The sequence below is a fragment of the Paracoccus benzoatiresistens genome (assembly GCF_026913015.1).
Taxonomy (GTDB): Bacteria; Pseudomonadota; Alphaproteobacteria; order Rhodobacterales; family Rhodobacteraceae; genus Paracoccus; species Paracoccus benzoatiresistens.
The window spans coordinates 1-55,437 of record NZ_JAPTYD010000022.1; the positions used below are offsets into that span (position 1 = coordinate 1).

At 66.8% G+C, this 55,437-nt stretch carries 54 protein-coding genes (1 of these 54 only partly in view); 24 read left to right on the top strand and 30 right to left on the bottom strand.

Annotated features, from left to right (window positions below; all coding sequences use genetic code 11):
- The 5 genes from OU682_RS14045 to infB all read left to right on the top strand — a co-directional run.
- Positions 1–949, top strand: a 949-nt coding sequence (locus tag OU682_RS14045) for a glycosyltransferase 61 family protein (RefSeq protein ID WP_268942784.1), incomplete at its 5' end; no start/stop codon positions are given.
- Positions 950–1,077: 128 nt separating this feature from the next.
- Positions 1,078–1,698: a ribosome maturation factor RimP gene (rimP, locus tag OU682_RS14050; RefSeq protein ID WP_268942785.1), complete on the top strand. Its 621-nt coding sequence runs from the start codon at positions 1,078–1,080 to the stop codon at positions 1,696–1,698.
- Positions 1,699–1,701: 3 nt separating this feature from the next.
- Entirely contained in the window at positions 1,702–3,318 is a 1,617-nt protein-coding gene (nusA, locus tag OU682_RS14055) for a transcription termination factor NusA (RefSeq protein WP_268942786.1), read from the top strand.
- An 18-nt stretch (positions 3,319–3,336) separates the two neighbouring features.
- Entirely contained in the window at positions 3,337–3,957 is a 621-nt protein-coding gene (locus tag OU682_RS14060; protein ID WP_268942787.1) for an RNA-binding protein, read from the top strand.
- A gap of 8 nt (positions 3,958–3,965) precedes the next feature.
- Entirely contained in the window at positions 3,966–6,572 is a 2,607-nt protein-coding gene (gene infB / locus OU682_RS14065; protein WP_268942788.1) for a translation initiation factor IF-2, read from the top strand.
- Between the two features lie 432 nt (positions 6,573–7,004).
- On the opposite strand, the gene OU682_RS14070 is transcribed toward infB, so the two are convergent.
- The 4 genes from OU682_RS14070 to OU682_RS14085 all read right to left on the bottom strand — a co-directional run bounded on the left by OU682_RS14070 (position 7,005) and on the right by OU682_RS14085 (position 9,768).
- On the bottom strand, positions 7,005–7,133 hold the full coding sequence (locus tag OU682_RS14070) for a hypothetical protein (protein ID WP_268942789.1): 129 nt from the start codon (positions 7,131–7,133) through the stop codon (positions 7,005–7,007).
- Positions 7,134–7,254: 121 nt separating this feature from the next.
- The gene (mutT, locus tag OU682_RS14075) at positions 7,255–7,653 is read right to left on the bottom strand and encodes an 8-oxo-dGTP diphosphatase MutT (RefSeq protein WP_268942790.1); all 399 of its coding nucleotides are present in this window, start codon (positions 7,651–7,653) and stop codon (positions 7,255–7,257) included.
- A 22-nt stretch (positions 7,654–7,675) separates the two neighbouring features.
- Positions 7,676–8,929 (bottom strand): bifunctional glutamate N-acetyltransferase/amino-acid acetyltransferase ArgJ, encoded by a 1,254-nt coding sequence (gene argJ, locus OU682_RS14080; RefSeq protein WP_268942841.1) that lies wholly within the window; start codon positions 8,927–8,929, stop codon positions 7,676–7,678.
- Positions 8,929–9,768, bottom strand: coding sequence for a peptidylprolyl isomerase (locus OU682_RS14085; protein ID WP_268942791.1), 840 nt, complete (start codon positions 9,766–9,768; stop codon positions 8,929–8,931). Before OU682_RS14085 ends, argJ begins: the two co-directional genes overlap by 1 nt.
- A gap of 196 nt (positions 9,769–9,964) precedes the next feature.
- On the opposite strand from OU682_RS14085, the gene secA reads away from it, so the two are divergent.
- Positions 9,965–12,682, top strand: coding sequence for a preprotein translocase subunit SecA (secA, locus tag OU682_RS14090; RefSeq protein ID WP_268942792.1), 2,718 nt, complete (start codon positions 9,965–9,967; stop codon positions 12,680–12,682).
- A 12-nt stretch (positions 12,683–12,694) separates the two neighbouring features.
- Here secA and fmt read toward each other — a convergent pair whose 3' ends face one another.
- The 3 genes from fmt to def (OU682_RS14105) form a co-directional block, all read right to left on the bottom strand.
- Positions 12,695–13,591, bottom strand: a complete 897-nt coding sequence (gene fmt / locus OU682_RS14095; RefSeq protein ID WP_268942793.1) for a methionyl-tRNA formyltransferase — start codon at positions 13,589–13,591, stop codon at positions 12,695–12,697.
- 65 nt (positions 13,592–13,656) lie between these two features.
- Positions 13,657–14,157: a peptide deformylase gene (gene def / locus OU682_RS14100; RefSeq protein WP_268942794.1), complete on the bottom strand. Its 501-nt coding sequence runs from the start codon at positions 14,155–14,157 to the stop codon at positions 13,657–13,659.
- A gap of 12 nt (positions 14,158–14,169) precedes the next feature.
- The gene (gene def, locus OU682_RS14105) at positions 14,170–14,694 is read right to left on the bottom strand and encodes a peptide deformylase (RefSeq protein ID WP_268942795.1); all 525 of its coding nucleotides are present in this window, start codon (positions 14,692–14,694) and stop codon (positions 14,170–14,172) included.
- Between the two features lie 76 nt (positions 14,695–14,770).
- Here def (OU682_RS14105) and OU682_RS14110 point away from each other — a divergent pair, with 76 nt between their 5' ends.
- The 3 genes from OU682_RS14110 (at position 14,771) to OU682_RS14120 (ending at position 17,615) form a co-directional block, all read left to right on the top strand.
- The gene (locus OU682_RS14110; protein WP_268942796.1) at positions 14,771–15,970 is read left to right on the top strand and encodes a MalY/PatB family protein; all 1,200 of its coding nucleotides are present in this window, start codon (positions 14,771–14,773) and stop codon (positions 15,968–15,970) included.
- Complete coding sequence (locus tag OU682_RS14115) at positions 15,967–16,521, top strand: L,D-transpeptidase family protein (protein WP_268942797.1); 555 nt, start codon at positions 15,967–15,969, stop codon at positions 16,519–16,521. The genes OU682_RS14110 and OU682_RS14115 overlap by 4 nt, the downstream gene beginning before the upstream one ends.
- A gap of 131 nt (positions 16,522–16,652) precedes the next feature.
- Positions 16,653–17,615 (top strand): acetyl-CoA carboxylase carboxyltransferase subunit alpha, encoded by a 963-nt coding sequence (locus OU682_RS14120; RefSeq protein ID WP_268942798.1) that lies wholly within the window; start codon positions 16,653–16,655, stop codon positions 17,613–17,615.
- An 18-nt stretch (positions 17,616–17,633) separates the two neighbouring features.
- Here OU682_RS14120 and OU682_RS14125 read toward each other — a convergent pair whose 3' ends face one another.
- Entirely contained in the window at positions 17,634–18,566 is a 933-nt protein-coding gene (locus tag OU682_RS14125; protein ID WP_268942799.1) for a hydrogen peroxide-inducible genes activator, read from the bottom strand.
- A gap of 185 nt (positions 18,567–18,751) precedes the next feature.
- Between OU682_RS14125 and OU682_RS14130 the strand changes: the two genes are divergently transcribed.
- On the top strand, positions 18,752–18,988 hold the full coding sequence (locus OU682_RS14130; protein ID WP_268942800.1) for a YdcH family protein: 237 nt from the start codon (positions 18,752–18,754) through the stop codon (positions 18,986–18,988).
- 15 nt (positions 18,989–19,003) lie between these two features.
- Complete coding sequence (locus OU682_RS14135; RefSeq protein WP_268942801.1) at positions 19,004–19,192, top strand: hypothetical protein; 189 nt, start codon at positions 19,004–19,006, stop codon at positions 19,190–19,192.
- A gap of 88 nt (positions 19,193–19,280) precedes the next feature.
- Here OU682_RS14135 and OU682_RS14140 read toward each other — a convergent pair whose 3' ends face one another.
- From OU682_RS14140 to OU682_RS14150, 3 genes are read right to left on the bottom strand one after another with little or no spacing between them, the layout of a single operon-like run.
- Positions 19,281–20,060 carry a lysophospholipid acyltransferase family protein gene (locus OU682_RS14140; protein ID WP_268942802.1) on the bottom strand — a complete coding sequence of 260 codons (780 nt, stop codon included), beginning with the start codon at positions 20,058–20,060 and terminating at the stop codon, positions 19,281–19,283.
- Positions 20,057–20,944 carry a cell division protein FtsX gene (locus tag OU682_RS14145; protein ID WP_268942842.1) on the bottom strand — a complete coding sequence of 296 codons (888 nt, stop codon included), beginning with the start codon at positions 20,942–20,944 and terminating at the stop codon, positions 20,057–20,059. The genes OU682_RS14140 and OU682_RS14145 overlap by 4 nt, the downstream gene beginning before the upstream one ends.
- Positions 20,945–20,979: 35 nt before the next feature.
- Positions 20,980–21,651, bottom strand: coding sequence for a cell division ATP-binding protein FtsE (locus tag OU682_RS14150; RefSeq protein ID WP_268942803.1), 672 nt, complete (start codon positions 21,649–21,651; stop codon positions 20,980–20,982).
- A gap of 106 nt (positions 21,652–21,757) precedes the next feature.
- Between OU682_RS14150 and OU682_RS14155 the strand changes: the two genes are divergently transcribed.
- A complete protein-coding gene (locus tag OU682_RS14155; RefSeq protein WP_268942804.1) occupies positions 21,758–22,522 on the top strand; it encodes a zinc-ribbon domain-containing protein in 765 nt (254 codons plus the stop codon).
- On the opposite strand, the gene OU682_RS14160 is transcribed toward OU682_RS14155, so the two are convergent.
- From OU682_RS14160 to argH, 4 genes are read right to left on the bottom strand one after another with little or no spacing between them, the layout of a single operon-like run.
- Positions 22,523–25,066 (bottom strand): DUF4175 domain-containing protein, encoded by a 2,544-nt coding sequence (locus OU682_RS14160; RefSeq protein WP_329609811.1) that lies wholly within the window; start codon positions 25,064–25,066, stop codon positions 22,523–22,525.
- Positions 25,057–26,322, bottom strand: a complete 1,266-nt coding sequence (gene lysA, locus OU682_RS14165; protein ID WP_268942805.1) for a diaminopimelate decarboxylase — start codon at positions 26,320–26,322, stop codon at positions 25,057–25,059. Before lysA ends, OU682_RS14160 begins: the two co-directional genes overlap by 10 nt.
- Positions 26,322–26,474, bottom strand: coding sequence for a hypothetical protein (locus tag OU682_RS14170; protein WP_268942806.1), 153 nt, complete (start codon positions 26,472–26,474; stop codon positions 26,322–26,324). Before OU682_RS14170 ends, lysA begins: the two co-directional genes overlap by 1 nt.
- The gene (argH, locus tag OU682_RS14175; RefSeq protein ID WP_268942807.1) at positions 26,471–27,874 is read right to left on the bottom strand and encodes an argininosuccinate lyase; all 1,404 of its coding nucleotides are present in this window, start codon (positions 27,872–27,874) and stop codon (positions 26,471–26,473) included. The genes OU682_RS14170 and argH overlap by 4 nt, the downstream gene beginning before the upstream one ends.
- Positions 27,875–27,897: 23 nt before the next feature.
- Between argH and OU682_RS14180 the strand changes: the two genes are divergently transcribed.
- On the top strand, positions 27,898–28,446 hold the full coding sequence (locus OU682_RS14180; RefSeq protein ID WP_268942808.1) for a TlpA family protein disulfide reductase: 549 nt from the start codon (positions 27,898–27,900) through the stop codon (positions 28,444–28,446).
- Here OU682_RS14180 and OU682_RS14185 read toward each other — a convergent pair.
- The gene (locus OU682_RS14185; protein WP_268942809.1) at positions 28,421–28,999 is read right to left on the bottom strand and encodes a DNA-3-methyladenine glycosylase I; all 579 of its coding nucleotides are present in this window, start codon (positions 28,997–28,999) and stop codon (positions 28,421–28,423) included. The genes OU682_RS14180 and OU682_RS14185 overlap by 26 nt on opposite strands.
- 150 nt (positions 29,000–29,149) lie before the next feature.
- Between OU682_RS14185 and OU682_RS14190 the strand changes: the two genes are divergently transcribed.
- The 3 genes from OU682_RS14190 to OU682_RS14200 all read left to right on the top strand — a co-directional run bounded on the left by OU682_RS14190 (position 29,150) and on the right by OU682_RS14200 (position 32,007).
- Positions 29,150–29,920, top strand: coding sequence for an EAL domain-containing protein (locus OU682_RS14190; protein ID WP_268942845.1), 771 nt, complete (start codon positions 29,150–29,152; stop codon positions 29,918–29,920).
- Positions 29,921–30,021: 101 nt separating this feature from the next.
- A complete protein-coding gene (locus OU682_RS14195) occupies positions 30,022–31,194 on the top strand; it encodes an acetyl-CoA C-acetyltransferase (RefSeq protein ID WP_268942810.1) in 1,173 nt (390 codons plus the stop codon).
- A gap of 87 nt (positions 31,195–31,281) precedes the next feature.
- Complete coding sequence (locus OU682_RS14200; RefSeq protein ID WP_268942811.1) at positions 31,282–32,007, top strand: beta-ketoacyl-ACP reductase; 726 nt, start codon at positions 31,282–31,284, stop codon at positions 32,005–32,007.
- 74 nt (positions 32,008–32,081) lie between these two features.
- On the opposite strand, the gene OU682_RS14205 is transcribed toward OU682_RS14200, so the two are convergent.
- Genes OU682_RS14205 through OU682_RS14215 form a run of 3 tightly spaced genes read right to left on the bottom strand, consistent with a single transcriptional unit; the run spans position 32,082 to position 33,267 of the window.
- Positions 32,082–32,246, bottom strand: a complete 165-nt coding sequence (locus OU682_RS14205) for a YdcH family protein (protein WP_268942812.1) — start codon at positions 32,244–32,246, stop codon at positions 32,082–32,084.
- Between the two features lie 60 nt (positions 32,247–32,306).
- Complete coding sequence (locus OU682_RS14210) at positions 32,307–33,065, bottom strand: tRNA1(Val) (adenine(37)-N6)-methyltransferase (protein ID WP_268942813.1); 759 nt, start codon at positions 33,063–33,065, stop codon at positions 32,307–32,309.
- Positions 33,058–33,267: a putative signal transducing protein gene (locus OU682_RS14215; protein WP_268942814.1), complete on the bottom strand. Its 210-nt coding sequence runs from the start codon at positions 33,265–33,267 to the stop codon at positions 33,058–33,060. The genes OU682_RS14210 and OU682_RS14215 overlap by 8 nt, the downstream gene beginning before the upstream one ends.
- 77 nt (positions 33,268–33,344) lie before the next feature.
- Here OU682_RS14215 and OU682_RS14220 point away from each other — a divergent pair, with 77 nt between their 5' ends.
- The 4 genes from OU682_RS14220 to OU682_RS14235 all read left to right on the top strand — a co-directional run bounded on the left by OU682_RS14220 (position 33,345) and on the right by OU682_RS14235 (position 40,372).
- Positions 33,345–34,346, top strand: a complete 1,002-nt coding sequence (locus OU682_RS14220) for a polyprenyl synthetase family protein (protein ID WP_268942815.1) — start codon at positions 33,345–33,347, stop codon at positions 34,344–34,346.
- Positions 34,347–34,684: 338 nt separating this feature from the next.
- Positions 34,685–36,088, top strand: coding sequence for an ammonium transporter (locus OU682_RS14225; protein WP_268942816.1), 1,404 nt, complete (start codon positions 34,685–34,687; stop codon positions 36,086–36,088).
- A gap of 159 nt (positions 36,089–36,247) precedes the next feature.
- The gene (locus tag OU682_RS14230) at positions 36,248–38,512 is read left to right on the top strand and encodes a transglycosylase domain-containing protein (RefSeq protein WP_268942817.1); all 2,265 of its coding nucleotides are present in this window, start codon (positions 36,248–36,250) and stop codon (positions 38,510–38,512) included.
- Positions 38,513–38,860: 348 nt separating this feature from the next.
- Positions 38,861–40,372 (top strand): calcium-binding protein, encoded by a 1,512-nt coding sequence (locus tag OU682_RS14235; protein ID WP_268942818.1) that lies wholly within the window; start codon positions 38,861–38,863, stop codon positions 40,370–40,372.
- 18 nt (positions 40,373–40,390) lie between these two features.
- On the opposite strand, the gene OU682_RS14240 is transcribed toward OU682_RS14235, so the two are convergent.
- The gene (locus OU682_RS14240; RefSeq protein ID WP_371832249.1) at positions 40,391–41,008 is read right to left on the bottom strand and encodes an MlaC/ttg2D family ABC transporter substrate-binding protein; all 618 of its coding nucleotides are present in this window, start codon (positions 41,006–41,008) and stop codon (positions 40,391–40,393) included.
- Entirely contained in the window at positions 40,980–41,756 is a 777-nt protein-coding gene (locus OU682_RS14245) for an MlaA family lipoprotein (RefSeq protein ID WP_268942820.1), read from the bottom strand. Before OU682_RS14245 ends, OU682_RS14240 begins: the two co-directional genes overlap by 29 nt.
- A gap of 109 nt (positions 41,757–41,865) precedes the next feature.
- Between OU682_RS14245 and OU682_RS14250 the strand changes: the two genes are divergently transcribed.
- Positions 41,866–43,617, top strand: coding sequence for a type I secretion system permease/ATPase (locus tag OU682_RS14250; protein ID WP_268942821.1), 1,752 nt, complete (start codon positions 41,866–41,868; stop codon positions 43,615–43,617).
- Entirely contained in the window at positions 43,614–45,113 is a 1,500-nt protein-coding gene (locus tag OU682_RS14255) for an HlyD family type I secretion periplasmic adaptor subunit (protein WP_268942822.1), read from the top strand. The genes OU682_RS14250 and OU682_RS14255 overlap by 4 nt, the downstream gene beginning before the upstream one ends.
- A gap of 166 nt (positions 45,114–45,279) precedes the next feature.
- Here OU682_RS14255 and rnr read toward each other — a convergent pair whose 3' ends face one another.
- From rnr to OU682_RS14275, 4 genes are read right to left on the bottom strand one after another with little or no spacing between them, the layout of a single operon-like run.
- Positions 45,280–47,523 (bottom strand): ribonuclease R, encoded by a 2,244-nt coding sequence (rnr, locus tag OU682_RS14260; protein ID WP_268942823.1) that lies wholly within the window; start codon positions 47,521–47,523, stop codon positions 45,280–45,282.
- Between the two features lie 12 nt (positions 47,524–47,535).
- A complete protein-coding gene (locus OU682_RS14265) occupies positions 47,536–47,952 on the bottom strand; it encodes a GNAT family N-acetyltransferase (RefSeq protein WP_268942824.1) in 417 nt (138 codons plus the stop codon).
- On the bottom strand, positions 47,949–49,085 hold the full coding sequence (gene dapE / locus OU682_RS14270) for a succinyl-diaminopimelate desuccinylase (protein WP_268942825.1): 1,137 nt from the start codon (positions 49,083–49,085) through the stop codon (positions 47,949–47,951). The genes OU682_RS14265 and dapE overlap by 4 nt, the downstream gene beginning before the upstream one ends.
- A gap of 3 nt (positions 49,086–49,088) precedes the next feature.
- Positions 49,089–49,853 (bottom strand): sulfite exporter TauE/SafE family protein, encoded by a 765-nt coding sequence (locus OU682_RS14275; RefSeq protein WP_268942826.1) that lies wholly within the window; start codon positions 49,851–49,853, stop codon positions 49,089–49,091.
- A gap of 166 nt (positions 49,854–50,019) precedes the next feature.
- On the opposite strand from OU682_RS14275, the gene OU682_RS14280 reads away from it, so the two are divergent.
- Positions 50,020–51,618, top strand: a complete 1,599-nt coding sequence (locus OU682_RS14280) for an acyl-CoA dehydrogenase family protein (protein ID WP_268942846.1) — start codon at positions 50,020–50,022, stop codon at positions 51,616–51,618.
- 76 nt (positions 51,619–51,694) lie between these two features.
- A complete protein-coding gene (locus tag OU682_RS14285; protein ID WP_268942827.1) occupies positions 51,695–52,168 on the top strand; it encodes an META domain-containing protein in 474 nt (157 codons plus the stop codon).
- Here OU682_RS14285 and recO read toward each other — a convergent pair.
- The 5 genes in view from recO to era are tightly spaced (at most 56 nt apart) and all read right to left on the bottom strand, a layout consistent with a single transcriptional unit that may run on beyond the window.
- The gene (gene recO, locus OU682_RS14290) at positions 52,162–52,899 is read right to left on the bottom strand and encodes a DNA repair protein RecO (protein ID WP_268942828.1); all 738 of its coding nucleotides are present in this window, start codon (positions 52,897–52,899) and stop codon (positions 52,162–52,164) included. The genes OU682_RS14285 and recO overlap by 7 nt on opposite strands.
- Positions 52,900–53,337: a VOC family protein gene (locus OU682_RS14295; RefSeq protein WP_268942829.1), complete on the bottom strand. Its 438-nt coding sequence runs from the start codon at positions 53,335–53,337 to the stop codon at positions 52,900–52,902.
- Between the two features lie 56 nt (positions 53,338–53,393).
- Positions 53,394–54,302 (bottom strand): EamA family transporter RarD, encoded by a 909-nt coding sequence (gene rarD / locus OU682_RS14300; RefSeq protein ID WP_268942830.1) that lies wholly within the window; start codon positions 54,300–54,302, stop codon positions 53,394–53,396.
- Positions 54,303–54,344: 42 nt separating this feature from the next.
- Entirely contained in the window at positions 54,345–54,680 is a 336-nt protein-coding gene (locus tag OU682_RS14305) for a DUF1491 family protein (protein WP_268942831.1), read from the bottom strand.
- Positions 54,673–55,437, bottom strand: partial view of a GTPase Era gene (gene era / locus OU682_RS14310; protein WP_268942832.1) — the 3' portion only. The gene runs 156 nt beyond the window's last position; 765 of the gene's 921 nt are visible here — the last part of the coding sequence; its start codon lies beyond the right edge, outside the window; its stop codon occupies positions 54,673–54,675. The genes OU682_RS14305 and era overlap by 8 nt, the downstream gene beginning before the upstream one ends.

Here is a 55,437-nt window from a genome sequence, read left to right on the forward strand (position 1 = left end):
ACTGATGAAAGTTTCAGCGCCTTCATTGCTCTCGCCGCAACCGTCATCCGACTCCGGTGAACGTCAACACACCCTAGTCGAGACCTTGGCGGCCACAAGCTTTACCGAAGGCCCTCTGGCGACCTATCGGCTGGGCGAGGCGACAGTTCTGGGCGGGATTGTCGTTACCCAAGATAGCCGCATCTTCCATTCGGAAAATGTCACCGCATCCCTGAAGCAAGTCCTGGCCTCGGCCCCCGTGGCCACTGAAACGATCCTGGCAAACTCGACCCAAGGGCTGCACTATTTCGGGCATTGGCTTGGCGACGACGTTTCGGCCTTTGAAGCGTTCCGCGATCACCCTGGCCTTGTCTCCCTGCCGCTTCTTCCTTGGAGCGATGCCGGGCTGTATCGGCATCTGTTCGACCAGCATTGGCGGCAGCAGGCGGTCATACGCTCTCGGTCGCTGACCTTGGTGCGGGATCTGGGCTTCGGTCAGCGAAAGGCCGAACGTTATCGCCGCCTGAGGGCGCGGCTGCGGGAACGCCTGAAAGCCGCCAGTCGCGAGGTGGTCTATCTGCGGCGCGGGCCGTCCGGCGACAAGCGTCAGATCGCCAATGCGGAGGCCTTGGAACGGCGGCTGTCCGATGCAGGAGTCGCCGTCCTCACTGCCGAACAGGACGGCCAGCAGCTTGTGTCCGGGACACTGGACGCCAAGCTGGTCATTACGGTCGAGGGAAGCCAGGCCTGCCACGCCATCTATGCCCTGCGTGACTCGGGAAGCCTTCTGGTCTTGCAGCCGCCCGACAGGTTTTATGCCGCTCCGCATGAATGGATGCGCGTCCTGGACATGAACTGCGGCATGGTCTTCGGCACGCACGCCCAAGGGGGCTTTGCCATCGATCCGGACGAAGTGCTCTCGATGGTGGACCGGCTGTTGTTCATGACCGAAAACCGGGTCTCCTGCTAAGTCACCTTGCAATCGACGGCGATTCCTTCTATATCCCCCTCAACAGCGGTGCAGGCTTCCAAACCCTGCCCACCGGCGCTTTTCGCATGGCCCGCTTGTCGGGCCTTTTTCACATCCGAAGGGATCTCATGTCGAACGATCTGATCGCCAAGACCGCCATCGACCGGCGTCTGGCCGAGATCATCGCCCCGGTCATCGAGGATCTGGGTTTCGAACTGGTGCGCGTGCGCCTGCAGGGCGGCAAGACCGCGACCCTGCAGATCATGGCCGACCGGCCCGAAGGCGGCATCAACGTGGATGATTGCGGCGACATCTCGGTCGCGGTCAGCGCCACGCTGGATGTCGAGGATCCGCTTGAAGATGCCTATCACCTGGAAGTCAGCAGCCCCGGCATCGACCGCCCCCTGACCCGCATGAAGGATTTCGAGACCTTCGAGGGCTACGAGGCGCGCCTGGAAACGAACCAGCCAATCGACGGGCGCAAGCGCTTCAAGGGCGTCCTGGCGGGGGTCGAGGGGGACGAGGTCCTGCTCAACATCGAGGAAGCGGGCGAGACGCATACCATCGGCCTGCAGTTCGACTGGCTGTCCGATGCCAAGCTGGTCCTGACGGACGAGCTGATCAAGGAAATGCTGCGCCAGAAGAAAGAGGCTGGCGTCCAGATCGAGAACCTGGACGAGAGCGCCTTTGACGAGATCGAAACCGAAGACGACAACGACGGCGCGAAAGACGCCGCTGCCAAGGAGTGAGTGATGGCAATCACCTCTGCTAACCAGCTTGAACTGCTGCAAACCGCCGAAGCCGTCGCGCGCGAGAAGATGATCGAGCCCGAGCTGGTCATCGAGGCGATGGAGGACAGCCTGGCCCGTGCCGCCAAGTCGCGCTACGGGGCCGAGATGGACATCCGCGTCAAGATCGACCGCAAGACCGGCAATGCGACCTTTACCCGTGTCCGCACCGTAGTCGAGGACGACGCGGTCGAGAATTACCAGGCGCAGGTGACGGTCGAGCAGGCCCGCCCCTATCTGAACGATCCCAAGATCGGCGACGTGATCGTGGACCAGGTGCCGCCGGTGGAACTGGGCCGCATCGCCGCCCAATCCGCCAAGCAGGTGATCCTGCAGCGTGTCCGCGAGGCCGAGCGTGATCGCCAGTACGAGGAATTCAAGGACCGCGCCGGCACCATCATCAACGGTGTCGTCAAGCGCGAGGAATACGGCAACATCATCGTGGACGTGGGCCGCGGCGAGGCGATCCTGCGCCGCAACGAGAAGATCGGCCGCGAAAGCTATCGCCCGAACGACCGCATCCGCGCCTATGTCAAGGACGTGCGCCGCGAATCGCGCGGGCCGCAGATCTTCCTGTCGCGCACCGATCCGCAGTTCATGGCCGAGCTCTTCAAGATGGAAGTGCCCGAGATCTATGACGGCATCATCGAGATCAAGGCCGTGGCCCGCGATCCGGGTTCGCGCGCCAAGATCGCCGTGATCAGCTATGACAACTCGATCGACCCGGTCGGCGCCTGCGTCGGCATGCGGGGCTCCCGCGTGCAGGCCGTGGTGGGCGAGCTTCAGGGCGAGAAGATCGACATCATTCCCTGGAACGAGGATCAGGCGACCTTCCTGGTCAACGCCCTGCAACCCGCCGAGGTCAGCAAGGTCGTCTTCGACGAGGAAGCCAGCAAGATCGAGGTTGTCGTTCCGGACGAACAGTTGTCCCTGGCCATCGGCCGGCGCGGCCAGAACGTGCGCCTCGCCAGCCAGCTGACCGGCCTGGACATCGACATCCTGACCGAGGAAGAGGAATCCAAGCGCCGCCAGGCCGAATTCAACGCCCGGACCGCGCTGTTCATGGAAGCGCTGGACCTGGACGAGTTCTTTGCCCAGCTTCTGGTTGCCGAAGGCTTCACCGACCTGGAGGAAGTGGCTTACGTCGATCTGGACGAGCTTCTGTCCATCGAGGGCGTGGACGAGGGCACGGCCCAAGAACTGCAGGCCCGTGCCCGCGACGTGCTGGAAGCCAGGACCAAGGCCGCGCTTGAAAACGCCCGCGCGCTCGGCGCCGAGGACAGCCTTATTGAATTCGAGGGGCTGACCCCCCAGATGGTGGAAGCACTGGCCAAGGACGGCGTGAAGACGCTGGAGGATTTCGCCACCTGCGCCGACTGGGAACTGGCAGGCGGCTGGACCACCGTGAACGGCCAGCGCGTCAAGGACGAGGGCCTTCTGGAGCCCTTCGACGTGTCGCTGGAGGAAGCGCAGAACCTGGTGATGACCGCCCGCGTGCAGCTGGGTTGGGTCGATCCGGCCGAACTGGAAGACACGGCCGGGGAAACCGAGGCTTCCGACGACGAGGAGGCCGGGGCGTGATGCCCCGGATTTGCCCGCTTGAGTCGCGGTGGTCTCATCAAGGACCGGGACGAGCCTGAACGGCGCTGCATCGTCACCGGAGAAGTTCAGCCCAAGCACGGGCTGATCCGTTTCGTCGCCGGGCCGGATGGCTCGGTCGTCCCCGATCTGGCGGAAAAGCTGCCGGGTCGTGGCATTTGGGTCGTTGCGGATCGCGCGGCCATCGACAAGGCGGCGGCGAAGGGATTGTTTTCCCGCGCGGCCAAGGCTCCGGTCAGGGCGCCAGACGGTTTGGCCGATCTGGTCGAGGCGGGCGTTGCGAAACGACTGGTCGAACTGGTATCGTTGGCGCGCAAGTCGGGCCGTGCGGTGGCAGGTTTCGAGAAGGTGAAGGGCTGGCTGGCCGAGGGGCGCGCAAAGGTGCTGCTGCAGGCCAGCGACGGGTCGGACCGTGGCAAGGGCAAGCTGTGGACGCCCACCGGCGGACGGTGGTTCGGCTGTCTGACAGCATCAGAATTGGGTTTGTCCTTTGGGCGCGATCATGTCATACACGGCGCGCTTGCGGCGGGTGGCCTGACGGACAAGGTGATCTTGGAAGCCGGCAGACTGACGGGTCTGCGGGGGCATGACGGCGGCAATACGGCGGCCGGGAAGGAATGAAGACGCAGATGAGCGACAAAGACGGAAAATCGACCTTGGGACTCGGCGGCAGCGGTCGTTCGGGCCAAGTCAAGCAAAGCTTCAGCCACGGTCGTACCAAAAGCGTCGTCGTGGAAACCAAGCGCAAGCGCGTCGTGGTTCCCAAGCCGGGTGCCACGCAGATGACGGATGCCCAGAAGGAAAAGAACCCCCTGACGGCGCGCATGGCGGGTGATCCTTCCAAGCGTCCCGCCGGCATCTCCGATGCCGAGATGGAGCGTCGCCTGAAGGCCCTTGCCGCCGCCAAGGCCCGCGAGGTCGAGGAAGCCGCAACCCGCGCCGCCGAGGAAAAGGCCCGCGAGGAAGAGCGCGAACGCCGCCGTGCCGAATTCGAGGCGAAGGAACGCGAGGAACGCGAACGCGAGGAAGCGTTGCGCCTCAAGGCCGAGGAAGATGAGCGCCGCGCCCGCGAAGCCGAGGAGCGCGCAAAGGCCAAGGAAGAACCGAAACCCGCCGAACGCCCCGCGCGTGTCGGTGAAGCCCGCCCTGCAGGCGCCCGCCCCGCTGGCCCTCGCCCGGCAGGCGGCGCCCGCCCGGCCACGCCCGACCGGGCCGCGATCGAGGCGGCGGCGTCTCGGGCCGAAAAGCCCGGCATCGCCACGGGGCCGCGTCGTCCCGATCGCGACCGTCGCGACAGCGGCGGCGACAGCGACGCCAAGGCCAAGGCCAAGGCCGAGGACAGCCGCCGCACCGGCCGGCTGTCGCTGAACCAGGCGCTTGACGGCGAAGGCGGTCGCCAGCGTTCGCTGGCCGCGATGAAGCGCAAGCAGGACCGCGCCCGCCAGAAGGCCATGGGCAGCGTGCGTGCCGAGAAGCAGGTGCGCGAAGTCCAGCTGCCGGAAACCATCGTGGTGTCGGAACTGGCGAACCGCATGGCGGAACGCGCCGCCGACGTGGTCAAGTCGCTGATGAAGATGGGCATGATGGTGTCCATGAACCAGCCCATCGACGCCGATACCGCCGAACTGGTGATCGACGAGTTCGGCCACCGTGCCGTCCGCGTGTCGGATGCCGACGTGGAGCAGGTCATCGATACGGTCAAGGACAGGGCCGAGGATCTGCAGCCGCGTCCGCCGATCATCACGATCATGGGCCACGTGGACCACGGCAAGACCTCGCTGCTGGACGCGATCCGTCATGCGAACGTCGTGGCCGGCGAGGCGGGCGGGATCACCCAGCATATCGGCGCCTATCAGGTGAAGGCGTCAAACGGGGCGGTCCTGACCTTCCTGGATACGCCGGGCCACGCGGCCTTTACCTCGATGCGGGCCCGCGGTGCGCAGGTCACCGACATCGTCGTGCTGGTGGTTGCCGCCGACGACGCGGTGATGCCGCAGACGGTCGAGGCGATCAACCACGCCAAGGCCGCCAATGTCCCGATGATCGTGGCGATCAACAAGATCGACAAGCCGGCCGCCGACCCCACCAAGGTCCGCACCGCGCTCTTGCAGCACGAAGTCGTGGTCGAGCAGATGTCGGGCGACGTGCAGGATGTCGAGGTTTCGGCCAAGACTGGCCAGGGCCTGGACGAACTGCTGGAGGCCATTGCCCTCCAGGCCGAGATCCTGGAGCTTGAAGCCAACCCGAACCGCGCCGCACAGGGCGCCGTGATCGAGGCGCAGCTTGACGTGGGCCGCGGCCCCGTCGCCACCGTTCTGGTTCAGAACGGCACCCTGCGCCGCGGCGACATCTTTGTCGTGGGCGAGCAGTGGGGCAAGGTGCGCGCCCTGATCAACGACAAGGGCGAGCGCGTGGACGAGGCCGGACCTTCGGTCCCGGTCGAGGTGCTGGGCCTGAACGGAACGCCCGAGGCGGGCGACGTGCTGAACGTGGTCGAAACGGAAGCGCAGGCCCGCGAGATCGCGGACTACCGCAGCCAGGCCGCCAAGGACAAGCGTGCCGCAGCCGGTGCCGCGACCACGCTGGAACAGCTGATGGCCAAGGCCAAGGCGGACGAGAACGTGGCCGAACTGCCGGTCGTCGTGAAGGCCGACGTGCAGGGCTCGGCCGAGGCGATCGTCCAGGCGCTGGAGAAGATCGGCAACGAGGAAGTGCGCGTCCGAGTTCTGCATTACGGCGTCGGCGCGATCACCGAATCCGACATCGGCCTGGCCGAGGCCAGCAGGGCCCCGGTGATCGGCTTCAACGTCCGCGCCAATGCTCCGGCCCGCAATTCGGCCAACCAAAAGGGTGTCGAGATCCGCTATTACTCGATCATCTACGACCTGGTGGATGACATCAAGGCGGCGGCCTCGGGCCTGCTCTCGGCCGAGGTGCGCGAGAACTTCATCGGCTATGCCGAGATCCGCGAGGTCTTCAAGGTCACGGGCGTCGGCAAGGTCGCGGGCTGCCTGGTCACCGAAGGCGTGGCGCGCCGTTCGGCGGGCGTTCGCCTGCTGCGCGACAACGTGGTGATCCACGAAGGCACGCTGAAGACGCTGAAGCGCTTCAAGGACGAGGTCAAGGAAGTCCAGTCCGGCCAGGAATGCGGCATGGCCTTCGAGAACTACGACGACATCCGTCCGGGCGACGTCATCGAGATCTTCGAGCGCGAGGAGGTCGAGCGCACGCTGTAAGCGGAGCGTTTCTTCTGATCCGACAAAAGGCGGCGCAGCTTTCGGCTTGCGCCGCCTTTATCGTTTGCCCGTCGTGTTGACAGACTGCCATGCACACCTTGCAGCCGCGAAGACGCGGAGTGTCGGCAGTGTTCTGGTTTCTCCTTGTTGCAGCGCGCTTGAGAGCGTCAGCTTACGGCTCTGCTCCCTACCTGTATTGCCTCGATGGGTTGCGAGTCTTGGGCCTGTGCTGGCGCTTGCAACCGCGTTCACGACCTGTCGGCTCGAGCCTCGCGTGACCCGTGCATTCGGCTTGCTGCTGATCGGCAGGACACAAGCCAAGCCAAGACAGTCGTGCGATGGTCGGCGACAGCCCATGTCCGATCAGGCCAGAAGAAAGGGGCAGCCTGATGGGCCGCCCCTTGTGCGTTCGCCGTGGTGCCTTGGCCCGGGTCAGCGCGTGACCGGCTTTCCTTCAAAAGTGCGTTTGCCGATGCGGACCACCATGTTCCCGTTGGGGGCCAGACATTCGAAAAGCCCCTGGACGAGAATATGACTGCCGATGGAAATCGTTCGAATCACGTCAAGCCCTCCTGTTCCCTCTGGAGACAAACTTGACATGGAATCGTCGGCAAAGTGTTAACGAAGCAGCGAGCTACGACATTTAGCGGGCACCAAGCCGAAACAGCGCCGATCTGCGACTTCAAAGCCACATCTGCAGCATCGGGATCAGGGGCACGTCCGCTGGCGGCATGGGGTAGCTGCGCAAATCCGCAGCACGAACCCAGGCCAGTTGCTGTCCTTCACGCGGATGGGCGATTCCCTTCCAGCGGCGGCAGGCGAAGACCGGCATCAGCAGGTGGAAATCGTCATAGCCGTGGCTGGCAAAGGTCAGCGGAGCCAGGCACGAGGTCCAGGTGTCGATGCCCAGTTCCTCGTGCAGTTCCCGGATCAGGGCAGCCTCGGGGGTTTCGCCCGGCTCGACCTTGCCGCCGGGAAATTCCCACAGCCCGGCCATCGACTTGCCTTCGGGGCGCTGCGCCAGGAGCACGCGCCCGTCGGCGTCGATCAGCGCGACGGCGGCGACAAGGACCGTCTTCACCTGCGCGTCTCCGACACGACCTTCACGACCGATAGTCGGCATTGATGTCGATATAGCCGTGGGTCAAGTCACAGGTCCACACGGTCCGCGCGCCCTGCCCCAGCCCCAGATCGACCGCGATCACCAGGTCCTGCCGCTTCATGTAGGCACTGGCCCGGTCCTCGTCGTAGGACGGTGAGCGCCAGCCGTTCTCGGCCAGGACCATGTCGCCGAAGCGGATCGTCAGCCGGTCGCGGTCGGCGCGGGCGCCCGACTTGCCGACCGCCGCGACGATGCGGCCCCAATTGGCGTCCTCGCCCGCGATGGCGGTCTTGACCAGCGGGGAATTGGCGATGGCCATGGCGACCTTGTGAGCCTCCGCGTCAGACGCCGCGCCCGTCACCTGCACCTCGACGAATTTCGTCGCCCCCTCGCCGTCGCGGACCACAAGCTGCGCCAGTTCGCGCATGACGCCGTGCAGGGCGGTCACAAAGGCGGCACCCACGCCATCGTCAAGCGAAGTGATCGGCGCCGCAGGACTGCGTCCCGTCGCGGCCAGGACCAGCGCGTCCGAGGTCGAGGTGTCGCTGTCCACGGTGATGGCGTTGAAGGTCGAATCAAGGCCGCTGCTCAACGCCTGCTGCAGCAGCGGCGCGGCAATGGTGGCATCGGTGAAGACATAGACCAGCATCGTCGCCATGTCGGGCGCGATCATGCCCGAACCCTTGGCAATGCCCGCGATGCGGATCTCGCCCCCCTCGCCCGCGACCGTGGCCGAGGCGCCCTTGGGAAAGGTGTCGGTTGTCATGATAGCACGGGCCGCATCGGCAATGCCGCCCCCGTCCAGCGATGCCGCCAGGTCATCCACGATGGCGATGATCCGGGCATGGGGCAGCGGTTCGCCGATTACCCCGGTCGAGGAGGAAAACACGGCACCCGGCGGAACGCCCGTGGCCCGCGCCACGGCCCCCGTCACGGCATCCACCGATTCCTGCCCCCGCGCGCCGGTAAAGGCGTTGGCATTGCCGGAATTGACGATGATTGCCGCCCCCTCGGGCGCGTCGCCCCCCTGCGCCAGCTTGGCCTGGTTGTCCAGGACGCAGGCCGCGCGGGTTGACGATCTCGTGAAGGCCCCCGCCAAGGTCGAACCCGGCGCGATGCGGATCAGCGTCACGTCGGTGCGGCCCTGGTATTTCACACCTGCCGCACCGCTGGCGAACTCGACGCCCGCGATGACCGGCAGGTCGGGAAAGCCGGCCGGGGCCAGGGGGGAAACGGGAAGCCCGGCCTTGCCCATCATTCGGTCTCCAGAAGCTCGGTCTTGTTCATCAGGGCGGGGTCGATGCCCTCGACCTTCTCGACCGTCGCGGCGCCGGTCAGGCGCTGGATTTCCGCCTGGACCTTGTCGCGCAGCACCATCTGGGCGATCTCGTCGCGCACCTCGTCCAGCTTCGGGGCTTCGCGCATCCGCGTGTCGTTCAGCTTGATGACATGCCAGCCGAATTCGGTCTGCACCGGATCCGAGATCTGGCCCTTTTCCATCGCCGCGACCGCATCGGCAAAGGGCTTGACCATCTGGTCCGCGCTGAACCAGCCCAGATCGCCCTTGTTCGGCCCGCTGGGCCCGGTCGAATTCTGCTCGGCCACCGTTCCAAAATCCGCGCCGCCGTCCAGCTGGCCCTTGATCTCCTTGGCCTTTTCCTCGGAATCGACCAAGATATGGGCGGCGGAATATTCGGTCGTGGGCTTGGCTTCGGCGAACAGCTTGTCATAGGCCGCCTGGATTTCCTCGTCGGTCGGCTGGGCCTTCGTCACCTCGGTGATGGCGGCGGCGGCCAGCGTGTTGCGGCGCTGGATTTCCAGCTGCGCGCGCACGCCCGCGTTTTCCTTGCCCGCGGCGGCCACGGCGGTCTGCTGGATCAACTGGTCCAGCATCATCTCGTAAAGGGCGGGATCGGACAGTTCCGCCATCTGCGGATCCTGGGATGCGGCCTGCTTCATCACGATCATCTCGCCCAGGGTGATGGGCTTGTCGTTGACGGTCGCCACGACCGTGTCGGCGCCCTTGTCCTGCGCCAAGGCGGTGAACGGCAGGGCCGTGGCCAGCAGGACGGCCAGAATCGACGGTTTCAACATGGGGATCCCTTCGCTTGTTCTGCCCGCGCATCGGGGCCAGCGTTGACAGTGGGGCAGGCGAGGCATAGATCCCGGTCAACTCCGTGGAAGGCGCCGCCGCCGCTTTCGTTCAGGCCCCTGATACGGCAATGCGGTTGGTACGGGCAAGTGGCCCGGCTGGGACTGCCTTTCCCAACAACGTGATTGCGAAGGTAACATGCTCGGCATCGGAAATCTGGCGAAGAAGGTCTTTGGAAGCCCCAATGACCGCAAGGTCAAGGGGACGCGCGGGCTGGTAGCCCGGATCAATGCGCTGGAGGACCAGTTCCGCCCGCTGAGCGATCAGGGCCTGATCGACAAGACGCGCGAATTCCAGGCGCGCGTGGCCCAGGGCGAAAGCCTGGACGACATCCTGCCCGAGGCCTTTGCCAACTGCCGCGAGGGCGCACGCCGCGCCCTGGGCCTCAGGGCCTTCGACGTGCAGCTGATGGGCGGCATCTTCCTGCACCAGGGCAACATCGCCGAGATGAAGACCGGCGAGGGCAAGACCCTTGTCGCGACCTTTCCCGCCTATCTGAACGCCCTGACCGGCAAGGGCGTCCATGTCGTCACCGTCAACGACTATCTGGCCAAGCGCGACGCCGAATGGATGGGCAAGGTCTTCCGCCAGTTGGGCCTGACCACGGGCGTCGTCTATCCCTTCCAGGCGGAACCGGAAAAGCGCGTGGCCTATGCCGCCGACGTGACCTATGCCACCAACAACGAGCTGGGCTTCGACTATCTGCGCGACAACATGAAGGGCAGCGTCGAGGAGATGGTCCAGCGCGGCCACAACTTCGCCATCGTGGACGAGGTCGACAGCATCCTGATCGACGAGGCGCGCACGCCGCTGATCATTTCCGGCCCGTCCCAGGACCGCAGCGAACTGTATGTCACCCTGAACCAGTACATCCCGCTGCTGACGGAAGACCACTACAAGCTGGACGAAAAGGCCCGCAACGCGACCTTCACCGAGGAAGGCAACGAGTTCCTGGAAAACCGCCTGCAGGCCGACGGCATCCTGCCCGAGGGCCAGACGCTCTATGACCCGGAATCGACCACCATCGTCCACCACGCGAACCAGGCGCTGCGGGCGTGGAAGCTGTTCATGAAGGACCAGCACTACATGGTCCGCGACGGCGAGGTGATGCTGATCGACGAATTCACCGGCCGGATGATGAAGGGCCGCCGCCTGTCCGACGGCTTGCACCAGGCCATCGAGGCCAAGGAAGGCGTCGCCATCCAGCCCGAGAACGTGACGCTGGCCTCGGTCACCTTCCAGAACTATTTCCGTCTTTACGGCAAGCTGGCCGGCATGACCGGCACGGCGGCGACCGAGGCCGACGAATTCGCCGAAATCTACAAGCTGGGCGTGGTCGAGGTCCCGACCAACCGCGGCATCGCCCGCCTGGACGAACACGACCGCGTGTATCGCACCGCGGCCGAAAAATACGCCGCCGTGATCGAGGCGATCAAGGAAGCCCATGCCAAGGGCCAGCCCACGCTGGTCGGCACCACCAGCATCGAGAAGTCGGAAATGTTGTCCGCGATGCTGCAACAGCAGGCCATCCCGCACAATGTCCTCAACGCCCGCCAGCACGAGGCCGAGGCCCAGATCGTGGCCGATGCCGGCAAGCCCGGCGCCGTCACCATCGCCACCAACATGGCCGGCCGCGGCACCGACATCCAGCTTGGCGGCAATGTCGAGATGAAGGTGATGGAGGCCCTGGCCGCCGACCCCGAGGCGAATCCCGATGAGGTCCGCGCCCGGATCGAGGCCGAGCATGCCGCCGACAAGCAGAAGGTGCTGGCCTCGGGCGGGCTGTTCGTGCTGGGCACCGAACGCCACGAATCCCGCCGCATCGACAACCAGCTCCGCGGCCGTTCGGGCCGCCAGGGCGATCCGGGCCGGTCGCTGTTCTTCCTGTCGCTGGACGACGACCTGATGCGCATCTTCGGCTCGGAACGGCTGGACAAGGTCCTGTCCACCCTGGGCATGAAGGAAGGCGAGGCGATTGTTCACCCCTGGGTCAACAAGTCGCTGGAACGCGCCCAGGCCAAGGTGGAAGGCCGCAACTTCGACATCCGCAAGCAGTTGCTGAAATTCGACGACGTGATGAACGACCAGCGCAAGGCAATCTTCAGCCAGCGCCGCGAGATCATGGACAGCACCGAAGTCGGAGAGATCGCCGCCGACATGCGCCACCAGGTCATCGATGATCTGGTCGATGAGTTCATGCCGCCGAAATCCTATCCCGAACAGTGGGACGTGGAGGGGCTGAAGACCGCCATCCGCGAACGCCTGAACATGAACCTGCCCGTGGCCGACTGGGCGGCCGAGGAAGGCGTGGACCACGACGCCATGCGCGAACGGATCGAACAGGCGACCGACACCTACATGGCCGACAAGGCGCAGGCCTTCGGGCCGGAAAACATGCGCAACATCGAAAAGCAGGTCCTGCTGCAGATGATCGACGGGAAATGGCGCGACCACCTTCTGACGCTGGAACACCTGCGCTCGGTCGTGGGCTTCCGCGGCTATGCGCAGCGCGATCCCTTGTCGGAATACAAGACCGAGGCCTTCCAGCTGTTCGAGACCATGCTGGACGGGCTGCGCTTCGACGTGACGCAGCGCCTTGCGCAGATCCGTCCCCTGACTGAGGCCGAGCGCGAGGAAATGCTGCGCCAGATGGCCCAGCAGCAGAAAGCCGCGCAGGAACACCTGACGATGGAGCACGGCGCCGAGCGCCAGTCCGATGACGATGCGGACAAAGCCGAACCGCTGGTCGCGGGCTTTGACGAACAGGACCCGGCGACTTGGGGCAACCCGTCACGCAACGATCCCTGCCCCTGCGGGTCGGGCAAGAAGTTCAAGCACTGCCACGGCGCGATCTGACGCGCCGCGGCCTCAATCCAGCTGCGCGGGAAGCGACCAGCCGCGCAGCAACTCCCCGGCGGCCATCGGTTTCTTCCCGGACCGCTGCGCTTCCAGCACCTCGACCGCGCTGCCGTTGCCACAGGCGACGGTGAAGCCCGACAGGACCTGACCGGGCCTCCCCTGCCCCGCGACAACGCGACTGCGCAGCAGCTTCACCCGTTCGCCCGCGATCTCGCACCAGGCCCCGGGAAAGGGCGACAGGCCCCGGACCAGCCGGTCAACCTCGACGGCGGGACGGGTCCAGTCCACCCGGGCCTCGGCCTTGTCGATCTTGGCGGCATAGGTGACGCCCTGCTCCGCCTGCGGCACGGCGGCCAAGGGCAGCCGCGCCAGCACATCGACGATCAGATCCGCCCCCATCAGCGACAGCCGGTCGTGCAGGTCGGCGGTCGTCTCCTCGGCGCCGATGGCCGTCCGCGCCTCGGCCAACACCGGCCCGGTATCCAGGCCCGCCTCCATCTGCATGATCGCGACGCCGGTTTCGGCATCCCCCGCCATCACGGCACGATGGATCGGCGCCGCCCCCCGCCAGCGCGGCAGCAGCGAGGCATGGATGTTCAGGCAACCCAACTGCGGCGCATCCAGCACCGGCTGCGGCAGGATCAGCCCATAGGCCACGACCACCGCCACATCGGCCCCCAATGCCGCGAACTCTGCCTGATCGGCCGGATCACGCAGCCGCAGCGGCGTGCGGACCTCGATGCCCAGTTCCTCCGCTGCCGCGTGAACCGCCGAGGGACGCGGCTTCTGCCCGCGGCCCGCCGCGCGGGGCGGCTGCGAATACACCGCCACGACCTCGTGCCGCGCGGCGATCGCCCGCAGCGCCGGCACCGAAAACTCGGGCGTCCCCATGAAGATCACGCGCATCCCTGTCTCCTGCTTTGGACTGCAAATATCCTCGGGGGGTCCGGGGGGCGAAGCGCCCCCGGCGATCACCGCCGCGCCAGCTTTGCCGATTTCGCGACCAGCATCTTGCGCCGCAGGGGCGACAGGTGATCGACATACATCCGCCCGTCCAGATGGTCGATCTGGTGCTGCACGCTGGTGGCCCAGAGCCCCACGAAATCGCGCTCCTCGACCTCGCCCATCTCGTTCAGGAACCGGACCGTCACCGCGCGGGGACGGCTGACCGGGGCAAAGACGCCGGGCAGGTTCGGGCTCGCCTCGTCATGGCTGCGGAACTGCACGCTGGCGTGCAACACCTTGGGATTGGCCATCCTGACCGCCTGCCCCCGCTTGTCCGAGGCATCGACCACCGCCAGCCGCAGCATGATCCCGATCTGAGGCGCGGCAAGGCCCACCCCCGGCATCGCCTCCATCGTGTCGATCATGTCGTCCCAGATCATCCGCACGGTCTCGGTCACGGCCTCGACCGGCTCGGCCGGGATATGCAGCCGACGGTCGGCATAGGGCAGGAACGGGCGAACGGTCATCGGCAAGCGCCCTCAGGCACGGCCCTTTTCGCGCTTCAGCTTGACCATCCGGCGGGTGATCATCTGGCGCTTGATGGCCGAAAGGTGGTCTATGAACAGGATGCCGTTCAGGTGGTCCAGCTCGTGCTGCGCGCAGGTCGCCCACAGCCCGTCGAAGTCCTCCTCATGGGTCTTGCCGTCCAGCCCCAGCCAGCGCAGCCGGACCTGGCTGGGCCGCGTCACATCGGCATACTGGTCGGGAATCGACAGGCAGCCTTCCTCGTAGGTGTTCAGTTCCTCGGATGACCAGGTCACCTCGGGGTTAACCAGCACCAGCGGGCGGCGCTCGGCCTCGGGGTCGCGGGTCGCGTCCATCACGAAGATGCGGGACAGGACGCCCACCTGCGGCGCGGCCAGGCCTACGCCCGGCGCGTCATACATCGTCGCCAGCATGTCATCGGCCAAAGCCTCGATCTCGGGCGTGATGCGGGCCACGGGTTCGCAGACCTTCTTCAGGCGCGGGTCGGGGTGGATCAGGATGGGGCGCAGGCTGCTCATCCCCCGCGATTTAGGGCAAGGCTTCACCATAAGCAACAACCGGCATATGCATGGGGAAACAGCGACAGGCAGGACCATGAACCAGCACAGCCATCCCCGCCCCGATTTCGACGAGATCATCGACCGCGTGGGCACACGCTGCTCGAAATGGGACGACATGGAGGCGGCCTATGGCGTCGCGCCGGACGAAGGCGGGCTGGCGATGTGGGTCGCGGATATGGACTTCCGCCCCCCCGCCGCCGTCCAGCGCGCGGTGGAGGCCGTGGCCGCCCACGGCGTCTATGGCTATCCCGGCGCCCACCGGCCCTATCTGGAGGCAATCCGCTGGTGGATGGAAAACCGCCATGGCTGGCAGATTGACACAGGCTGGATCCTGACCTGCGCGGGGCTGGTCAACGGCGTGGCGATGGCACTGGACGCCTACACGCAGCCCGGCGATGGCGTGATCGTGATGTCGCCCGTCTATCACGCCTTTGGCCGCGTGATCCGCGCCTCGGGCCGCGAGCTGGTGGAACTGCCGCTGGCGCAGGACGGCGGGCTTTACCGCATGGACTGGCCCGCCTGGGAAGGCCGGCTGACCGGGCGCGAAAGGCTGCTGATCCTGTGTTCGCCGCACAATCCCGGCGGGCGCGTCTGGACGCCCGAAGAACTGCGCGAGGTGGCCGATTTCTGCATCCGCCACGACCTGATCCTGGTGTCGGACGACATCCATTGCGACCTGGTCATGCCGGGCCACAAGCACCGGATGATCGCGACAGTCTGCCCCGACATCGCGGACCGGCTGGTGACGCTGACGGCCGCCACCAAGACCTTCAACATTGCGGGCGCGCATGTCGGCAATGCGATCATCGCGGACGAATCCCTGCGGGGCCGGTTCAAGGGCGCGCTGATGGCGCGCGGCATCTCTCCGGGATTGTTCGGAATGGACATGGTGACCGCCGCCTATTCGCCCGAAGGCGCGGCTTGGGTCGATGCGCTTGCAAGCTACCTGGACGGCAACCGGCGCCTGTTCGACGACGGCATCCACGCGATCCCCGGCTTGCGGTCCATGCCCCTGCAGGCGACCTATCTGTCCTGGGTCGATTTCTCGGGCACCGGGATGGAGCCCGCCGAATTCACCGCCCGTGTCGAAAGGACCGCCCGCATCGCCGCAAACCACGGCGCGACCTTCGGCACCGGGGGCGGGGCCTTCCTGCGCTTCAATATCGCCACCCCCCGCGCCCGCGTGGTTGAGGCCGTGTCGCGCCTGCAGCAGGCATTCGCCGACCTTCAATGAGGCTGATCGCCCGCCTGTTTTCCGCCCTGACGGCGCTGTGCCTGCTGGGGGCGGCCTGGATCATTCTGGCGCCGCAGCCACGATCCCTCGCGCCGGTTCCGCGCGTGCCGTCCCTGACGGTGCCGCTGACCGGCCCCGTCGATCATATCGTGATCCACAAGTCCGCCCGCCGGATGACCGCCTTCCGCGATGGCAAGCCGCTGAAGACCTATCGGGTTGCCCTCGGCTTCGCGCCCGACGGAGACAAGCGCCGGCAAGGCGACGGCAGGACGCCCGAGGGCCGCTTCACCATCGACCGGGTGAACCCCGGAAGCGCCTATCACCTGTCCCTGGGCCTCGACTATCCGCGCCCGCAGGACCGCGCACGCGCAGCGGCTGAAGGGATCGATCCGGGCGGCGACATCTTCATCCACGGCCAGCCGAACGGGCGCCCCGATGGTGAAACCCTGCCCGGCGACTGGACGGCCGGCTGCATCGCCGTCTCGGACACCGAAATCCGCGAACTCTATGCCGCCGCCCGCGTCGGCACGACGGTCGAAATCCGGCCCTGACTTCTGCGTTTCTTCTTCACGCAAATATCCCGCCGGGGGTCCGGGGGACGCGAAGTCCCCCGGCGTTGCAATCCCGCGTCCCTGCGATCATATAGGGGCGCAAACCCGAACAGCCCGAAGGCACACCCCGCATGGTCTATCTGGATTTCGAAAAGCCGCTTGCCGATATCGAGGGCAAGGCCGAGGAGCTTCGCGCCCTGGCCCGCAAATCCGAAAACACCGTGGATGTGGAAAAAGAGGCCACGGCGCTGGACAGGAAGTCCTCCGATTTGCTGCGCGACCTGTATCGAAGCCTCGATCCCTGGCGCAAGACGCAGGTGGCGCGCCATCCCGACCGTCCGCATTGCCGCGACTACATCGACGCGCTGTTCACCGAATACACGCCGCTGGCAGGCGACCGCGCCTTTGGCGACGACCATGCGGTCATGGGCGGCCTTGCGCGCTTCAACGACGCGCCCTGCGTGGTGATCGGGCACGAAAAGGGCAACGACACCAAGACCCGCATCCACCACAATTTCGGCATGGCCCGGCCCGAAGGCTATCGCAAGGCGATCCGCCTGATGGATCTGGCCCACCGTTTCAGGCTGCCGGTCATCACGCTTGTGGATACCCCCGGCGCCTATCCCGGGAAGGGCGCCGAGGAACGCGGCCAATCCGAGGCCATCGCCCGCTGCACCCAGAAATGCCTGGAGATCGGCGTGCCGCTGGTCAGCGTCATCATCGGCGAGGGCGGATCGGGCGGCGCGGTGGCCTTTGCCACGGCCAACCGCATCGCCATGCTGGAACATTCGATCTATTCGGTGATCTCGCCCGAGGGCTGCGCCTCGATCCTGTGGAAGGACGCGGAACGGATGCGCGAGGCGGCCGAGGCGCTGCGCCTGACCGCGCAGGATCTGCGAAAGCTTGGCGTCATCGACCGCATCATCGCCGAACCCATGGGCGGCGCACAGCGCGACCCCGCCGCAGCCATTCAGGCCGTGGGCGCGGAAATCGCGGCGATGCTGGCCGAACTGGACGGCAGGAAGCCCGCCGACCTGATCAAGGAGCGGCGGCAGAAGTTCCTGGACATGGGGTCGAAAAGCCTGGTCGCCTGAAGGCGGCCCGGACCTGCCCTATTCCACGCTCACCAGCCCGCCGAAGCGATCCTGCGCGACGGCGCGGATGATCCCTGCGATGCGCTCGATCATGGTCCGGTGGGGCGAACGCCGCCGCCAGACCAGTCCGATCGACCGGGTGACGCGATTGCGGCGGAAGGGCAGCACCGCCACGTCGCCCGCTTCTGAGGACACCTTTGAATCGACGTAAAGCGCGGGCAGGAAGGTCAGCCCCATGTTCAGGGCCGTCATCTGCCGCAGCGCGTCCAGGCTGGTGCCCTCGTAATCCTGCCGCAGGTGGGCGCCAAGCTCCTCGCACAGGGCGACGATCTGGTTGTGAAGCAGATAGGCGCTCGACAGCGCCAGGATGTCCTGACCCGCCAGATCGGCGTCCAGCACCTCGGGCCTTGCGGCAAGCGGATGATCCTGCGCCACGGCCAGCTTCAGCGGCTCGCGGAAAAGCCGCCGCACCTCGACATCGGCGGAATTCACCGGCAACTGGGTCAGCAGCAGGTCGTGCTGGCCCGCCAGCAATTCTTCCTGCAGGACCAGCGGCGGCGCATCCCGCACGATGACCTTCAGCGACGGATAGGACTGGTGAACCCGCCGCATGACATGGGGCATGATATAGGGCCCGATCGTCGGGGTGGAGCCAAGCTTGATCGTGCCGCTGGCCCCGCCCTGCGCATCGCGTGCCAGGCTGTGCAGCGCCTCGGCCTCCTCCAGGACCTTGCGTGCCTGCGCCAGGACGGCGCGCCCCTGTGGGGTCAGCACCGCGCCGCGCTGGCCGCGTTCGACCAGCTCCAGCCCCAAGGCGGTTTCCAGCCCCAGGATCTGCTGGCTCAGCGAGGATTGGCTGATCCCCACCCGCTCGGCGGCCTTGCGGTAATGGCGCGCTTCGGCAAGCGCGACGAAATAGGTCAACTGTCTCAAGGTCAGGGTGCCGGACATCGGGGTTCCAGTGTGTTTCCCATGCAAGGGCTGCTGCGGGCGTCGGGTCGATCATACGACCATGTTCGGAAAAACCGATCGATTTTTGTGGAAACTTTGCCTTTTCCGCTCTCGGGCAGCAACCATATCCACCTTTATGGCGCTGACGTGGCGCCATGACCCTAGCCAGCACCACGAGGAATGAGATGAAGTCCAGCGCCAGAATCCGGCTGTTTTCGGCCAGTGCCAGGCTTGCGGCCCTGCGTCGGCGTCACCAGGTCATCAAGGCCCTGATAGCAGAAGAACTGCGCCGCCCGATGCCCTGCAGCATGATGCTTCAGCGGCTCAAGCGTCAGCGGCTTGCGGTCAAGGATCAGATCACGCGCTTCGACGGGCTTCTGCGCAGCATTGGCAGCCCGGACCCGCAGCGCCAGTCGGCATAGGGGAAAGCGATGTTCATGCGTTACATCTACGTCCAGACCGGGCTGAACCATTTTCACAGCACCGACCTGAACGACATGCGGAGCGCGCTTCTTGACGAGGATCAGGACGGGCCCGACGGCGGAAGCGCCGATATCGTGACGCGGCCGAGGCCGCATTACCATCCTGTGCCCGCCAGGATCGCCCAGCGCCGGACCAGACGCTGACGCGCCGGGGACGGCAGGGTCCTGCCGTGGCATTCCCTGCCCGCCCCCGGCGCGCCGTGCAAGAAAGGGCAACGGCTGGTCGCGGTTCTCAGGGGCCGACGGCGCGGAACCCCGCCTCGGCCATCAGCCGGTCCGAGTGGGTCTCGACCTCGGCCTCAAGCCGGGGAATGAACCCCTCGACCGGCACCTCGGCTGGAATGACGGGCAGGAACTCGACAACGGCGCGGCCGGGCCGGATCCCCCATCCCTTGCGCGGCCAGAACAGGCCGGTGTTGACGGCGACCGGCACCACCGGCAAGCCGCTGCCCGCGCGGATCGTGCTGACGCCATGCTTGTAGGGGCGGCGTTCGCCGGGCTTGGTGCGCGTGCCTTCGGGATAGATGATCAACTGGCCCAGGCCTTCGCCCGCGATCCGCTGGTTGATCTCGCTGGAAATGGCGCGCATCGCATCGCGGCCCTTGGACCGGTCGATGGGAATGCAGCCCACCTTCCAGGCATACCAGCCCATGATCGGCACGTGCATCACCTCGCGCTTCATGATGAAGGCGCGGCGCGGGACGGCATGGGCGATCACCAGGATGTCCAGGAAGCACTGGTGCTTGGCCGCGATGATGCAGTCTTCGGTGGGCGGCGTGCCGCGAACCTCGCAGGTGACACCCAGATGCAGCCGCGCGGCCCAGAGCATGTAGCCGATCCAGCGCGTCGCCACCCTGTTCGCCCCGGCGCGGCCATGCCGCAGCAGGACCGGCAGCCCCGCCAGTCCGATCGCGACCGTCGCCAATGCGACATGCAGGTAGTAAAGCGCGTTCTGGACGTATTGCCACGGCGTCAGCGGGCCGGGCACGGGCGAAGCCGCCCGGTTGGTCATCGCACGGCCCCCAGCATCGTCAGCGCCGCCCAGCGGGTCGCGAAAAAGCCGACGGCGCCCGCCACGACCGGGATCAGCAGCGGCAGAAGCCAGCCCCAGCCCTGAAAGCCAAGCCCTGTCAGAAAGCCGCCCGCCGCGTTCATCCCCGGAAGCATGGCAATGCCCGCCATGCCGCACAGCGTGCCGACCGTTGCGCCTACGGCCGCGCGCTTGGTGAAGCGGCGCACGAAGGCCGTGGCGATGGTGATGTCGCGCGCGCCGATCAGCCGCAGCACGCGGATCACCTGCCCGTTCGCCGCCAGCGCCGCCTTGGCCGCCAGCGTGATCATGGATGCCGAGGCCGCCGCGATCAGCAGCAGCGACACGATGCCAAGCACCCGCAGCCGATGCGCCGCCGTCACCAGGGGGCGGCGCCATTCGGTGTGATCGTCCAGCACCGCACCCGGCGCCTCGGCCTCCAGCCGCAGGCGCAGGCCCTGGGCGTCGAAGTCCTCGCCCGCGATCGGCAGTTCGATCAGGGCGGGCACGGGCAGGGCATCGACGGGCATGTCGGGACCGAACCAGGGGGTCAGCAACTGGGCAACTTCCTCGGGCGGCAGAAGGCGCGGCTGGCCTGCGCCCGGTGTCGTGGACAGGACCTGCATCGTGGTCTGGGTTTGGGCGGCCTGTTCGTCCATGGGGGCGCTGACGCGAACCGTGACGGACCCGGCCAGTTCGCTGGACCAGCGTTCGGCCAGCCGCCCCGTCGCCAGCGCCAGCGCCAGGGCGAAGACCGCCAGAAAGGCCATTGCGCCTGCCGAGAACAGCGTCAACTGCGCCGTAAAGCCCGTCGGCGGCACGATCCGGTCCCCCGCCCCACCGTCGCGCACCAGGCCGTGCCACATCGCCTTCAGGTTCAGCCCGCGAAAATCAGCCCCCATCACAGATCAGCCCCCGCCAGATGCAATGTCCCGTTCGCGATGCGCAGCACGCGCGCCGCGACCTGCGCCTTGGTGGCGCGGATCAGGTTCAGGTCATGGGTCGCGACCAGCACGGTCTTGCCCGACTTGTTCAACTCGATCAGCAGCTGCATCAGCCGCATCGACATGTCCCAGTCCAGGTTGCCCGTGGGCTCGTCCGCCAGCACCAGGTCGGGCGACAGGATCACGGCGCGCGCCAAGGCGGCGCGCTGCCGCTCGCCCCCGGACAAGGACGGCGGCAGGGCGCGGGCGTGCTGCGACAGGCCGACCCATCCCAGCAGGTCGCGCAGCGCCGCCATGTCCACTCCCTGCCCCGAGATCGTCAGCGGCAGCGCCACGTTTTCGGCAACCGGCAGGTGGTCCAGGAACTGCGTGTCCTGGTGCACCACCCCGACCCTGCGCCGCAGGTCCGAGATGCCGTCGCGCGTCAACTGCCGCACATCCTCGCCAAAGGCGGTCATCTCTCCCGAGGTCGGCAGCAGATCCGCATAACACAGCCGCAAAAGCGTCGTCTTGCCCGAGCCCGAAGGCCCGGTCAGGAAATGGAACATGCCGGACTGCAGCGTCAGCGTCATATTCGACAGCAGATCGGCGCCCCCATAGCCGAAGCCGACATCCCGCATCTCGATCAAGCGCCACCCCCTCGTTCACCCGGGCCCGTTGCTTTCCGGCCCTGCCGGCTTGGAAGCCGGTCCCGCGCTTGATAGAACAGCCACAAGGCGAATGCGAGGGGTCGGGATGGCGGAAATACGGTTGATCTGTCCAGGCTGCGCCGCGGAATACCGCCTGCCCAGAACGGCCATCCCGCCCGAAGGGCGCGAGGTCGAGTGCAGCGCCTGCGGCCATGTCTGGCACGCCACGGTCCAGCCTGCCGGGCTGGCGCCTGGAAATGACCTGCCGCCCCCGCCTGCCCCGGCCGACGGCCCGCCCCGGCTGAGCCGCCGCCTGCCCGATACCGTGCTGGACATCCTGCGGGACGAGGTCGAACACGAACGCCGGCTGCGCGCCGCCGAGGAGGGAACGCCCCCTCCGCCCCCCCCTGCCGCCGCCCCGCTGCGTGCCGCCGATCCCGAATGGCCCGCCACGACCATTACCACGTCCATCATCCCGCACGTCGCCCCGGAACCGGCCGAAGCCGCGCCGCTCCGGCCACAGCCGGAGTTGATCGTGCCCCCTGAGGCGCACGCGCAGCCTGTCATTCCGGAAACCAAAGCCGCGCCGCAACCGGCACGTCCCCTGCTCCGCAAGGAAATTGCCGCACGGCCCGAACGGCCTGTGCCACCCGCGCCTGTTCTGGTCCTTGTTCCGCGTCCGGCGCGCAGGGGCTATGCGGTGGGCTTCGGCCTGGCCGTGACGCTGGCCGCTGCCTGCGTGGCGCTGTATCTGCTGGCGCCCGCGCTGTCCGGTCAGGGTGCTTTCGGCGACGGGGTGATGCAGCTCCGCGGGCAGGTGGACGAGGCGCGGCTGTGGCTGCAGGACCGCGCGGCCGGCCTGACCCGCTGATCAGAAGCGGTCCAGCAACCGGCCAAGGTAGTCGCGTTCGTCCTCGGGACGCTCGGGCTGGCCGCTACGGCGGCGGATTTCGTCCAGCAGGTCGCGGGCGCGGCGCGCGGGATCGACGCCTTCGGCCAGGGGATCGCCCCCGGCGATGACATTGCCGCTGCCGTCGCGCTGCCGGCCCAGGGGGTCCAGCGCGGGCCGCTGGTCATAGGCCTGCCCGTCGGCGCCCGCCCGGTCACCGCCGCCGGGACGCTGGCCTTCCTGCCCCTGCTGCTGGCCCTGCTGGCCTTGCTGGGCCCGGCTCTGCTGGTTCAGCATGTCGCCAAGGGCGCGCATCCCTTCGCGCATCGATTCGATGGCATCGGCCTGGCGCTGCAAGGCCCCCCCTGTATCGCCCTGGCGCAGGGCCTGTTCGGCATCTTCCATCGCGCGGCCCGCCTCGTCCAGCCGGCGCCGCGCCTCGTCGCCGCCTTCGGAACCCTGGCCCGGCAACAACCCTTGCTGCTGGCCCAGTTCCTCTCGCAACTGGCGCTGGCGGTCGGCCAGGCCTCCGGCATTGGGCGAAGGCTGCCCCATCTGCCCCTGGCCGAACTGGTCCTGCATGTCGCTGAAGGCCTCGTCCGACAGGCGCTGCTGTTCGCGCAGGGTATCGGCCAGGCGGTTCATCGGCTGGTTGCCGCTGCTGCCCTGCTGGCCTTCGCCGCCTTGGCCTTGGCGGACCTGCAGGTTTTCCATCATGCGGTTGAACTGCTCAAGCAATTCCTGGGCCTCGGCCATCCGGCCCTCGTTCATCAGGCGCTGGATTTCGTCCATCATCTGCTGGATCTGGTCGCCGGTGATCTGCTGGCCTTGCTGGTTCTGGGCGAACCGATCCGCCGGATCCTGCTGCCCCTGCTGGGCAAGCATCTCGGTATAGGCGTCCGTCGCCGCCTTCAGCTCGTCCATCAGGCGCTGGATTTCGTCAGGACTGGCGCCGTTGCGGATTGCCTCGGACAGTTTCTGCTGGGCCTGTCGCATCCGTTCAAGGGCGTCGGACAGCCCGCCATCCTCCAGCTGGATCGCAGCCTGCCACAGCGCCTCGGCCAGATCGTCGCGCGCCTTGTCGGTCAGCGTGTCGCCCTCCAGCAGCGTCACCGCGCCGCGCAACTGCAGATACAGCGGCTGCTCGACAAAGCCTTCGGGCGCCCAGGTCACCGCGCGCAGGATCTCGGAGCTGCGGCCGGCATTTTCGCGCGACCACAGCAGATCGCGCCGCATCTCGATCAGCGCGGCAGCGAGGGGGTCGAAGAAGCGCCGGCCCGGCAGGACGGTGTGCATGGGTTCGGCGTGGCCCACCTGCTCGATCCCGTCCAGGGCGCGCAGGCTGACGCTGACCGGCAGGTTCGCCCAGGGGTGGCGGGACAGATCCTCGGTCAGCTGGCCCTTGATCTGGTGCCGGTCGCCCCGAGGCAGGGGCAAGGCCAGTTCCACCGGCTGGCGCGGCTCGGGATCGATGGCAAGGCCGAAGCGGCGCTCCACGGCCCCCAGGTCCAGCGCAATCACCGCCTGGCCCGAGGCGACGCCGTGATCGTCCTCGGCCTCGAAGTCCTGGACCATCTTTCCGTCCGCGCGCCGCACCGGCGCGGCCCCGGCACGGATCATCGGCGCATTGTCGGGCAGGACCGTCACGTCGAAGCGCCGCCCGGCCACCTCGATCGCGCCCGACTGCTCGGCCCGGAAGCCCGGCGCCTGCGGGTCATCGCCAAGTGCAGACCCGATGTCCTGCGCGACCGTTGCGCCATTGCCATACAGGCGGAACGTCACCTCGCTGCCCTTGGGCAGTTCCAGCGCCTGCCCTTCGGCCAGGGCGTTCAGATAGATGGTGGGACGACGGGTATAGGCGGGGGGTTCGGCCCAGCCTTCCCAGCTTGGCCCGACCGGCACCGCGTCACCCGCCAGGGGCCGGGACATGGTCGCGGCCAGCGCCTCGATCCCCTGCCCCATCTGGCCCGCGCCGCCGAAGACCAGCGCCATGACGAGGGCAACCAGGCCCGCCAGCCGCAGGGCAAAGGGATCGCGCCGCGCAAGGTCCGCATCGGGACGCACGGCCCGCGCCAAGGCGGCCCGAGCCTGCATCTGCGCCAGATGCGCCTGCCACAAGGCACCCTCGCCGCCAATGGCTGCGCGGTCGGACAGCGCCGACAGGGGCCGCCCCGGCAAGGTGCGGTCCAGCCGCGACACCGCCTCGGCCATGCGGGTGCGGCGAAAGCGCATCCCGCCCCGGATTGCGACGCCGACCAGCAACAGCAGGACGGCCCCGGCCAGCCAGGGCAGCACCGGCCCCGGCACCGCTGCCACGACACCCAGCGCGAAGGCGGCAAAGACCAAGGCCAGCACGGTTGCCATCGGCCAGAAGGCGCGCGCTGCCTGTTCCCACACCATTCCCCAGCGGGTCAGATGCAGGGCGCGGGCGACATGGCCCTTCTTCTTCAGGAAAATATCCTCGGGGGTCCGGGGGCAGACAGCCCCCGGCTGCGACGGATCGGTCTGATGCCGCGTCAAAGCCATTCCGGAATGCTATCCCGGGCTAGCATTTCCTCAAACGTCGGGCGTGCCCGGATGACGGCGAAGTGATCGCCGCTGACCAGCACCTCGGGCACCAGGGGCCGGGAATTGTATTCCGAGGCCATCACCGCGCCATAAGCCCCCGCCGAGCGGAAGGCGATCAGGTCGCCTGCCGCCATGTCGGGCAGATGGGCCCCCTTCTGGAAGGTATCGCCCGATTCGCAGACCGGTCCGACCACATCGAAGGGCCGCACCGGCGCGCCGACTGCCGGCTCGCGGACCGGAACGATGTCGTGATGCGCGCCATACATGGCCGGGCGCGCCAGATCGTTCATCGCCGCATCCACGATCAGGAAGTCACGCCCCTCGCCCTGCTTCAGATAGATCACTTCGCTGAGAAGAATCCCCGCATTGCCGACGATGTTGCGGCCCGGTTCGATCTCGATCTCGCAGCCCAGATCGCCCACCGTCTCGCGGATCACCTGGCCATATTCAATGGGCAGGGGCGGCGCGTTGTTGTCGCGGCGGTAGGGAATGCCCAGGCCTCCGCCCAGATCCAGCCGGGTGATCGCATGGCCGTCGGCGCGCAGCGCGCGCGTCAGCTCCGCGACCTTGGCATAGGCCGCACGATAGGGTTCCAGGTCGGTCAACTGGCTGCCGATATGCACATCGACGCCCACGACCCGCAATCCCGGCAGCGAAGCCGCCTCGGCGTAAACCTCGCGTGCGCGGGCGATGGGGATGCCGAACTTGTTTTCGGACTTGCCGGTCGCGATCTTCTCATGGGTCTTGGCGTCCACGTCCGGGTTCACCCGGATCGCCACCGGCACCGTCGCACCCATGCTGGCGGCCAGCGCCGACAGGGCGCGCATCTCAGGCTCGCTTTCGATGTTGAACTGGCGGATGCCTCCTTCGATGGCCTGCCGCATCTCGGCGACCGTCTTGCCGACGCCTGAAAAGACGATCCGGTCGCCGGGCACGCCCGCGGCCTTGGCACGCGCGTATTCCCCGCCCGAGACCACGTCCATCCCCGCGCCCAGATCGCCCATCAGCTTCAGCACGGCCAGGTTGCTGTTGGCCTTCACGGCAAAGCAGACCAAGTGGTCGGTCCAGTCCAGGGCTTGCCGGAACAGGCCGAAATGCCGCGTCAGCGTGGCGGCGGAATAGACATAGACCGGGGTTCCGACGGCGGCCGCGATGCGCGACAAGGGCACATCCTCGGCGCAAAGCTCGCCACCGTGATAGTTGAAATGATCCATTACAGTTCCGAAATGACCCCCATGGTGGCATCGCCGGAAATCACGACGTTGGTTTTCGGCGCCGTCTTGGGCGCGGGCGCGGGCCGTTCGGGCGGGCCATCGACGCCGCAGGCCGCCATGGCCATCACCGCCAGAATCGCAATCCACCTCATGCCAGTTTCTCCTTCCAGCGGTTGATCTGCGCGCGCACCTGATCGGGCGCCGTGCCGCCATAGCTTTGCCGCGAGGCGACCGAATTGTGAACGCCCAGAACGCCGAAGACTTTATCGGTGATCTCGCCGTGAACGCCCTGCATGTCGGCAAGCGTCAGGTCGGGCAGGTCGCAGCCCTTCTTCTCGGCCAGGGCCACCAGCGATCCAGTGACGTGATGGGCTTCGCGGAACGGCAGGCCCAGTTCGCGCACCAGCCAGTCGGCCAGATCGGTCGCCGTGGAAAAGCCGGCCGAGGCCGCGGCCTCCATCCTGTCGCGGTTGGCGGTCAGGTCGGACAGCATCCCGGTCATCGCGGCCAGGGCCAGCATCAGGCTGTCGGCCGCGTCGAAGACCTGCTCCTTGTCCTCCTGCATGTCCTTGGAATAGGCAAGCGGCAGGCCCTTCATCACCGTGAACAGCGCCACCGTCGCGCCCAGGATGCGCCCGATCTTGGCGCGGATCAGTTCGGCGGCATCCGGGTTGCGCTTCTGCGGCATGATCGACGACCCGGTGGACCACTTGTCCGACATCGACACGAAGCGGAACTGGGCCGAGGACCAGATCACCAGCTCCTCGGCTAGCCGCGACAGATGCACCGCGCAGATCGACGAGGCCGACAGGAACTCCAGCGCGAAGTCGCGGTCGGACACGGCGTCCAGGCTGTTGGCCATCGGCGCGTCGAAGCCAAGCGCCCCGGCCGTCGCATGGCGGTCGATCGGATAGCCCGTTCCCGCCAGCGCCGCCGCGCCCAGGGGCGATTCGTTCATCCGCTTGCGCGCATCCTGGAAGCGCGACAGGTCGCGGCCGAACATCTCGACATAGGCCATCATGTGATGGCCCCAGGTCACGGGCTGGGCGGTCTGCAGATGGGTAAAGCCCGGCATCACCCAATCCGCACCGGCCTCGGCCTGCGTCAGGGCGGCGCGGATCAGCGCCCGCAGGGCGTCGATCGCCGCGTCGCACTGGTCGCGCACCCACAGACGGAAATCGGTGGCCACCTGGTCGTTCCGGGACCGGCCCGTGTGCAGCCTGCCCGCCGGTTCCCCGATGACCTCCTTCAGCCGGGCCTCGACATTCATGTGAATGTCCTCAAGCTCGGTGCGGAAGGGGAAATTGCCCGCCTCGATCTCTGACAAGACGGTGAGCAGACCTTCCCTGATCGCCTCGGCATCGCTAGTGCTGATGATGCCTTGTGCGGCCAGCATCGCCGCATGGGCCCGGCTGCCCCGGATGTCCTGGGCGTAGAGCCGCCGGTCGAAGCCGATCGAGGCGTTGATCGCCTCCATGATCGCGTCGGGCCCGGCAGCGAAGCGCCCGCCCCACATGCTGTTGGCGGAATCCTGTTGCGGCCGGTCGGTCATAGGCGCGTCCCTCGGAGGTCTTCATGCTGCGTTCCGCCCTGCTTTATACGGCACTGCTTTTCGGTGCAAACGCCGCCTTTGCAGGCCCGGTGGACTGGCAGGCCGCCAAGGAGGCGGGGCTGGTCAAGCTGGTTCCGGCCGAGAAACCCACCCCCGTCCCCGACATCGCCTTCACCGATCCCGAGGAAGGCACGCACACCCTGGCGGACTACAAGGGCAAGGTCGTGCTGCTGAACTTCTGGGCCACCTGGTGTGCGCCCTGCCGCGAGGAAATGCCCTCCCTGGACGCCCTTCAGGCCGAGATGGGGGGCGAGGACTTCGTGGTGATCCCCATCGCCACCGGTCGCAACGCGCCCGAGAAGATCGACAAGTTCTACGCGGAAACCGGGCTGGAGAACCTGCCGGTCCTGCTGGACCCGCGCCAGCAGTTGGCCCGCGCCATGGGTGTCGTTGGCCTGCCCGTGACCGTTCTGATCGACCGTGACGGCAACGAGGTGGCGCGCCTTCCGGGCGACGCCGACTGGAGCAGCGAGCCCGCCAAGGCCGTCATCCGGCAGCTTGTGGCCGACTGAGGGGCGCGTGGCGGTGGCAGGTGGTGACATGGTCGTTCACCATCCCCGTCGCCTGCATGAAGGCATAGACGATGACCGGCCCGCAGAAGTTGAAGCCGCGCTTTTTCAGCGCCTTCGACATGGCGGTTGATTCGGGGGTGGCGGTCGGCACGTCGGCCATGCCGGCAAAGCGGTTCTGGATCGGCTGGCCGCCCACGAAGGACCACAGGAAGGGTGCAAAGCCGTCCCGCGCCTCGATGTCCAGGAAAAGCCGCGCGCCCTTGACCGCTGATTCGATCTTGCCGCGATGCCGGATGATGCCCGGATTTTGCAGCGCCCGGTCGATCCGCGCCGCGTCCCAACGGGCCACCCGCTCGGGGTCGAATCCGTCGAACTCCTCGCGAAAGGCGTCGCGCTTGCGAAGGATGGTGATCCAGGACAGGCCCGCCTGGAAACCGTCCAGCACCAGCTTTTCCCACAGCGCGCGCGGATCGTGTTCCGGCACGCCCCATTCGGTGTCGTGATAGGCGACATACAGCGGATCGGTCCCGCACCAGGCGCAGCGGTCGGTCATGAAGCGTTAACCCTTTATCCAGAAAACCCTGCCCGTTTACCGCAAATTAGGCGATTATCGCCACAACGGAACACGGAATGATTGCGTGACAAGGGGCCAGACGTGACCGACGCGAACCCGCCCGCCAAGGGCTCTCCGCTGGATTATGCGATGGACCAGCAAAGCCGGCTGACCCTGCCGTCGGTCCGGCTTGCCGTCGAAAAGGGCAACGGCGTGCTGGCCTTCCAGCCGGTCGTGCAGGCGCAGCGGACCAACCGCCCCGCCTTCTACGAGGGGCTGATCCGCATCATCGACGATTCGGGCCGCATGGTGCCCTTGCGCGACTTCATGCCGGTGGCGGAAACCACTGAACTGGGGCGGCAGATCGACTGCCTGTCGCTGTCCCTTGGCCTGAAGGCCTTGTCCGAGGATCCCTCGCTGCGGCTGTCGGTCAACATGTCGGCGCGATCGATCGGCTATCCCGAATGGATGCATATCCTGCGCGAAGGCGTCGCCGACAACCCCCAGGCCGCCGAACGGCTGATCCTGGAAATCACCGAAAGCTCGGCCATGGGCCTGCCGGATGAGGTCAAGACCTTCATGCGAGAGGTGCAGCGATACGGCATCAGCCTGGCGCTGGACGATTTCGGCGCGGGCTATACCTCGTTCCGCTATCTGCGCGACTTCTGCTTCGACATGATCAAGATCGACGGGCAGTTCATCCGCGAAATCTCGACCCATCCCGACAACCAGGTGCTGACGCAGGCCCTGATGTCGATCGCCCATCACTTCGACATGTTCACCGTGGCCGAAATGGTGGAAACCGCCGATGACGCAAGCTTCCTGATCGCGAACGGGATCGACTGCCTGCAGGGCTATTACTTCGGGGCGCCGACCATTGCACCGCCCTGGAAGTCCCCTCCCTCGGTCGCCCTGCGATGAACACGTCTCCATCTTTTGGGTGATGTGCTTGACCTTGCGGCACGAACCCGCATCCTAGCCCGTGTCGCCAGTTATCTGGCCTTGAGGTAAGGGAGCCCGCCATGACCAAAGCCGTAATCGTTTCCGCCGCCCGCACCGCGGTCGGCAGTTTCCTGGGATCGTTCGCCAATACCCCGGCGCATGATCTGGGCGCTACCGTTCTGAAAGAGGTTGTGGCCCGTGCCGGGATCGATCCCGCCGAGGTTGACGAAACCATCCTGGGCCAGGTGCTGACCGCCGGCCAGGGCCAGAACCCGGGCCGCCAGGCGCATATCAAGGCCGGCCTGCCGCAGGAATCGGCGGCCTGGCTGATCAACCAGGTCTGCGGATCGGGCCTTCGCGCCGTGGCGCTGGCCGCCCAGCAGGTGACGGCGGGCGAAGCCAGGATCGTGCTGGCCGGGGGCCAGGAGAGCATGTCGATGTCGACCCACGCCGCTTATATGCGCGCGGGCCAGAAGATGGGCGACATGCAGCTGATCGATACCATGATCCGCGACGGGCTGTGGGACGCCTTCAACAACTATCACATGGGCACCACGGCGGAGAACGTCGCGCAGCAATGGCAGATCAGCCGCGAGCAGCAGGACGAATTCGCGATGCGCTCGCAGAACAAGGCCGAGGCCGCGCAGAAGGCCGGCCGCTTCGATGACGAGATCGTGGCCTTCACCGTCAAGACACGCAAGGGCGACACGGTCGTGGACAAGGACGAATACATCCGCCACGGCGCGACCATCGACGCCATGCAGAAGCTTCGGCCGGCGTTCTCCAAGGAAGGCTCGGTCACAGCGGGCAACGCGTCCGGCCTGAACGACGGCGCGGCGGCGGTCATGGTGATGACCGAGGACGAGGCGAACCGCCGCGGCCTGACGCCGCTTGCACGGATCGCGTCCTATGCCACGGCGGGGCTTGATCCGGCGATCATGGGAACCGGTCCGATCCCGGCCAGCCGCAAGGCGCTGGAAAAGGCGGGCTGGTCCGTCGCGGATCTGGAACTGGTCGAGGCGAACGAGGCCTTTGCGGCCCAAGCCTGCGCCGTCAACAAGGACATGGGCTGGGACCCCGAGATCGTGAACGTGAACGGCGGCGCCATCGCCATCGGCCACCCGATCGGCGCTTCGGGCGCACGCGTGCTGAACACGCTTTTGTTCGAAATGAAGCGCCGCGACGTCAGCAAGGGCCTTGCGACCTTGTGCATCGGCGGCGGCATGGGCGTCGCCATGTGCATTGAGCGGTAAGCCGCAGAAGGCGCGCAACGATGTTGCGCGCCAAAATCACGCCTTGTAGCAATATTTCATTGCTGTTCGTATTTATGGGGAGGATCAATGTCCAAGGTCGCACTTGTCACCGGGGGGTCGCGCGGCATCGGCGCGGCGATTTCAAAGGCGCTGCAGGAGGCCGGCTATACCGTTGCCGCCACCTATGCCGGCAATGACGATGCCGCGAAGGCATTTACCGAGGAAACCGGGATCAAGACCTACAAATGGTCGGTCGCCGAATACGATGCCTGCGCCGCCGGCATCAAGCAGATCGAGGAAGAACTGGGCCCCATTGCGGTGCTGGTCAACAACGCGGGCATCACGCGGGACGCGATGTTCCACAAGATGACGCCCCAGCAATGGAAAGAGGTGATCGACACCAACTTGACCGGCCTCTTCAACATGACCCATCCGGTCTGGTCGGGAATGCGCGACCGCAAGTTCGGGCGGATCATCAACATCAGTTCGATCAACGGGCAGAAGGGCCAGGCGGGCCAGGCGAACTATTCGGCCGCCAAGGCGGGCGACCTGGGCTTTACCAAGGCGCTGGCCCAGGAAGGCGCGCGGGCGGGCATCACCGTCAACGCGATCTGCCCCGGCTATATCGCAACCGAGATGGTCAAGGCGATCGACGAAAAGGTGCTGAACGAACGCATCATCCCGCAGATCCCCGTCGGCCGCCTGGGTGAGCCCGAGGAGATCGCGCGGACCGTGGTGTTCCTGGCCTCGGACGAGGCGGGCTTCATCACAGGCTCCACCATCAGCGCCAATGGCGGGCAGTATTTCACCTGACCGGCATTCCCTTGAAATGACCACGGCCCGCGCTGATCGCGCGGGCCGCTTCAAACCGGTAACCGTTCAACAGGTTAGTGGGACAGTCGGGAAATCTCTTCCTTGAGACGAAGTTTTTCGCGCTTCATGGCCTTGATCTGCAGGTCGCTGGCTCCAGGGCTTCTTTGTTCTCTTTCAACAGCCTCGGAAAGCACCTGGTGTTTTTTGCGCAGTTCCTCGACGTGGGAAGCAACCGACATCGCGTCCTCCTGTATAGGTTGAGTCGAACAGGGGGATTGCAGCACAGGCTTGCGATTCTGTCACGAGACTTTCGTAAACAGATTCGTCAGCGGTAAACCCTTGCGCAGAACCGCCGCAGCGGCATCGGTCAGGTCCTCGCGATCGCCGGCATGGGCCGGTTCGCGGTGCATGACAAAGGGCGCGAGCAGCCGCAGCGGCCCCCGCGCGCCCTTGCGGGCCTGCAGGATCACGCGCCCGGCATCCCGGCCCGCCCGGCCCGCGATGGGCAGGATCGCCACCGACCCGGCCCGATCCGACATCGCTGCCAGCATCGCGTCCAGCCGGTCGGCCCGCTGGATCAGCGTCAGCACGCCCCCCGGCCGCAGGCGGCGCAGGCCCGCATCGATCCAGGCGGCCAGCGGCGTGGCCTCTTGCCGCGCCAGGGCACGCCCGCCGTCCGGCGCGGCCGTCCCGCCCAGGAAATAAGGAGGATTGGCGATGACATGGTCGAAGGCCTGCGCGCGCAGTTCGGAAGGCGGCCTGGCCACATCGCCGGTCAGCACCTGCATCCTAATGCCGTTTGCCGCCGCGTTTCGCCGCGCCAGATCGGCATAATCCGCCTGGCTCTCCAGCCCCGCCAGCCGCAGGTCCGGCACGCGCCAGCCCAGGCATAGGCTGGCGACCCCTGCCCCGCATCCCAGTTCCAGCACGGCCTGCCCCCCTTCCGCCGGACAGGCCGCCGCCAGCATCACCGCATCCGCCCCCGATCGGAAGCCGCCCCTGGGCTGCGCGATCCGCAGGCGGCCGTCCAGGAAGCCGTCGTCCGAAAGATCACTCATCCAGGCCGGCATCGCGCAGGATGGCGCGGGCCATGAATTCGTCGCGATCCGCCACCATCAGGCGCTGCGGCAGGATGCCCAGCGATCCTTCCAGCACGCTCATGTGCTGGTCCATGGGAAAGGCGGGAATGCCTTCGACTTCCAGCAGGCCAATGGCGCGGGACATGCGGACGGGATCGTTGCTGCGGAAAAGCTCTTTCATGACCGAAACGCTAGGCGGCGGTTGCGCAATTGTCGAGGGCGTGGCAAGGGACGGGCGCGGCAACGGGGGTCAAGGCCATGGGTGTGCAGGAAAGCGTCCAGAAACCGCTGGACCGGCTGGCAGAGGCGCTTGGCGCCGAGATGGAAGCGGTGGGCGTCCTGATCCGCCAGCGCATGTCCAGCGAACACGCGCCCCGCATCCCCCAGGTGACGGCCCACCTGATCGAGGCCGGCGGCAAGCGCCTGCGGCCGATGCTGACCTTGGCCGCCGCGCGGATCATGGGATATGGCGGCCCCTACCACATCCATCTGGCGGCGACGGTGGAATTCATCCACACCGCGACACTGCTGCACGACGACGTGGTCGATGAAAGCCGCCAGCGGCGCGGACGCCCGACGGCGAACCTCTTGTGGGACAACAAATCCAGCGTGCTGGTCGGCGACTACCTGTTCGCCCGCAGCTTCCAGCTGATGGTCGAGCCCGGCAACCTGCGCACGCTGGAGATCCTGTCGAATGCCGCCGCCACCATTGCCGAGGGCGAGGTGCTGCAGCTGACCGCTGCCCAGGACCTGCGCACGGACGAGGCCATCTATCTCAAGGTCGTGCGCGGCAAGACCGCCGCGCTGTTCTCCGCCGCGACAGAGGTCGGCGGCGTGATCGCCGGTGCCTCGGCGGACCAGGTTCAGGCGTTGTTCGATTACGGCGATGCCCTGGGCATTGCCTTCCAGATCGTCGATGACCTGCTGGACTACGGCGGCGCGACCGAGACGATCGGCAAGAACGTCGGCGACGATTTCCGGGAACGCAAGCTGACCCTGCCCGTCATCAAGGCGGTCGCCAAGGCCGATTCCCAGGAACGCGCCTTCTGGTCGCGCACCATTGAATCGGGCGACCAGCGCGACGGTGATCTGGATCATGCCCTGGCCCTGCTGGCTCGCCACGGCGCGATGGAGGCGGCGCGGGCGGATGCGCTGCGCTGGTCCGCCACGGCCAAGGCGGCGCTGGCCAAGCTGCCTGCGCATCCGGTCCGGGACATGCTGGCGGACATGGCCGATTTCGTGGTCAGCCGCGTCGCCTGACCCTGCCCCGCAAAGGCAGGTCGCGACGTGAGCCGCCCCCCTCTGCGGAAAGAGACCGCGAAAATGGGCAAAACCTGGTGCTGCGCGCCACTGGCGGCCCGGTCCTGGTGTTTGGTCGCCTTTTCAGGGGTTTCGCGGCAGGCGATGCACGGCAGGCGGGTATCGGCAAGAAACAGACTGCCTTTATTTCGCGCGGCATCCGGGCATTCAGCCCATAAATAGGGCAACCCCTGTCTGGCCCTGTCCTCAACCTGCCCGAAGCCTGTGCAAGCGCGGCAAAGCCCCCCATCAGAGGGCATCGGCGGCGCGTCCGGTGCCGCGTTGAAGGGGATTCGATGATGAAAAGGGCTGCTCCCTTTATTGCCAGTTCCGCGCTGCTGCTTGCGGCGCCGAGTTTCGCACAAGACGCCGCAGTCATGGTCGAGGCTGCCGCTCCGGTGCCGGACAAGGGCGACACGACCTGGATGCTGATCTCGGCCATCCTGGTGATGATGATGACGCTGCCGGGTCTGGCGCTGTTCTATGGCGGCCTGGTCAGGGCCAAGAACATGCTGTCGGTGCTCATGCAGGTGCTGACGGTGTTCAGCATGATGGCGATCCTGTGGGTGGCCTTCGGCTATTCCCTGGCTTTCACCGGCGCGGGCACGGCCGAGGACGTGACCTTCTTCACCCCCTATATCGGCGGGCTGTCCAAGATGTTCCTGTCGGGCGTCACCACCGCCTCGAACGTCGAAAGCTTCTCGGCGGGGGTCGTGATCCCGGAACTGTCCTTCGTGATCTTCCAGATGGCCTTTGCCTGCATCGCCTCGGCCCTGATCGTGGGCGCCACGGCCGAGCGGCTGAAGTTCAGCGCGATCCTGCTGTTCGTGGTGATCTGGTTCTTCTTCTCGTATCTGCCGATGGCCCACATGGTCTGGTGGTGGGGGGGCCCGAGCGCCTATGACGCGCCCTCGGGCCTGCTGTTCAGCCATGGCGCGCTGGACTTCGCGGGCGGGACCGTCATTCACATCAACGCGGGCGTCGCGGGCCTGGTCGCCGCGATGGTCGCCGGCCCCCGCATCGGCTACAAGAAGGAGCTGCTGGCCCCCCACAACCTGTCCTTCACCCTGGTCGGCGGCTGCCTGCTGTGGATCGGCTGGTTCGGCTTCAACGCCGGGTCCAACCTGGAAGCCAACGGCCTGACGGCGCTGGCCATGATCAACACCGCCGTCGCCACCGCCGCGGGCGTCCTGGCCTGGTCCTTCGGCGAATGGGCCTTCCGCGGCCATCCCAGCCTTCTGGGCGGCATCTCGGGCGCCATCGCGGGTCTGGTGGGCATCACCCCGGCCGCGGGCTTCGTAGGCCCCATGGGCGCCATTGCCATCGGCCTGGTCGCCGGCCTGCTGTGCATGTGGTTCGTCATCAGCATGAAGCCGCGCATGGGCATCGACGACAGCCTGGACGTGTTCGGCATCCACGGCATCGGCGGCATCGTCGGCGCGATCCTGACGGGCGTCTTCGCGGCACCCTCGCTGGGCGGGACGGGCGTCTTCGACTACGCCGCCAACGCGGTTGCCGAATTCTCGATGGGCAGCCAGGTCTACAACCAGACCCTGGGCGTGGTGATCGCCGTCCTCTGGTCGGGAGTGGTGTCCTTTGTGGCGATCCACATCGTCAAGGCGCTGATCGGCCTGCGCGTGGCCGATACCGAGGAGCGCCAGGGCCTGGACATCACCATCCACGGCGAAAACGCCTATAACTGAGGCTTCGAGCAGCGATGAAAGGCCCGGCGGCGATGCCGGGCCTTTTTCATGTGAAATCACGGATTGGTCAGGGCAATTCCCCTTGGGCGATTCTTGGTGTAGGTTGGCGCGCAATTTGGCCGCTGAACGGCCGCGGGCAGAAACGCAGGCATCCGACGCATGAAACGACCGACCGGCATCCCGAAGCGCACGGGCCGCAGCCCTGTTGCCGACAAGCGCACCCCGGCGCCAACCGAGCCCAAGCCGCAGGTCCGCCGCCACAAGGCCCCCGTTCGTCGCGGCAATGTCGTGGTGCGCACGATCGCGGGCACCGTCGGCCTGATCTGGCGCGTCATCTGGGGATCGATGTGGCGCCTGGCGATGGTCATGTTCCTGATCGTCGGCGCCGCCACCGCCTATTTCTATGCCAGCCTGCCCGAGCCCGAAGCCCTGTTCGACGCCCGCGCGCGCGGGTCGGTCACCATGCTGGACAACAGCGGCAAGGTCTTCGCCTGGCGGGGCGAGACCTATGGCGCCGTCACCAGCGACAGGATCGCCCCCGTCCTGAAGGAAGCCGTGATCGCGACCGAGGATCGCCGCTTCAACTGGCATTTCGGCATCAGCCCGCGCGGCATCGCCAGCGCCATCAAGATCAACATGGCCGAGGGGCGCGGCCCGCTGGAAGGCCACGGCGGATCCACCATCACCCAGCAGGTCGCGAAACTGCTGTGCCTGGGCGACACCTTCGACCCGATCCGCTGGAAGAACGAGGCAGAGTTCGAACAGGACTGCCGTGTCACCAGCCTGTGGCGGAAGGTCAAGGAAGTCCCCTATTCGTTCGCCCTGGAAGCCAAGTATTCCAAGGACGACATCCTCAACATCTACATGAACCGCTCCTACATGGGCGGTGGCGCGCGGGGCTTCGAGGCCGCCAGCCAGCGCTATTTCAACAAGCCCGCATCCGACGTGAACGCGTCCGAGGCCGCAATGCTGGCCGGTCTTCTGCAGGCGCCCAGCTATTTCGCGCCCACCGCGAACCTCAAGCGCAGCCAGGAACGCGCCAGCGTCGTGCTGGGCCTGATGACCGAGGAAGGCTATCTCACCCCCGCCGAGGCCGAGCAGGCCCGGTCCAGTCCCGCCCGGCTGTCCCAGGCCGCCGAGGCTCGGGCAGGCGGTTACTTCGCCGACTGGGTCATGGAATCCGGTCCCGGCTTCCTGACCAGCGAAACGACCGAGGATGTGACCATCCGCACCACCTTCGACTCCCGCATCCAGACGGCGGCCGAACGGGCGCTGCAGCGGGTCTTTGACGAAAAGGTCAGCGACAACAGCAAGGCCGAGGCGGCGGTGGTGGTCATGTCCGCCGACGGCGCCGTGCGCGCGATCATCGGCGGGCGCGACACGACCGTGCACGGGGCCTTCAACCGCGCCGTGCAGGCCAAGCGCCAGACCGGCTCCAGCTTCAAGCCGTTCGTCTATGCCGCGGCCTTGGAAGCGGGCTACGGCCCCGGTGACCGGGTCGAGGACGGGCCGCTGACCATCCGCATCCCGGGCGGCAAGCCCTGGTCCCCGCAGAACTATACCCGCCGCTATTACGGCAACGTGACACTGACCACGGCGCTGAAGCAGTCGCTGAACACCGCCACCATCCGGCTGCAAGAAGCCGTGGGCCGGTCCGAGGTCCGCCGCATCGCCCATGACTTCGGCATCGTCAGCAACCTGACGACCAGCCCGTCCCTGGGCCTTGGCGCATCCGAGGCCACGCTGATGGAACTGACCGGCGCCTATGCGGGCATCCGCAACGGCGGCACCTCGGTCGCGCCGTATGGTCTGATCGAACTGCGCATTGCGGGCGACGAGCAGCCGCTGATGGGCCAGTCCGGCGGCATGGGCCAGCGCGTCATCAGCCAGCGCGCGGCGGGCCAGCTGATCTACATGATGCAGCAGGTGATCGACAGCGGCACCGGCGGGCGCGCCAAGATGGGCACCCGCCCCGTGGCGGGCAAGACCGGCACCACCAGCAGCTATCGCGACGCCTGGTTCGTGGGCTTTTCCGAACAGTATGTCGTGGGCGTCTGGATGGGCTATGACGACAACACGCCGTTGAAGGGCGTCACCGGCGGCGGGTTGCCCGCCGAGATCTGGCAGGCGGTCATGTCCGACATCCACGAGGGCCTGCCGGAACTGCCGCTTTCCACCGTCTCGCCCGACGGCAGCGGCATCCTTTTGTCGAACGAAGGCGCACCCAAGGTGGTGACCTCGGGCTCGGCGGACGATCCGCTGGCCGCGGCGCTTGCGGGAGCCGTGAATTCGGGCAACCCGGCGGGGGGGCAGGTGGTCGGCGCACCAGGACAGTTGACGGCACCGCAGACCCCGGGCGATAGCAGCACGGCAAGTTCGGACGACGCGCTAAGCCGGGCATTGAACGGGATTCTGGGGAATTGATCCTCAGATCAACAATTTCAGACCGATTGTGTCTAATGGGATACATCCTTCTGATGTCGCCATCAAAACGTACAAGGAGAATTGCCTAGGACTGAAGATGGCCAGCAGAATACCTGGGCGCCCGAGTGCAGAACGCTGGGCGTGATTTTTGCTAGGTGAGGACTTTCTGTGGCATATGCTAGACTTTCAATCCCCGACATCATTACACTTCGTGAGGGTCAGACGCGCAACGTCAGCCTTGATCTGGTAGGGCTGTACAATCATCAGGTGACTTGGGCGTACTACACTACTGTGAGTGGAGGAACCGCGCAGAATTCTGACATTGAAGGGGTTTCAGGAAGCGGCTCGATGATGGTTGTCAGCAGCTATCCCACAACCGAGTCAGAACCTTTTTCCATCACTGCAACGCGGGACGGTGTCCAGGAAGGTACAGAAACCGCCTACCTGATAGTCCAAGTAAGCGGCTCCAGCGGTTTTGCGTTCGATGATGGAAGCTATTACAAGACTGTAGAAATTCGCATTCTTGATAACAACTTGACCACCGGCGGCGCTACGAATGATGTGCTTTATGGCACCGGCGGGGCCGATACCCTGACAGGCGCCGCGGGGAACGACTCTTACCACCTTACCCCTGGCGACCGCGTCATCGAAGCTTTGAATGGTGGCACGGATACCGTCCATTCCAGCATGACCCACACCCTTGCTGCGAATGTCGAGAACCTTTTCTTGACGGGCGATGCCGCAATTAACGGCGTCGGCAATGCACTTGACAACCGCCTTACCGGCAACGAGTCAACCAACCGACTGGTCGGCGGCCTGGGCGCGGACAGCTTGTTCGGAAAAGGCGGAAACGATACTCTGCTGGGTGGCTTGGACAACGATCTTCTGGATGGCGGCACGGGCAACGACTGGCTGGAGGGCGGCATCGGCGTGGATGCCCTGCGCGGCGGCGTCGGCGACGATGTTTATATCCTAGAAGATGCGGCAGACGTAATTTCCGAATTGGACGGCCAAGGCACCGACACCGTTCGTACGGCTGCCAACGGCAGTCTGGGCGCCCATGTCGAGAACCTAACCCTGCTAGGAAAGGCTGATGCCTGGGCCAAGGGTAATATCTTGGACAACGTCCTGACAGGCAATGCAGGTGCCAATAGCATCGAGGGCGCGGCGGGCAACGATCTGTTGGCCGGCGCGGCGGGCAATGACAGCCTTGACGGCGGCACCGGCGCCGACACGATGCGCGGTGGCGAGGGCAGTGATACCTATGTCGTGGACAACCTCGGCGACCGGCTGTCCGAGGCCGCAAACCACGGCATCGACACCGTCCAGTCCACCACCACCTTCCACCTGTCGGCCAATGTCGAAAACCTTGTGTTGATGGGCCAGACCGCAATCAACGGGAGCGGCAACGGACTGAACAACAGCCTGACGGGCAATAGCGCGGCCAACCAGCTTGTGGCGGGTGCCGGCAACGACATCCTGAGCGGCGGCACCGGGCAGGATAGCTTGAATGGCGGGGCTGGAACGGATGTGCTCTCGGGCGGGCTGGACGCCACGCGCGATGTGTTCATCTTCAATGCTTTGGCAGACAGCGCGACCGGCGCCGGGCGGGACCGGATCATGGACTTCCGCTCAGGCCTGGACGATATCGATCTGCGCGGTCTGGACGCGAACACGCGGCTTGCGGGCAACCAGAGCTTCGATTTTTCGGGCGCGACTGCGGATGCAAATTCGGTCTGGTATGTCAAGGCGGGTGCGAACCTGATCGTCCGCGCCGATGTCAATGGCGACCGCCTTGCCGATTTCGAAGTTGCGGTGACCGGCCAAGGCAGCCTGGCGGCAGGCGACTTCCTCTTGTGACGCCCTTCGCAGGCGGCCCTACCCTGCCGCCTGCAAATCCGCCGTCAACGCCGCCAGATCGCCGCGCCGCGCGGTCAGCATGGCGGCGATCTCGGCGCGTTCGCTGGCCAGCATGTTCACGCCCTCGATGATGATGTTGAAGAACTTGTCCCGGCCGGACTTGTTCGACACATGCCATTCGACCTCCATCGGGGCGCGGCCGTTGAGGTAGGCGACCGAGGTGACGGCGAAGAAGCTTTTCAGCGGGCGCGCGCCCGTGACCTCGATCTTCGATCCGATGAACTCCCGGAAGCGCTTGCCGTATTTGCGGCCGATATACCCTTGGAAAGCCTGGGTATAGCGGGCCAGCGCCGCCGGATCGGCCTGCCGCGCGGCAGGCCCAAGCGCCGAGCGGGCGATCACGTCCACATCGGCATAGCGCACGAAGATCGCCTCGAAATCGCGATACATCTGCGCCGGGGCCTGGCCCGAATTGATGACCTGGTAAACCTCGCCAAGGGCGGTGCTGATCAGCCCCCGCGCCTGGTCGGCATCCAGGGACCAGCCGCGCAGGGGCGCCAGCGTCAGCGCGGCGGCGCCCCCGAACAGCGCCAGAAGACGGCGCCGGTCATTCGGAATAAGGGTCGATGACATCATCCGTCGCGGCCTCGGCATATGGGTCAATGGCTGTCTCCCCTTCGTTCAATTCGTGGCGGCGATGCATCAGCCAGATCAGCCGCAGTTGCGCATAGCTATCCGCACTGTCCTGCATAACGCTATCCACCGTGTCGCCGAAACGCGCCCGCTCACCAGCTTTTGAGGTGACGCGCAGGCCGAATGCCGCCGATGCCGCGCCGGGGTTCGCGAGGTGGTTCAGCGGATCGATCACCAGATCGACCGCCTTGCCGGCGGCGTCGCGCTGCGTCGAGGGCCCGAGGACCGGCAGTTCCAGATAGGCGCCCTCGGGAACGCCCCAGACCGCGAGGGTTTCGCCGAAATCGGTGTCGTGTTCGGTCAGGCCGAAGTCGCGGCCGGCCGGGTCCATCAGGCCGCCAATTCCCAGTGTCGTATTGACCGCAAAGCGGAAAAAGTTCTTGATCGCGGGTTCGGGGCGGCCTTGCAGCAGGCTGTTTGCGACCTTGCCGGGCAGGGACAGGTTGCTGCCGGCGTTGATGACCAGGTCCATCGCCCCTGCCCCGCCAGGCGCATCATCCCTGTCCGAGACCAGGTTCGCGACCGGTCCGATCACCCGGCGATCCACGGCCTTGTTGAAGGCATGGACGCGGCGATTCTGCGCCTCGTGGGGGTCGTTGACTCGGATGCCGTCCTGCATCATGGGCTTCGATGCGCAGCCCGCCAAGATCACGCAAAGGGCCAGCGACGCGGCAAGGGAAAAGGGGCGCAAAGGAACTCCTAACCTTTTTGGTGTAGTTTCGGACCGTGACGTGCCGGACCCGCATACTGGGGCATTGGCCCTGCGGCAAGGCTGGGGTCCGCAGGCGAAGGATGGATGGATGAGCAAACCGCCCGCATTTCATGATGGGGCACGGGAACTGCGTCAGGCACGCACCGCGGGGCTGCCGCTGTTCGGCGCGGTGGCGCTGTTTTCCGCGGTCGTGAACCTGCTGATGCTGACCGGACCGCTGTTCATGCTGCAGGTTTATGACCGGGTGCTGGCCTCGCGCTCGGTCGAGACGCTGACGGCGCTGTTCGTGCTGGTGGTGTTCCTGTTCCTGCTGATGGGCTTCATCGACTTCATCCGCAGCCGGGTGATGGGCCGTATTGCCGCCCGTTTCCAGGACCAGATGGAAGGGCGGGTCTTCACCGCCGCGCTGCGCGAGGGGGCGATCTCGGGCGATGAATCGGCCGCGGCGGCCAGCGGGATGCGGGATCTGGACTCGATCCAGCGCCTGATCGCCTCGCCCGTGCTGCTGGCGGTGTTCGATCTGCCCTGGGCGCCGCTCTTCCTGGCGGCCGTCTATATCTTCCACCCGCTGCTGGGCGTCGTGGCGACCGTGGGCGGCGCGATCCTTGTTTTCACAACGATGGCCAACCGGTCGCTGACCCGGACGCCGCTGCAACAGGCGAACGCGGCTTCGGCGCAGGCGCAGCGCATGGCGGACCTGTATCGCGACGAGGGCGAGGTGATCGGCGCCCTGGGGATGCGCGGCGCGACCTATGCCCGCTGGCGCAAGGCCCGCGCCGAGGCGCAGGAGCAAGCGGTGAAGGGCGCCGACCTGTCTTCGGGCTTCACCGTCTTTTCCAAAAGCTTCCGGCTGTTCCTGCAAAGCGCCATGCTGGCCGCCGGCGCCTGGCTGGTGCTGCGGCAGGCGGTGACGCCCGGCGCGATGATCGCGAGTTCCATCATGATGGGCCGCGCCCTGGCGCCGGTCGAACAACTGGTCGGCGGCTGGCCCGCGGTGCAGGCCGCGCAGGATGCCTGGGACCGGCTGGCCCGGTTGCTCTCTCGCCAGCCCGCGCGGCCCACCCAAACCCCCCTGCCCCGCCCCGAGGCGACGGTCGAGGTGCGCCAGCTTTCCGTCGCCCCTCCGGGCCAGAGCGTGGCAAGCGTGCGCGGCGTCTCGTTCGGGGTGGGGCCGGGCCAGGCGCTTGGGGTGATCGGGCCTTCGGGGGCGGGCAAGTCCACGCTGGCCCGGGCGCTGATCGGCGCCTGGCCGGTCGGCGCGGGCTCGATCCGCCTGGGGGGCGCGACGCTGGACCAGTATGACCCGGATGTGCTGGGCAACCTGATCGGCTATCTTCCCCAGCAGGTGACGCTGTTCGACGGCACCATTGCCGAGAACATCGCCCGGCTGTCGCCCGACCCCGACCCGGCCCGCGTGGTGCGCGCGGCGCAGGCGGCGGCGGCGCATCAGATGATCCTGGATCTGCCTCAGGGCTATGACACCCGCCTCAGCCAGGCCAGCGGACGCCTGTCGGGCGGCCAGATCCAGCGCGTCGGGCTGGCCCGCGCGCTGTATCCCGATCCGGTTCTGCTGGTCCTGGACGAGCCGAACTCGAACCTCGACAACGAGGGCTCGCAGGCGCTGAACGCGGCGATCCGGCGGGTCAAGGCGCAGAACGGCTGCGTGATCATCATGGCGCACCGGCCGGCGGCGATCAACGAATGCGAACTGCTGCTGGTCATGGAACAGGGCATGCGCCGCGCCTTCGGGCCGCGCGACAAGGTGCTGCAGGAGATGGTGCAGAACTCGCAGCAGATCCTGAAATCGCAGGAAGCCGGCCGCACGGGAGGCGTATCATGAGCGACGGGACAAAAAGGCCCGCGGACAGCCAGGAACCCGCCACGCAGCCCTCGCCCGGCATCAGGACCGGGATCCTGTCCAGCCGCATCGGCGCCCCGGTCGAGGGACCGATCCCCGGCCCCGCGCCGCGTTCGGCCACGCCCGCCCAGCCGGCGCCTCCGGTCCAGCCTCCCGCGCCACCCTCGCCGGTGGCGCCGCCCGATCCGGGCCGCTGGTCGGTGCGCGGCACCCTGGCGGCGGGGCTGATCGCCATCGCCGTGCTGCTGGGGGGATTCGCGCTCTGGGCGATGCAAAGCCGGATTGCGGGTGCGGTGGTGGCCCAAGGCCAGGTCGAAGTCGAGCAGCAGCGCCAGATCGTCCAGCATCCGGATGGCGGCGTGGTCGAGGAGATCCTGGTCAAGGACGGCCAGACGGTCGAGGCGGGCCAGCCCCTGATCCGGCTGGACGGCACCCTGTTGCGCACCGAACATGCCATCGTCGAAGGCCAGTATTTCGAGATCCTCGCCCGCCGCGGCAGGCTCGAGGCCGAGCGTGCCGACGCCGGCGAGATACAGTTCCCCCCCGAACTGCTGAAGACCGCCGAGGGGAACGCGGAGCTTCGGGACCTGATCGACGGCCAGCGCAGCCTGTTCGAGACCCGGCGCGACACGCTGCGCCAGTCGATCGAGCAGCTGGAAAAGCAGTCCGAGCAGGTCCGCCAGCAGGTCGAGGGCATCGACGCGCAGATCGTGGCGCTCGACCGCCAGCGGCAGCTGATCGGAGAGGAACTGGAAGACCAGCAATCGCTGCTTGAGCGCGGGCTGGCGCAGGCCTCGCGCGTGCTGGCGCTGGAGCGCGAGGCGGCGAGCCTGGACGGCCGGCTGGGCGAGCTGAAGGCCAGCCGCGCGGCCGCCGAGACGCGCCAGATCGAGCTTGACATCCAGCGCCTGCGCCTTGGCGCCGAGCGCCGCGAGGAGGCCGAGACCGAGTTGCGCGACCTGGGCTATCGGGAACTGGAACTGGCCGAACGCCGCCGCAGCCTGACCGAGCAGATCAACCGCCTGGACATCCGGGCCCCCGCGGCTGGCGTCATCTACAACATGCAGGTCACGACGCCCCGCTCGGTGGTCCGGCCCGCCGATCCGGTGCTGTACGTGATCCCCCAGGACCGCCCCTTGCTGATTGGTGCGCGCCTGGCCACGATCAACGTGGACGAGGTCCAGGTCGGCCAGCCGGTGGTGCTGCGCTTTTCGGCCTTTTCCTCGCGCACGACGCCGGAAATCGACGGGGTGGTAGGCCGCGTTTCGGCCGATGCGATGATCGACGAGGCGACGCAGACGCCCTATTACCGGGCCGAGGTGACCATCCCGGCCGATCAGCTGGACAAGCTGGGCGACCTGGCCCTGATCCCCGGCATGCCGGTCGAGATCTATATCCAGACCGGCGAACGCAGCCCGATGGCCTATCTGCTGAAGCCCTTGGCGGACTACTTCAACCGGGCCTTCCGGGAAAGCTGAGAAGCCTCGGCGCCCCGTCCGACGCAGCGCGGCAGGCGGGGCACGAAAAAAACGGCCCGCCGGACGATCCGGCGGGACAACGCCCAGGGTCATTTCTCTGATCCGCCCCTTTCCGGCGCGCCTTACCGCCGGCGAGAGGCCCTGGCCGGGACGAAAAGCCGCAAGGCTAGGTCTTGCGCCGGCGCTTGGTCGCGCGCTTGACCTCGGCCAGCCGCGACTTGGTAGACATGCGACGCGGCGCCCTCCCGCGCTTGCCCTTTTGCGGACCGCGCGGCAGGGCCTGGCCGTCCAGTTCCAGCAGGTCCAGCGTCAGACCGCCGGTCATCGGGACCGCCTCGGCCAGCCGCACGGTGACGCGTTGTCCCAGGCCGATCTCCAGCCCCGTGTCGCTGCCGACCAGCAGTTGCGCGCCCGCGTCGAAGTGGAAGTATTCCTGCCCGATGGCGCGGATCGGCAGCAGCCCGTCGGCGCCCGTTTCATCCAGCTTGACGAAGGCGCCGAACTTCTGGACGCCGCTGATCCGTCCGGTCATCTCGGTGCCCACGCGTTCGGACAGGAAGGCCGCCAGGTACCGGTCGGTCGTGTCGCGCTCCGCGGCCATGCTGCGGCGTTCGGTTTCGCTGATATGGGTCGCCGTTTCGGACAGCCGCTCCATGTCCTGCGGGCTGAGGCCGTCCTTGCCCCAGCCATGGCCCGAGATCAGCGCGCGGTGCACGATCAGGTCCGAATAACGGCGGATGGGCGAGGTGAAATGCGCATAGGATTTCAGCGCCAACCCGAAATGGCCGAAGTTTTCCGGGTGGTAATAGGCCTGCGTCATCGACCGCAGCGTGCTGATGTTGATCAGCTCGTCGAAATCGGTGCCTTGGGACTGGGCCAGCAGCCGGTTCAGGTGGCTGGTCTGAAGCACCTGCCCCTTGGCCAGCGTGAAGCCCGAAGCCTGGGCGACCTCGCGCAGGGCGTCGATCTTCTCGAGGCTCGGTTCCTCGTGGACGCGGAACAGAAGCGGGCGCTGGCGGCGGCTCAGCTCCTCGGCCGCGGCGACGTTCGCCAGCACCATGAACTCCTCGATCAGGCGGTGCGCGTCGAGGCGTTCGCGGAAGTTCACGGACTTGACGCGCCCGTCCGGGGTCAGCTCGATCCGGCGTTCCGGCAGGTCCAGATCCAGCGGCTGGCGGCGCGCGCGGGCCTGTTTCAGCAGGTCATAGGCGTGCCACAGCGGGCGGATCACGCTGTCCATCAGCGGTGCCGTCTGTTCGTCGGGGTTCCCGTCCGCCGCCGCCTGCGCCTGTTCATAGGCGAGGCTGGCGCGGCTGTGCATCATGCCGCGATGGAAGTTGTGGCTGATCTTGTTGCCCTGTGCGTCCAGCCGCATCCGGACCGCGATGACCGGGCGGTCCACGCCTTCATGCAGCGAACACAGGTCGGCCGACAGCGCCTCGGGTAGCATCGGCACGACCCGGTCGGGGAAATAGGTGGAATTGCCGCGCAGCCAGGCCTCGCGGTCCAACGCGCTGCCGGGTGTGACGTAATGGGCCACATCGGCGATGGCGACCCAGATGGTCGCGCCCCCGTCTTCCTCGATGAAGGCCGCGACCGCGTCGTCATGGTCGCGCGCGTCCGAGGGGTCGATCGTCACCAGGGCCAAGTCGCGCAGATCCTCGCGGCCCTTCATGGTGGCGGGCTTGCGTCCCTCGGCTTCCTCGATCACGGCATCGGGGAAATCGTCGGGAATGCCGTGCTGGTGGATGGCGATCAGGCTGACCGCGCGGGGGGCCGAAGGATCGCCCAGCCGCTCGATGATCCGCGCCATGGGCAGGCCCATGCGGCCCTTGGGCCCGATCTGTTCGGCCTGCACCAGCTCGCCATTCTGGGCGTCCTGGGTCGCATCCGGGCGGACGCGCCATTCCTTGTCCTGGCCCTTGTCGATGGGCACGATGCGCCCACCCTCGGCTTCCTTGCGGAAGATGCCGGTAATGCGGTGGGGCGCTGCGGTGATGCGGCGGATCAGGCGGGCCTGGTACTGATGATCCTCGCCATGAACCTCGACCAGGCGGCCCAGGAAGCGGTCGCCCCGCCCAAGCGCCGGGTCGCTTTCGCGCGGGGCATAAAGGATGCGCGGCATCGGGCCTTCGCCGTGCCATTCCAGCGGCCGCGCGAACAGGTCGCCCGAGCCGTCGGGCGGCAGCAGCTCCAGGACCGTGACCGGGGGCAGCCGTTCGGCGTCCAGGTAATGGCGGCGGCGGCGTTCAAGCTGGCCGTCGGCCTCTAGCTCCTTCAGCAGGCGCTTCAGCTCGATTCGCTCGGCCCCCTTGATGCCGAAGGCTTTGGCGATGTCGCGCTTGGAATTGGCGTCGGGATTGTCCGCCACCCATTCCATGATCTGTTCCTTGCTGGGCAGGTGGGCCATGGCGGACATCCTTCAAAGATCGCGGGTCATGTCACGATGCGGGATCCCCGCATCGTCGTAAACCGGGCCATGGGCCGTGAAGCCCAGCTTTTCATAGAAGCCGAGCGCGTGGGTCTGCGAACTGAGCTTTGCCCGCGCGATGCCCGGCCGGTCGCGCAGCACGTCAAGCGCCGCGCGGATCAGCGCCGCGCCAAGCCCCGTGCCGCGCGCGGGGGCCAGCACGCAGACGCGGCCGATCTTTCCCGTGTCGCCCAGCAGCAGGATCCGCGCGCTGCCCACCGGCCGGTCGTCCTGCCAGGCCAGCAGGTGGATCGCTTCATTGTCCTTGTCGTCCATCTCCTCGAACTCGGACACGCCCTGTTCCTCGATGAATACGGCGCGGCGCAGGGCGTGGCAGGCGGCAAGGTCGGTGGTCTGCTCGATCTTCATTCGAAGTATTTTTCCAGAATCCGTTGGTAGATGGTTTTCAGCTGCTGGACCTGCGCCACGGGCACGCGTTCGTCCACCTGATGCATATAGGCGCCGACCAGCCCGAATTCGACCACCGGGCAGTGGTTCTTGACAAAGCGCGCGTCCGAGGTGCCCCCCGTGGTGGACAGGACCGGCTGGCGGTTGGTTTCCTGCGTCACCACGCTGCGGACCAGATCGACGAAGGGGCCGGGCTGGGTCAGGAACGCCTCGCCCGAGACATCGGCGCTGATGGTCAGCGCCACGCCCGTCGCCTGCGCGATCCTGGCTGCGCGGGCAGTCAGGTCAGCCTCCAGGGTGGCCCCGGTATGGAGGTCGTTGAAGCGGATGTTGACCACCGCCCGGGCCATTTCCGGGATCACGTTGGAGGCCGGATTGCCGCAGTCGATGGTGGTGATCTGCAGGCCGGTGGGGTCGAAGTGGTCGGTCCCTGCGTCCAGCGGCGCGGCGATCAGGTCGTTCAGGTAGGCTGTCAGCGCGTGCAGCGGGTTCTTGGCCTTGTGCGGATAGGCGGCGTGGCCCTGCACCCCCTTGGCGGTGACGGTAAAGGTCGCCGATCCGCGCCGGCCGATCTTCATCATCTCGCCCATGACCTCGGGGTTCGAGGGCTCGCCCACGATGCAGACATCCATCCGTTCGCCTTGGGCCTCCATCCAGTCCAGGATGGCGGTGGTTCCGTCGCGGGACGGGCCTTCCTCGTCCCCGGTGATGGTCAGGATCACGGCGCCGTCGGGGGGCGTCTCGCGCACGAAGTCGATGGCGGCGGCGACAAAGGCCGCCACGCCGGATTTCATGTCGGTCGCGCCCCTGCCCCAGATGATGCCGTCCTCGACATGGCCGCTGAAGGGCGGGTGCGTCCAGGACCCCGGGGGGCCGGGGGGCACCACATCGGTATGGCCGTTGAAGCCGAAGGTCCGTGCGCCCCTGGCGCCCCAGCGGGCGAACAGGTTGGGCGTGCCGTTGCGGTCCACGCGATGGACCTCGAAGCCGGCATCCGCCAGCAGGTCGCCCAGCAGGACCAGGGCGCCGGCTTCCTCGGGCGTGACAGAAGGGCAGCGGATCAGGCGGGCAGTCAGGTCGGCAGCGTCGGTCATGGGTCAAATCCAGGGGGAAAGGGCACGGCGGGCAAGGTTCAGGCCGGTGATCACCAGCAGGATCAGCGTCCAGCGGCGGAATTCCGCGACATGCATGCGGTCCTGCAAGGCAAAGCCCGCCAGCATCCCGCCAAAGGCCGGGATGCACAGCGCGGCGGACAGCGGGATGGTCTGGGCGTTCAGGATGCCGGACATCAGATGCGCCATCGTCAGCCCGGCAGCGCCCAGCAGGAAGACGACGCCCTGCACGCGCGCCTGTTCCTGCTTGGGCGTGCCCAGCGACAGCAGCAGCACCACCAGCGGCGGCCCCCAGATGCCGGAAATGCCGCCATAAAGGCCGCCGATGATGCCGGTCGCGATCTCGGCCCGGCGGCGATGGTGGATGGGCAGCGCCAGGGGCCTGCCCGCCAGCTGCCACAAGGCGAAGGCCAGGATCGGCAGCCCCAGCAGCGCATACATCAGCGCCTGCGGGATCTGTCGCGCCAGGCCTGCCGACAACATCAGGAAGACCAGCACCATGGCGATATGCCATCGAAAGTCATGGGTCGATCGCATCGCCGCAGCCGGTCCCTGTCGCAACGCCTGGTGGATGTTCGTGGTCAGCACCGGCAGGATCAACGCGGCCAGCGCGACCTGCGGCGGCAGGATGGAGGCAAAGGCCGAGGCCATGATCAGCGGCATGGCGAAGCCGATCGCGCCCTTCACAAAGCCTGCAAAGGCGGTGACGGCGAAGATCGTCCAGAATTGCCAGGGATCCAGTCCAAACATGGCCGCACGCTAACGGCCCGGGGGGGAAATGAAAATGCCGCTCGACCATCCGCGAGAGAGACATTTTCGTTCCCCAGAAGAACTGCTCACGCATAATTCTTGCGCTGCGTATGCGAAGACGCTACCCATGCCGCAATGCCGCAGAGGAGTTCAGGCCTTGAAAGACATGCCGCATCAGCTCGACACCGTCCTGGGCGAACTGGCCGACCTTCAGGCTCGCGCCACCGAATCCCTGCGCGCCATGGTCTCGCCCGGCGGAAAGATCGATCCCGAGGCGCTGGAGGTCCACCAGCACGCGGTCCATGCCCTGTCCTGGCTGGCGACCTATGTCGAATCGCTGCGCCAGCTTGCGGCCTGGTCGGGCCGTGTCGGCGGAGAGATCGAGGAGCTGATCGCCCGCATCGGCTTTGGCGAATACCTGACCCAGATCGCCGGCGGCATCCCGATGAGCCAGACCGAGTTCGCCCGGCTGTCAGACCTGGGGATGGACTGGCAGCCGACTGATGCGGCCCGCAGGCTGATGGCTGGCAACACGGCCGAAGCCCGCGCCCGGCTCGCCGCGCTGATGGCGGACGGCAAGGGAAGCGCGACCTTCGGGGCGACCGGGCTTGACGACGATCTTGAGATGATCCGCGACCAGTTCCGACGCTGGGCCGATGACAAGGTGGTCCCCCAAGCTCACGGCTGGCACCTGAAGGATGAGCTCATCCCCATGGAGATCATCGCGGAACTGGCCGGGCTTGGCGTTTTCGGCCTGACCATCCCTGAGGAATTCGGCGGCTTGGGCCTGTCCAAGGCCGCGATGGTCGTGGTGTCCGAGGAACTGTCGCGGGGCTATATCGGCGTGGGCAGCCTTGGGACGCGCAGCGAGATCGCGGCCGAACTGATCCTGGGCGGCGGCACTGACGACCAGAAGGCGTATTGGCTGCCGCGTCTGGCCTCGGGGGAGATCCTGCCGACGGCGGTGTTCACCGAGCCCAATACCGGCAGCGACCTTGGCAGCCTGCGCACGCGGGCGGTGAAGGAGGGCGATCGCTGGAAGATCACCGGCAACAAGACCTGGATCACCCATGCCGCGCGCACCCATGTGATGACACTGCTGGCCCGCACCGATCCCGACACGACCGATTACCGGGGCCTGTCGATGTTCCTGGCGGAAAAGACCCCGGGCACCGACGCGGACCCCTTCCCCACCCCCGGCATGACCGGCGGGGAAATCGAGGTCCTGGGCTATCGCGGCATGAAGGAATACGAGCTTGGCTTTGACGGCTTCGAGGTCGGGGCCGAAAACCTGCTGGGCGGCGTTCCCGGGCAGGGTTTCAAGCAGCTGATGCAGACCTTTGAATCCGCCCGCATCCAGACCGCCGCCCGCGCCATCGGCGTGGCGCAGAACGCCCTTGAGCTGGGCCTGCAATACGCGCTGGACCGCAAGCAGTTCGGCAAGGCCCTGATCCGTTTTCCACGCGTCGCGGACAAGCTGGCGATGATGGCGGTCGAGATCATGATCGCCCGGCAGTTGACCTATTTCAGCGCCTGGCAGAAGGATCACGGCCATCGCTGCGACCTGGAGGCGGGCATGGCCAAGCTGCTGGGCGCGCGCGTGGCATGGTCCAGCGCCGACAATGCCCTGCAGATTCACGGCGGCAACGGCTTTGCGCTAGAATACCAGATCAGCCGGGTGTTGTGCGATGCACGCATCCTGAATATTTTTGAAGGCGCGGCCGAGATTCAGGCGCAAGTGATCGCCCGCCGCCTGTTAGGCTGATCCGATTTCGTCTAGGGTGCTGCAACCAAAGCGGTTTTGCCGCATTCCATCCGACGATCCCCAAGGAGTCATCACCATGCCCCGCCTTGCCCGACTTGGCACAATCGGCGCACTGACCGCCGCAGCCCTTGCCCTTGCCGCCTGCGAGCAGACCCCGCCGCCGTCGCCCGATGATCGCGGCTTCATTCCGGGTGGCGATTATGCCTTGGTGGGCATGGACGGTGCGACCGTGCCCCTGCGCAACATGACCATGACCATCGCCGAAAGCAGCGTGTCGGGCCGTGGCCCCTGCAATGGCTATGGCGCCAAGAACAACGCGGAACTGCCCCTGGTTGCATTGTCGCCGTTGCAAAAAACCAATGTTCCCTGCGGCAAGAACACCACGATCGAGAACCGCTTCTTCTCGGTCCTGCAGGCGGCGACCGAGATGGAGTATTACGGCGGCGTGCTGAAGGTGAAATCGCCCGAGACCTGGCTGATCTTCGAACGCGGCGTCACCGGGGCGCAGGCCCAGATCACCGCCGTCGATCAGGCGCGGGCGGGTCAGTAACCGTTCCCCGGCCGGCCCCGCGCCAGCCGGTCCACAAGACGCTGGCGGGCGGCCGGAACCGGGCGGCCCACCAGTTCACCGGCGATCCGGGCGTTCAGGAAATGCCCGGTGATCGCCAGCCCCTCGGCCAGTCCCTGTCCGCGATTGTCGCCCGCCCCGCCCAGGATTCCCGGCAGCGGCAGCAGGCGGTCGGCCCATTCCCCCGCCCCCTCGCGGCTGACGGCGCGGCCCGATTTCGGACTGACATAGGCCAGCCCCTCGCGCGCGCCGGTCACCGCGCAGGCGGACAGGTCAAGGCCGAAGCCCATCTCGTCCAGAAGCCGGATTTCCCACTTCAGGTAATCGCCGCCCCAGTCCGCGCCGGTTTCCATCAGGTCCAGAAGACGCTCCGTATCGGCGACCAGAAGGGGGTGCGGATCGCGTTCGGGCAGCGCAAAGACCAGCAGCGAACAGACCGCGTTCAGCCCGGCCAGGGCCAGGGGGTCGGCCATGAGCCCCGACCGCAGCCGCACGGGTTCCACCGAGAAAGTGCCAAGCTGGTCGTCCCGCCGCGCCCGCCAGCGCAGATCCAGCCGCGTGCCCGGCTGCAGCATCGCCGCGCGCCGTTGCGAGGCGCCGCCCGGGACCAGCCCGGAATGACGTCCGTGCAGATCGGTCAGCACGTCCAGGATCACCGCCGTCTCGCCATGCGGGCGGCGGGCAAGGACGGTGCCCTCGGCCTGCCACTCCATTCAGGCGGGGGGCAGGGTCAGCGACCCGTCGCGCGAAAGCGGCCAGAAGGGATTGGTGGCGATTTCCCAGACATGGCCGTCGGGATCGGCGAAATAGCCGGAATAGCCGCCCCAGAAGACCTTTTCGGGGTGCTTCAGCGCCGTAGCGCCCGCATCAACGGCGGCCTGGAATACGGCGTCGGTTTCGGCATCATCCCCGCAGTTCTGCGCCAGCGCCACCGCGCCCGTTCCCAAGGCGGCGCTGGGGCGCCCCTGGTCTGCCGCCAGGTCCCCTAACCCGAACAGGGCCAGCACCGCGCCGTTCATCTGGTAGAAGGTCACGCCCGGCTGCGAACCGCCATGCGGCACCCAGCCCCACCCCTCATAGAACCGCCGTGCGCGCGCCATGTCGGCCACGCCAAGGGTGACAAGGGTGATGCGCTGGCGGGAGAGGGACATCGGGCCTCCGGGTGGGTGGGCGGCCAGAGTGGCACGGGCCTGCGGCGCTGCCAAGCCTAGGAGGCGGCGCGGCTTGCGGCAGTCCCCCGCAGCATCGACAGCGTATAGATCACAAGTGCCGCCCAGATCATCGGGAAGGCGATCATCTGCGCGGTGCCGAAGGTCTCGCCGAAGATCAGCACGGCGGTCAGGAAGATCATCGTCGGCGCGATGTATTGCAGGATGCCGATTGTGGTCAGGCGCAGTTGCTTGGCCGCTGTGGCATAGCAGATCAGCGGCACGGCCGTCACCGGACCGCAGCCGATCAGCAGGATCGTGTCCCAAGTGCTGCCGGTCGCGAAATGCGACTGGCCCGTGGCGGACAGCCAGATCACGAAGGCCAGCGCGAAGGGCGTCAGGATCAGCACCTCCAGCGTGAAGCCCTGCGTCGGACCCAGGGGCAGGCTTTTCTTGCAATAGGCATAGATGCCCCAGGTCAGCGTCAGCCCGATCGCGACCAGCGGCAGGCGCCCCAGTTGCACGGTCAGCACCACAACCGCCAACGCGGCCAGCGCGATGGCAGCGAGTTGCGCCCGGTTCAGCCTTTCGCGCAGCAGCGTCGCGCCCAGGGCCACGCTGAACAGCGGGTTGATGTAATAGCCAAGCGCCGCGTCAAGCGCGTGGTTGTTGCCCACCGCCCAGACATAGATCATCCAGTTGAGCGAGATCAGCGCCGCCGTCACCACCGCCATGACCAGCAGGCGCGGCTGGCGCAGGGCCGCGCCCACTTCGGCCCAGCGGCGCTGCCACAGCAGCACGGCCAGCGCGATCGGCAGGGACCACAGCACCCGGTGCGCGATGACCTCGGTCGGGGGAACGTGGGCCAGTTCCTTCATGAACAACGGCAGAAAGCCCCACATGATATAGGTGGCGATGGCCAGGACCAGGCCGCGCGGGGAATCACCGGAAAGGGGCGGGTTGCTCATGCCATGTGCATAATCTGCAAACCGGACACGCGCCAGATGGCATCACGCCAGCCCCGGCTCGTCCAGCAGCGTGCGGCCGTCGCGGCTCTCGATCTCGATCACCCACAGGTCGGGGTCGAAGCCGCGCTGCCGGGCGATGGCCTGGTCGATCTGGCGTTCGTCGCCCTGCACCATTTCGTGCCAGGGGCGGCTGTCGGTATCGAAATCCCATTCCCGTCCGTAAAGCGCGGCGGTGCCGTCCAGCATCGCGCATTTCACCAGCACCGTGCCCGCCGTGTCGTCGCCTTTCGCGGTCACATAGGCGGGGATGTTCGCCAGCCCCAGACGCGCAAGATAGGCCGAAACCCAGATGCCGGTCGCGAGCCTCGGCTCAGGCATCGCCGTCGCGGAAGTCGAGGCCCATCTCGTTATAGCGCTCGGCCTCGTCCAGCCAGTTCTCGCGGACCTTCACCTGCAGGAACAAGTGGACGCGGCGGCCCATGAATTCCTCAAGCTCGGCGCGGGCTGCCTGGCCCACCGCCTTGATCGTCTCGCCGCCCTTGCCCAGCACGATGCCCTTGTGGCCGGGACGCGCGACATAGACGATCTGGTCCACGCGGGCGGACCCGTCCTTCTTTTCCTCCCAAGCCTCGGTTTCGACCGTCAGCTGATAGGGAATTTCCTCGTGCAGGCGCAGGGTCAGCTTTTCGCGGGTGATCTCGGCGGCGATCATGCGCATCGGCAGATCGGCGATCTGGTCTTCCGGGTAAAGCCAGGGGCTTTCGGGAAGCGTCTCCGCCAGCCAGGCGCGCAGGTCGTCGCAGCCATAGCCCTTCTCGGCCGAGATCATGAAGGTGTTGACGAAGGGATGGGCCGCGTTCAGTTCGGCGGACAAGGCCAGCAGGGTTTCGGCCTTCACCCGGTCGATCTTGTTGATGACCAGCGCCACCGGCGTCTTGCCGTCCAGGCCCTTCAGCGAATCGATGATCGCCACCACGCCGTCGGTCATGCCGCGATGCGCCTCGACCAGCAGCAGGATGATGTCGGCGTCCGAGGCCCCGCCCCAGGCGGCCGCGACCATGGACCGGTCCAGCCGGCGGCGCGGGCGGAAGATGCCGGGGGTGTCCACGAAGACGATCTGGGCCGCTTCATGCAT

Excerpts from the sequence above, each read along its gene's own strand:
- rimP (WP_268942785.1), top strand. The coding sequence starts at position 1,078 with ATGTCGAACGATCTGATCGCCAAGACCGCCATCGACCGGCGTCTGGCC.
- nusA (WP_268942786.1), top strand. The coding sequence starts at position 1,702 with ATGGCAATCACCTCTGCTAACCAGCTTGAACTGCTGCAAACCGCCGAA.
- infB (WP_268942788.1), top strand. The coding sequence starts at position 3,966 with ATGAGCGACAAAGACGGAAAATCGACCTTGGGACTCGGCGGCAGCGGT.
- argJ (WP_268942841.1), bottom strand. The coding sequence starts at position 8,929 with ATGGGCAAGGCCGGGCTTCCCGTTTCCCCCCTGGCCCCGGCCGGCTTT.
- OU682_RS14085 (WP_268942791.1), bottom strand. The coding sequence starts at position 9,768 with ATGTTGAAACCGTCGATTCTGGCCGTCCTGCTGGCCACGGCCCTGCCG.
- secA (WP_268942792.1), top strand. The coding sequence starts at position 9,965 with ATGCTCGGCATCGGAAATCTGGCGAAGAAGGTCTTTGGAAGCCCCAAT.
- fmt (WP_268942793.1), bottom strand. The coding sequence starts at position 13,591 with ATGCGCGTGATCTTCATGGGGACGCCCGAGTTTTCGGTGCCGGCGCTG.
- def (WP_268942794.1), bottom strand. The coding sequence starts at position 14,157 with ATGACCGTTCGCCCGTTCCTGCCCTATGCCGACCGTCGGCTGCATATC.
- def (WP_268942795.1), bottom strand. The coding sequence starts at position 14,694 with ATGAGCAGCCTGCGCCCCATCCTGATCCACCCCGACCCGCGCCTGAAG.
- OU682_RS14110 (WP_268942796.1), top strand. The coding sequence starts at position 14,771 with ATGAACCAGCACAGCCATCCCCGCCCCGATTTCGACGAGATCATCGAC.
- OU682_RS14115 (WP_268942797.1), top strand. The coding sequence starts at position 15,967 with ATGAGGCTGATCGCCCGCCTGTTTTCCGCCCTGACGGCGCTGTGCCTG.
- OU682_RS14120 (WP_268942798.1), top strand. The coding sequence starts at position 16,653 with ATGGTCTATCTGGATTTCGAAAAGCCGCTTGCCGATATCGAGGGCAAG.
- OU682_RS14125 (WP_268942799.1), bottom strand. The coding sequence starts at position 18,566 with ATGTCCGGCACCCTGACCTTGAGACAGTTGACCTATTTCGTCGCGCTT.
- OU682_RS14130 (WP_268942800.1), top strand. The coding sequence starts at position 18,752 with ATGAAGTCCAGCGCCAGAATCCGGCTGTTTTCGGCCAGTGCCAGGCTT.
- OU682_RS14135 (WP_268942801.1), top strand. The coding sequence starts at position 19,004 with ATGCGTTACATCTACGTCCAGACCGGGCTGAACCATTTTCACAGCACC.
- OU682_RS14140 (WP_268942802.1), bottom strand. The coding sequence starts at position 20,060 with ATGACCAACCGGGCGGCTTCGCCCGTGCCCGGCCCGCTGACGCCGTGG.
- OU682_RS14145 (WP_268942842.1), bottom strand. The coding sequence starts at position 20,944 with ATGTGGCACGGCCTGGTGCGCGACGGTGGGGCGGGGGACCGGATCGTG.
- OU682_RS14155 (WP_268942804.1), top strand. The coding sequence starts at position 21,758 with ATGGCGGAAATACGGTTGATCTGTCCAGGCTGCGCCGCGGAATACCGC.
- OU682_RS14160 (WP_329609811.1), bottom strand. The coding sequence starts at position 25,066 with ATGGCTTTGACGCGGCATCAGACCGATCCGTCGCAGCCGGGGGCTGTC.
- lysA (WP_268942805.1), bottom strand. The coding sequence starts at position 26,322 with ATGGATCATTTCAACTATCACGGTGGCGAGCTTTGCGCCGAGGATGTG.
- OU682_RS14170 (WP_268942806.1), bottom strand. The coding sequence starts at position 26,474 with ATGAGGTGGATTGCGATTCTGGCGGTGATGGCCATGGCGGCCTGCGGC.
- argH (WP_268942807.1), bottom strand. The coding sequence starts at position 27,874 with ATGACCGACCGGCCGCAACAGGATTCCGCCAACAGCATGTGGGGCGGG.
- OU682_RS14180 (WP_268942808.1), top strand. The coding sequence starts at position 27,898 with ATGCTGCGTTCCGCCCTGCTTTATACGGCACTGCTTTTCGGTGCAAAC.
- OU682_RS14185 (WP_268942809.1), bottom strand. The coding sequence starts at position 28,999 with ATGACCGACCGCTGCGCCTGGTGCGGGACCGATCCGCTGTATGTCGCC.
- OU682_RS14190 (WP_268942845.1), top strand. The coding sequence starts at position 29,150 with ATGGACCAGCAAAGCCGGCTGACCCTGCCGTCGGTCCGGCTTGCCGTC.
- OU682_RS14195 (WP_268942810.1), top strand. The coding sequence starts at position 30,022 with ATGACCAAAGCCGTAATCGTTTCCGCCGCCCGCACCGCGGTCGGCAGT.
- OU682_RS14200 (WP_268942811.1), top strand. The coding sequence starts at position 31,282 with ATGTCCAAGGTCGCACTTGTCACCGGGGGGTCGCGCGGCATCGGCGCG.
- OU682_RS14205 (WP_268942812.1), bottom strand. The coding sequence starts at position 32,246 with ATGTCGGTTGCTTCCCACGTCGAGGAACTGCGCAAAAAACACCAGGTG.
- OU682_RS14210 (WP_268942813.1), bottom strand. The coding sequence starts at position 33,065 with ATGAGTGATCTTTCGGACGACGGCTTCCTGGACGGCCGCCTGCGGATC.
- OU682_RS14215 (WP_268942814.1), bottom strand. The coding sequence starts at position 33,267 with ATGAAAGAGCTTTTCCGCAGCAACGATCCCGTCCGCATGTCCCGCGCC.
- OU682_RS14220 (WP_268942815.1), top strand. The coding sequence starts at position 33,345 with ATGGGTGTGCAGGAAAGCGTCCAGAAACCGCTGGACCGGCTGGCAGAG.
- OU682_RS14225 (WP_268942816.1), top strand. The coding sequence starts at position 34,685 with ATGAAAAGGGCTGCTCCCTTTATTGCCAGTTCCGCGCTGCTGCTTGCG.
- OU682_RS14230 (WP_268942817.1), top strand. The coding sequence starts at position 36,248 with ATGAAACGACCGACCGGCATCCCGAAGCGCACGGGCCGCAGCCCTGTT.
- OU682_RS14235 (WP_268942818.1), top strand. The coding sequence starts at position 38,861 with ATGATGGTTGTCAGCAGCTATCCCACAACCGAGTCAGAACCTTTTTCC.
- OU682_RS14240 (WP_371832249.1), bottom strand. The coding sequence starts at position 41,008 with ATGATGTCATCGACCCTTATTCCGAATGACCGGCGCCGTCTTCTGGCG.
- OU682_RS14250 (WP_268942821.1), top strand. The coding sequence starts at position 41,866 with ATGAGCAAACCGCCCGCATTTCATGATGGGGCACGGGAACTGCGTCAG.
- OU682_RS14255 (WP_268942822.1), top strand. The coding sequence starts at position 43,614 with ATGAGCGACGGGACAAAAAGGCCCGCGGACAGCCAGGAACCCGCCACG.
- rnr (WP_268942823.1), bottom strand. The coding sequence starts at position 47,523 with ATGGCCCACCTGCCCAGCAAGGAACAGATCATGGAATGGGTGGCGGAC.
- OU682_RS14265 (WP_268942824.1), bottom strand. The coding sequence starts at position 47,952 with ATGAAGATCGAGCAGACCACCGACCTTGCCGCCTGCCACGCCCTGCGC.
- dapE (WP_268942825.1), bottom strand. The coding sequence starts at position 49,085 with ATGACCGACGCTGCCGACCTGACTGCCCGCCTGATCCGCTGCCCTTCT.
- OU682_RS14275 (WP_268942826.1), bottom strand. The coding sequence starts at position 49,853 with ATGTTTGGACTGGATCCCTGGCAATTCTGGACGATCTTCGCCGTCACC.
- OU682_RS14280 (WP_268942846.1), top strand. The coding sequence starts at position 50,020 with ATGCCGCATCAGCTCGACACCGTCCTGGGCGAACTGGCCGACCTTCAG.
- OU682_RS14285 (WP_268942827.1), top strand. The coding sequence starts at position 51,695 with ATGCCCCGCCTTGCCCGACTTGGCACAATCGGCGCACTGACCGCCGCA.
- recO (WP_268942828.1), bottom strand. The coding sequence starts at position 52,899 with ATGGAGTGGCAGGCCGAGGGCACCGTCCTTGCCCGCCGCCCGCATGGC.
- OU682_RS14295 (WP_268942829.1), bottom strand. The coding sequence starts at position 53,337 with ATGTCCCTCTCCCGCCAGCGCATCACCCTTGTCACCCTTGGCGTGGCC.
- rarD (WP_268942830.1), bottom strand. The coding sequence starts at position 54,302 with ATGAGCAACCCGCCCCTTTCCGGTGATTCCCCGCGCGGCCTGGTCCTG.
- OU682_RS14305 (WP_268942831.1), bottom strand. The coding sequence starts at position 54,680 with ATGCCTGAGCCGAGGCTCGCGACCGGCATCTGGGTTTCGGCCTATCTT.